This window comes from Vibrio sp. TH_r3 (assembly GCF_033101115.1).
Classification (GTDB): domain Bacteria; phylum Pseudomonadota; class Gammaproteobacteria; order Enterobacterales; family Vibrionaceae; genus Vibrio.
This window is the reverse complement of the sequence record NZ_JAWMPW010000015.1, coordinates 57,672-99,130: the sequence shown is the minus strand read 5'-3', so window position 1 is coordinate 99,130 and position 41,459 is coordinate 57,672. Positions and strand designations below refer to the sequence as shown.

Sequence of the window (41,459 nt, the reverse complement as noted above, 5' to 3'; positions counted from 1 at the left end):
CACGCCGGGGGTCGCGGGTTCGAGTCCCGTCCACTCCGCCACTATCTTTTTGAAGAAGATAGTTAAAAAATTTTAGGGGTGTAGCTCCAATTGGCAGAGCAGCGGATTCCAAATCCGCGTGTTGGGAGTTCGAATCTCTCCACCCCTGCCATTACAATTGCATATTTATGCAAATAAGAAAGGCCACTCTTTGAGTGGCCTTTTTGTATTTAACGCTATAAAACATGGCATTTTTAGAGGCAGTATTATGACAAGTCGAGTTTACGTTCTAGCCCAATTTAAACCCAAAGAAAATAAAGAAGCGGAATTGTTTGAAGTGCTCAAGGCTCTTGAACCAGATGCGAATAGAGAAGAAGGTTGTGTTCAATATCTTTTGACTCGTCAAATATCTCACCCTAGTGCAACAAGAAACGAATACACAATCGTCTTTAACGAGATTTGGAAAGATGCTGAGTCTTGGGCGGCGCATGGACGTAGAAAGCAAATACAAAACTTTTTCGATACTCAGGTAGTCGCTGAGACAGGCCTAGTTGATGATGCGATAGTGACGGCCTATACGGATGAAGCAGAGAACTATGATGCTCCAATATTCGAGTAGCAGAGTTTAGTTTATAAAAAAGGCCACTAATTTAGTGGCTTTTTGTATTTAGTCTTTGCGAAACGATGTCTTCGTAGTTTTCAAAAGATGGATTTTTGTTGTCTGGTCAGTTTTTGAAGTTGACGTTATCGAAGCTATCCACTGCGACATTGCATTGAATTAGAAAGCTTCGATCAGATCATATTGTTACTTAGATTGGTATGAGTTTTAATCTGTAAAAACGATCAGAATTAGAATGGTGAATTTTGTGAACCATTTTTTCAGCAATTTTCTAGGCCAAGCCTTGTATGACAACAAATTTTTCTAGTAGCTCATTCTCAGTTTCAATATGCAGTGGATCAGTAATGATGCATTTAGTTATCGGACAAACTGATTGGCAAGTTGGTGTATCGTAGTGTCCCTTGCACTCAGTACAAAGCGCAGGATCTATTTCATAAATTTCGGCGCCCATAGATATCGCTGAGTTTGGGCATTCGGGTTCGCACATATCGCAGTTGATGCATGTGTCTTTAATAAGCAGAGCCATGAGCGTACCTTGATAATGAAAAAGAGCACATAACATTTCGTATGTACTCTTTAATATAAAATTATTTGAAATTATGCGAAGTGTACCATATCACCAAACGTGTAAACATCATTAGAGTACCGTGATGGCGATATAGGAAGTGAGAATAACGACCAGCCCGTTAGGCTGCTTGTTTATTATCATTCATTGACCAATAATATAAATCATCATCAGTTAAATTGTCACTAATTCGAGCAACTAAGTGCAATGCTTGATCTGTTTCTGTTTCTGTGAACACATGATCAGTGATGACAGCCCATCCCCTAACCACACATTTACTTCCAGACTTTGCAATAAAATCAGCAAGTTGTTTGATACTTGCTTCACAATAAGCTTCTATTTTATAGATATTATTCATAGCAATATTTTATGATTTTAATAGTAAAAGTTACTTTTCATTGAATGTAATAGTCGCTAATCATTTAGCGAGTTTATTAATATGCATAATTTATAGGCAATTGACAATAGAAAAATCTTGTTTTTGTATGACAAATTAGGATTTCAAAACAATTGAAGTCCTAATTTGTGATAACGTATACAAAAAATTATTTCCCTGTCGGATTTCTTGTATCTGTGCCAGGTGCTAGATTTCTCATTAGTAGTGCAAAATCTAGTTCTAGATCAGTTGGTACGGGGATAAAGACAAAGTGACCGTTGCCTTTTGCATCATCAATGGATTCGGAACGCTGGTTCTGCATCACTTCTAATTTAAAGGTAACGTTTCCATTAGGAGTCATTAATTCGAGGTCATCCCCAACGATAAATTTGTTTTTGACTTCTACTTCGGCAAAACCATCGCGTCGTTTACCGGTAAATTCACCGACAAATTGCTGGCTATCAGAAACAGAGTAACCGTATTCATAGTTTTGATACGCATCGTGAGTGTGACGACGTAAAAAACCTTCTGTATAGCCTCGGTGAGCTAAGCTTTCTAGCGTTCCAAGCAAGCTTTCATCAAACGGTTTCCCATCAACGGCATCATCAATGGCTTTACGATAAACCTGAGCTGTTCTTGCGCAGTAGTAGAAAGACTTGGTTCTTCCTTCTATTTTCAAAGAATGCACGCCCATTTTAGTTAAACGCTCAACATGTTGAACGGCACGCAAATCTTTTGAGTTCATTATATAAGTGCCATGCTCATCTTCGAATGCTGCCATTTTTTCTTCTGGTCGGTGACTTTCAGATAATAAAACCACATCATCAATTGGCTTACCTAATCCTAGAGTGTTTTCTGGACGATCTGTTGCTTCTTGGATTTCTACAATTTGTCCAGAATCACTTTCTTCTGCCTTTTCTACCTTGTATTCCCAACGGCAAGCATTAGTGCATGTTCCTTGGTTTGGATCCCGCTTGTTCATGTAACCGGACAGTAAACAGCGTCCAGAATAAGCCATACACAGCGCGCCGTGGACAAATATCTCTAACTGGGTTTCAGGGCAGTTCTCTCGTATTTCTTCAATTTCTTCTAAAGATAGCTCTCGAGATAAGATCACTCGTTCTACACCTTGAGAGGCCCAAAATTTAACGGTGGCCCAGTTTACAGCGTTAGCTTGAACAGATAAGTGAATTGCCATATCAGGAAAGGCTTCACGTACCATCATGATTAAACCAGGATCAGACATGATTAGTGCGTCAGGACCCATTTCTACGATCGGTTTTAGATCTCGAATAAAGGTTTTTAGTTTTGAATTGTGCGGTTGGATATTACAGACTACATACAGTTTTTTGCCTTGTTCATGAGCTTCATCAATGCCTATTTTAAGGTTTTCATGATTGAATTCGTTATTACGAACTCGAAGGCTATATCGAGGTTGTCCTGCATATACCGCATCTGCGCCATAAGCAAAAGCATAACGCATATTTTTGAGGCTGCCTGCAGGCGACAGCAGTTCTGGTTTAAACATGATTTTATCCTCTAGTCTGATTACAAGTCAGAATCGAGCTACTAAATAGCGCAATTATTGGGAGCGCGAATATTACGCGAAAATGGCACAAAATCATAGATAATTGGGTTTTATCTTGATTAAACAATTTTGGTGCTTGTAGAGACATTGACGTTTTATAACGTTTATTTTATTGAGCGATATTGTCAAGACAGAGTATTAAAGGTAGGCACTCAGTGTGAGTGTTTTCAGCTGAATGCTAATCACGTGAGTGCCTATTCAGGAAAAGATTAAGATGGAGTATTGTTACTTAGACCACCTAGTTCTGTGTACAAATTAGGTAAAAAAGTCGCCAATTCGGAACTCATTAAAGAAAAATCCGCATCAAATCGCGCTGCTCTATCTTCTCTAGGAATATCTTCATTTTGGTCTTTCAGTTCTTCATTAAATTTTAGACGCTTAATACTAAAGTCATCGGCTAAAATAAAGTCGATATGTTCTTGCCAGTTGAGTGCAAGCTTAGTGACTACTTTATTTGCTTCAATATGGTTGAGTATTTCCTCAGACGTGAGTTGCTGTTTTTTACAACGAATTATTCCACCGTCTTCTTGTTGTGACTGTAGTTCGGCTTCATCCAACATGGTTAAACCTTGTGGAGTCTGACCTGTTTTTACCCACTCGGTCATTAAACTTTCTAGTGGTTGTTCTGGAATAGCAGGAACAACGGGTAAACTACCGATAGATTTACGCAGTAAGGCAAGAACATCCTCTGCCTTATTAAAGCTACTTGCGTCAACGATGATAAGTTCTTCATCTGGCAAAATCAGAACGTTGGTGAATTGGCTCTTGCTAAATGCTCTTGGTAGCAAATCGATAACAACTTCTTCTTTTAAATTATCTTTTTCTTTTTTCTTTAATGGGCGACCTTCTTGCTGCTCCAAGGTTTCAATTTTCTCTGCCATCGAGTCGTTTATAACAGAAGCCGGTAGCATTTTGTCTTCTTTTTTTGCGCAGATAAGAATACGATTTCCTGATACATGAGTGAGTGCATCACCGAATTTTCCCATGACATTGCTCCAGCCAAATTTGCTTTTATCTTGGCTGTTACAAGGAGTGAAACGAAATTCTTCTAACTGTTTTTCAAGTTGTTCTACATCAAATTGAATTTCGCGATTGAATCGATATACCAGACAGTTTTTAAACCACATAATCATTCTCTTATCTTAGATTTAGGCGACACATAATAGGCGAATAAATGTGTTTTGTTGAGTGCTTTATCTAAAGAACTTGTGTCGTTGTTAAAAACTGTATGAACATCAGAAGACAGTTATGTGAAAAATAGTTTTCAAAGGTCACAAAAGTGTCATACTTAGTGAAGATAATGCATAGCGTTGATAAAAACTTAAAGGTTGTTCAATTATGTCTAGAAGGATACTAGTTGTTGAAGATGAAGCACCAATTCGTGAAATGTTGTGTTTTGTTCTTGAGCAAAAGGGATATCAAGCAGTAGAAGCAGAAGATTATGATGTGGCACTAAGTAAGCTGTGTGAACCATATCCAGACCTAATATTGCTCGATTGGATGTTGCCTGGAGGGTCAGGTATTAATCTAATTAAGCATTTGAAACGCGAAGAGCTAACTCGCAATATCCCAGTTGTTATGTTGACGGCAAGAGGAGAAGAGGAAGATAAAGTTCGTGGTTTGGAAGTCGGTGCCGATGATTATATCACCAAGCCTTTTTCGCCCAAAGAGCTGGTTGCTCGATTAAAAGCAGTTATTCGACGAGTTTCTCCAACGGCGCTTGAAGATGTTATTGATGTTCAAGGGCTAAAGCTTGATCCTGTTTCCCATCGTGTGTCGATTAATGATCAAGCTGTTGATATGGGACCAACCGAGTTTAAAATGTTGCATTTCTTTATGACGCATCAGGAACGAGTATATAGCCGTGAGCAGTTATTAAATAACGTCTGGGGAACCAATGTTTACGTGGAAGATAGGACGGTGGATGTGCATATCCGTCGACTGCGTAAAGCTTTAGAAGTAGAAGGCCATGATCGATTAGTACAAACGGTACGTGGTGCTGGTTATCGATTTTCGACCAAAGCGTAATCGGGTGTTATATGAGATGTGTTCGGATGATTAAATGGTAGAAAGGTTAACCTGGAAGAAGCTAATTTGGTCATTGGCTTTTTTTTATACCCCATGGGTAATGATAGGCTGGTTATTTGGTTATATGCCGTGGTTGCTTTTGGCTGCTACGGCTATTCAGCTTTTATGGCACTTTCATAATCAAATTCGACTTTCTGCTTGGTTATGGGATGAAAAGCGTTTAACACCTCCTTCCGGCACCGGGCACTGGGAAGGCCTCTTCAACGGTATCTACCGTTTAGGTCAAAGACAAAGAAGAAAGCGCAAAGATCTGACTAATCTTATTCGTCGGTTTAGAAACGGTGCTGAATCGTTACCTGATGCAGTGGTTGTATTTCGTAGTGAAGGTAATATTGTTTGGTGTAATAAACTGGCGCAACATTTGTTAGGTTTTCATTGGCCTGACGATTCCGGGCAACCTATTTCGAATTTAGTACGAACACCTGATTTTATTAAATATTTAAGTAAAAATGACTTCTCTGAGCCGCTAGAAATGCGTTCACCTTTGAATGTTGAGCGCATGTTAGAGTTGCGTATTGTACCGTATACTCAAGGCGAGCATTTAATGGTAGTTCGTGATGTCACTCAATTGAATCAATTAGAAGGCATGCGTCGTAACTTTTTTGCCAATGTATCACATGAGCTACGTACACCGATGACCGTGTTACAAGGCTATCTGGAAATGACGGAAGACCCAGATGTGTTTTTAGGGCCAATGTGGCCTAAAGCTCATGGTGTTATGACAGAACAATTGAATCGCATGAATGCCTTAGTGAATCAGCTGTTAACTTTATCTAAAATAGAAGCAGCACCAATGCATGATTTAGATGAAACCGTTAATGTACCAGCGATGCTTGAAGTGTTGGAAAAAGAAGCCATTGCTTTAAGTGGCGATAATGAGCATAAATTGCGTTTTGATATTGATTCATCACTCACAGTACTTGGCGATGAAGACCATTTAAGGAGCGCTATTTCTAATTTGGTTTATAACGCTGTTAAATATACGCCTGCCGGTGCCAATATTCATGTTCGATGGTATGAAACAGCAATGGGCGCTCATCTAGATGTAGAGGACAGCGGTGAAGGAATTGAACCTCAACATATAGTGCGATTGACCGAGCGATTCTATCGAGTGGATAAAGCGCGTTCTCGGGATACTGGAGGAAGCGGTTTAGGCCTTGCTATTGTTAAACATGCATTAAGTCATCATGATTCTATTTTAGATATTCGCAGTGAAGTTGGAGTAGGGAGTCAGTTTTCGTTTGTATTGCCTAAACGACTGATTGTGAGATCGGAGTCAGTTCAGTAAATGAAACTGTTTGCCAATGTAATATTGATTACCGCGAGCCTATTGAGCATCAGTTTTACGCTTTTGGCTAAAGAGCTACCAGATTATAATAAGGTGTCTGGCGTTTCTGGCAATTTGACATCAGTTGGCTCCGATACATTGGCGAGTATGTTGTCTCTTTGGGGACAAGCATTTAAAACTTATTATCCTAACGTTAATGTTCAAGTACAAGCGTCCGGTTCTTCAACTGCCTCTCCGGCTTTGACAGAAGGTACGGCACAGTTCGGGCCGATGAGTCGACCAATGCGGTTAAAAGAGTTGCAATCGTTTGAAAGAGAGCATGGTTATAAACCAACAGAGCTAAAAGTCGCGATTGATGCCATTGGGCTTTTTGTACATAAAGACAACCCGATTCAAGGATTATCTTTTGAGCAAATTGACAGTATTTTTTCTTCCACCATGCGGTGTGGTAGCAATATTTCTATCCAATCTTGGTCTGAATTAGGGATTAAAAACGATTGGGCAAAACGGCGTATTCAATTATTTGGTCGGAATTCAGTTTCAGGGACTTATGGCTACTTCAAGAGAGCTGCTTTGTGTAATGGTGATTTTAAGCGCAATGTAAATGAATTACCCGGATCATCTTCTGTGGTACAGGCGGTTGCTTCAGGGATTAATACTATTGGTTATTCAGGGGTTGGCTACAGTGTTTCCGGAGCAAAATTACTGCCTATTTCCATTGATGGTAAAGAGTATATCCAAGCAACTCGACAAACTATTTTGAGTGGGCAATATCCGCTCTCGCGTTTCCTCTACGTTTATATAAATAAACATCCATCTAAGCCTCTTTCTTTACTTGAAACGGAGTTTATTCGTTTTATTTATTCCAAGCAGGGGCAGTTAGCGGTAGAAAAAGACGGATATTTATCCATTTCTAGTGATTTGGCTAAAAAGGAATTGGATAAAATAGGCCTATGATTGATCTATATTAAAATTCAAGCAACCATCCAGCTTTTTGCCAGTAACCTTGCTCTGTTTCTAAATCGGCAAAGAGTAGTTTGTTGTGCTCTAGCCAGTTTTTATCATGGCATTCTATTTGCCAATGATCGTCATCTTTTATATTGAGATCTAATTCTGGAAGACCATCTTCATTGCGTTGACCATTTAATACGATAGATAAACGTAAAATACGAATGAGTTGAATGATGTGTTTCTTCTTAAATAAGTTGAACTCTTGCATTTCTTGAAGTTTCAGCGCTTTACGTTGAAACCTCGCCAATGTTGCCAATACCAATTGCTGCTCTTGGTTGAATCCAGGCATAGTGGTGTGCTGTAAAATATAGCTTGAATGGCGATGCAGGCCTTGATAACTAATGCTTAAGCCAACTTCATGTAAAAGTGCTCCCCAGCCAAGTAACGAAGCTAGTTCGCCGGTTTTTTTTATACCGGTTACTGATGATGTTTGAGTCAAAAAGTGTTTAGCTTGCTTACGTACTCTTTCTGCGTGTTGTAAATCGACAATATGTTTTCGTGCTAAGTATTCGGTGGTGCGCATACGAATATCGGAACGCTGAAATCGTTCTTCCATTTCATATAGCAATCCTTCACGTAATGCACCATCGGAAAAATGCAGTTCTTTAATGCTAAGACCAGTCATTATGGCATCTAAAATAGCCACTCCACCCGCAAAAACTGGCTTTCGCTCTATGCTTAGCCCCTTAAAATCAATGTCATCAATTGAGTTGAATGCACATAAGCTATCAATTAGTTTTTTGATGCGTTTTTGAGTAATTATGCCGTCTTCAAAGCCTAGCCCTATTAGGACTTCGCGTATGGCTTTGATGGTTCCAGAAGAACCGATGGCAACATCCCAACCTTTTTTACGGTAAGGTTTGGCTAAAGATTCAAACCGTTGTTGGCTTGCAATACTGGCTAGTGCAAAGTTGTGGTGAGACAGCTTGCCATTGGCAAAAAATTTATTGGTAAAGCTGACACAGCCCATTAAGGTGCTGTTGACTAATTCTGGTTCAAACTCTTGACCAATGATCATTTCAGTACTGCCGCCACCAATATCTATCACTAACTTACTTTTAGATTCGGGTTGTGTGTGGGCGACCCCTAAATAAATTAAGCGAGCTTCTTCTACACCAGCAATGATTTCGATAGGGAAAGGCAAGACTTCTCTGGCTCTGCGCATAAAAATACTAGCATTACGAGCTTGTCTTAAAGTATGAGTTGCAGCAATTCTGACATTGTCTGGTTCAAATCCTTGTAGCCGCTCAGCAAACATCTCAAGGCATTCTAATCCTCGTAACATTGATGCTTCATCAAGTAAGCGGTCTTTACGGTTTAACCCTGCTGCCAGTCGTACCCTTTGTTTATGACGACTGACTAGTTGTAGGTCTTCGCCAACGATATGTGCCACCACCATATGGAAACTGTTTGAACCCAAATCAATAGCGGCTACTTTGCGTCTTTGAAGGTCTATCTTGTCATTCATCTTCTGGTACTTTTTCGTTGTCTTTTTGGGTTTGTCTCTCAACTTGCTTGATATAGTCATATATTGCAAGTTGTGATCGAATTTTTTTGCGATTACCACGGCGAACATAATTATTACTCATTTCACCATCAATGACCCGTGCTTTCATTGTGTCAGTAAATTGAATATTAATAATATCTATAATTCTTTGTTTGAGTCTTTCACTACGAATAGGAACAGTAACTTCGATTCTATAATCAATATTCCGTGTCATCCAATCAGCAGATGAGATGTGAACGGTAGGATTACCTCCATTCTCACAAATAATGACACGAGGGTGCTCTAAAAAGCGATCGACAATACTGATGATTTCTATATTGTCGCTAATACCTTCTACACCAGGAACGAGTGAGCACATGCCTCGAATGATCATCTTTATTTTCACTCCAGCCGCACTGGCTCCGTAAAGCTTATTGATCAGCCCTTTATCAACTAAATTATTAATTTTTAGTGTGATAGCCGCTTTTTCTCCAGAGCGAGCATGTGATATTTCATTATCGATGAGTTTGTATAATCGACTTCTCGAATTGCGAGGAGAGACAATTAGATGATTAAACTTCACTGGTCGATAAGGATTTTCGATATAGCCGAATACGTTTCTCACTTCTTCAACAATGTCTTGGTCGGCGGTTAATAGTGCGAAGTCGGTATAGATACGAGCCGTTTTCTCATGGAAGTTACCCGTTCCGACATGAGCATAACGCACAATCTCGCCTTCTTCTCGGCGAGATATTAGCAATAATTTAGAGTGAATCTTAAGGCCCGGAGTACCAAATTGCACATGTACCCCCGCATCCGTTAATACTTTTGACCATTCAATATTGGCTTCTTCATCAAATCGAGCTTGCAGTTCGACTACTACCGTCACATCTTTACCGCCATGAACGGCATCAATGAGAGAGTTCATCAATTTTGAGTTTTTAGCGACTCGGTAAATATTAATTTTAATGCCGCGTACTTTAGGGTCGAACGAGGCTTGCCTTACCAACTCTGCAACATGATCAAACGTGTGATAGGGGTAATGTAGCAAGATATCGTTGGCTTTTATTGCTTCAAAACTGTTGTTATAACCTGAAAAATCGGCACAGGTAAGAGGAGGTAATGGTTTGTTTTCTAAGTAGTCACGCCCAACATTGGGGAAGCCAATAAAGTCTTTGAAATTATGGTAGCGACCGCTTGCAATTAAATTATCGTAATTCGATATTTTTAACGTCTCACATAAGAAATGTAACATCTCTTTTGGCATTTCTCGTTCATATACAAAGCGAACTGGCATGGCCGTCAACCGTTGCGCGACACCTTCAGACATCTGTTCCAATAAACTGTGTTCTACTTCAAAGCCTAGGTCATATTCGGCGTCACGGGTCATTTTCATTGAATAACAATGTAGAGATTCATACTCAAAGAAACCGTTAAAGATATCGTCTAAACAATAGCGGATAATATTATCTAATAATATGATAGTTTTACGACGTTTTCCCTTCTGCTCTGGCACCATTACAAAGCGAGGCAACTGGTCTGTAGGTATTTCTATAAGGGCGTACTGAGACTTTTCTTTTTTCTTTTTCTTTCTCATTTCAATAGTAAGATAGGCGTATTCATCTTTTAAAAAAGACAATACGTCAATATCTTCGGTTACTATTAAAGGAGAAATGTGCGGCAATACTTCTTTTCTAAAATATTTTTTTATCCATTTTTCTTGCGTTTCACTTAGCTGTGTTTCGTTAACTAAAAATATGCGGCGACGTGCCATTTCCAGTAACAACTCGGTATATAATTCATCAAAGTTTTTTTCTAGCTGTGCAGCTTTAGATTGCATTTTTGCCAGTAGGTTTTTACCGTCATCTTGATCACCTCTTTCTTGAGCAATAAGAATACGTCGTTTTACATTAGCAAAACGAACTTTGTAAAATTCATCAAAATTATTCGAGTAAATACCTAAAAAGCGAATACGTTCTATCAGTGGCACCGTTTTATCAGCAGCTTCTTGTAATACACGCTCATTAAAGGACAACCAACTTAACTCTTTATCTATATATAGCTTTTCTGCACTCATGATACCTTCCGACAAATATTAACGGTGTTTCTCGGTTTCTCCGCAAAATAGGGAGAAATAGATAGTGAAAGGTAGGCTGTTTTTGTTACATAATTATTTCAGCGTGGCCTACTTTGGGTATTGATGACAATTTTCAGTTGTTACTCATTTATTGTAATGTAACTGTCACGTAAACGAAATATTATTGATGCCCTGTTTAAAAGGATTAATATCACCATGGCCGATGCCGAGTTTTCATTGAAAGAACGAGATAAAATCAGATATTTAAAAGATCGCCTCGTTGCTTTTATTGTTAGAAGTGGTGGTATCGGTGTTCTGGCTGCGATCTTACTTATCTTCTTTTACCTAATTTCTATGGTGTTGCCAATCTTTTCTCGAGCAGAAGTTAATTTGCAACAAAGCTATCGTTATGAACAACAGAATCCAGCAGTTGGAATGGGTGTTGGAGATTATGGTGAAAATGCTTTTATTTTTGACGATAAAGGTAATTTGATTTATGTCGGCTTTGAGCAAGGAAAAGCCAACGAATTATTAACTACATCTATTATTAAGCAGCCAAGTGTTTTTGCTAAAAGTCCGCAATCACAAAGATGGTACGCATATGCAAATAATAATGGTGAAGTGATTGCGATTCAGCCTGACTTTACGGTTTCATTTTCAGCAGAGGGAAGAGTTCTCACGCCAGATCTTAAAGTCTACAAAGATGATAGCCTGATCTTACTTAACCAACAACATCAGTCAATAAAGCAGTTGGTCTTTGCCATAGAACAAGACACAGGAACTTTTGTTGGCGTGACTGAATCTGGTGAGATCGATGCGGTTCGAGTCTTGAAAAATGCGAATGCAACGAAACAGGCTGATATTTGGTCTGTTAAATCACTTTCTGTACCTGATTTCCCTGCCCCAATTGATCAATTGAAAATATCACCAAATGGTGAACAATTATTTGTATTGTCAGGTAATGGATTGATGATTGCTCAGTTAAAGGGCGATCAATATCAAGTGAGAGAGTTTGTTGATTTATCTTATGGTGATGTCAATAAATCAGTAAAACAGATCGAGGTATTGTCTGGTGCACATTCGATTCTCGTTATGCATCAAGATAACAGTGTTTCTCAGTGGTTTGATGTATTGAAAAGTGGCGAACGTATTTTTACCAAAATACGAGAATTTAAGTTAAAAGAACCTAGTCAGTTTGTACTAACCGATACCTATCGTAAGGGATTTTATAGCTTTTCAGAAAATGGAAACATGGAGAGTTTTTACTCGACTAGTGAAAATGAACTTTTCAGTGGCAAAATATACTCAGAATTGCCAAGCATTGTTTCGTTATCCAATAACGAAAGTTATTTAATTGCTTTAGATACGCACCAAATCACAGTGCACAACTTGATCAATAATCACCCAGAAGTGACATTTTCGTCTATTTGGCGAACAGTATGGTATGAAAGCTACCCTGAGCCACAATATGTATGGCAATCTACATCGGCAAGTGATGATTTTGAAGCTAAGTTTAGTCTTGTTCCTATTGCATTTGGCACATTAAAAGCGACGTTTTATGCCATGTTGTTTTCGGTTCCTTTGGCGATTTTAGGTGCTATCTATACTGCTTACTTTATGCCTTCTTCTATGAGAAAAGTAGTGAAGCCATCAATTGAAATAATGGAAGCGTTACCTACCGTAATTCTTGGGTTTTTAGCTGGGTTATGGCTCGCCCCGATAGTAGAGACTTATTTAACAGGGGTTATGGCATTAATTATCTTGCTGCCTGCCTCTATGTTAATAGTCAGTTTTCTTTGGGCTTTGCTACCGAAAGCAGTGATAAGAACATTACCGAATGGTTGGCATGTGCTTATACTTGTTCCTGTTATTGTCATTGTGAGCTATTTAAGTATTCACTATTCGGTTGATCTTGAACGCTCGCTATTTGATGGTGACGTAAGGCTATTTTTAGCCGAACACGGTATAAGTTATGATCAACGGAATGCTTTAGTGGTTGGTCTTGCTATGGGGTTTGCTGTTATACCAACTATTTTTACTATTGCTGAAGATGCGATATTTTCTGTTCCACAGCATCTTTCTGATGGGTCTTTAGCTTTAGGAGCCACGCGTTGGCAAACGTTGTTATATGTCGTGTTATTAACTGCCAGCCCTGGAATTTTTTCGGCTGTAATGATTGGTTTAGGTAGAGCCGTTGGTGAAACGATGATTGTGCTGATGGCAACAGGTAATACACCTATTATGGATTTTAGTATTTTTGAAGGAATGAGAAGTCTGTCAGCTACTATCGCAGTAGAAATGCCAGAAACGGAAGTAGGGGATACGCATTACAGAGTATTATTTTTAGCTGCATTATTGCTGTTTATTTTTACATTTATTGTCAATTCACTGGCTGAGATTGTAAGACAGCGACTGAAAGACAGATACAGCTCAATGTAGTGATAAAAGATTGAGGTAGGAAGAATATTGGGTCATTGGATTAAGTCAGGAAAACCTTGGATATGGTTAACAGGTGGAGCAGTCAGTATTAGTCTGATTTCTGTTTTTGGCCTGCTATTGCTGATAGGTTGGCAAGGGTTAACCTATTTTTGGCCAATGCCTTTATCCGTTTGGACCAATGAAAATGGCGATAAAATAGTAGGCCAAGTTTATCAACGTACATCCGTTCCTATTTCTCGGCTTCAAAGTGAACAACAACAGCTACCTCAAGAAATACTAGACGATGGCAGCGTTCAACGATTGAGTATTAAGATCGCGAATAGAGAACTTTATCCACTCGATTTTATTGCTGTATTAGAACCTACTTTAACAGCAGCCGAGTTTCCAGTTGATTGGGCGGTGCTTGAACGTTCAATAGATGGTGATTTTTTCGGTAAGCCGATTGCCTATGTAACCAACTATGGACGCTATACTTTTGATGTAAAAAGTCATCTAAAATACGGTGTTGATTCTGCTCGTTCGTTACGATTAGAGCTTGATCGTATTTTAAATGATGAAGTAAGAGATATTGGTTGGAAGTTAAGCCAACTTAGATTAAACAAACAAAAATTGGAATTTGAAGGGAAGCTGACAGCTGAGTATTTGAATCAGTATGACGAAAGTAAAAAAGCACTAGAATTACTGCTTGCCAGTGCAGAAGAAAAATTAACGCAAATTAGAACTAAATTAGATCAAGAATACGTTGTTATTGAAGATATGTCTGGAGCTGTACACAATTTATCTCTCAGTCATATTTTAGATGCATGGTACCCCAATGATATGACTTACGTTGATAAGTTTTTTCATTGGGCAAAACAGGTTAAGCGTTTTGTACTAGAAAATCCGCGTGAAGCCAATTCAGAAGGTGGGGTATTCCCTGCTATTTTCGGTACTGTTTTTCTGGTGTTCATGATGTCTATATTAGTGACGCCATTAGGTGTTATTGCTGCTGTGTATTTGTACGAATATGCCGAAAATAATGCCCTGACACGAATGATTCGAGTGGCGGTGATAAATTTAGCTGGCGTGCCTTCTATTGTCTATGGAGTATTCGGTTTAGGTTTTTTTGTTTATAGCATTGGTGGCTCAATTGATGAGATCTTTTATGCAGACAAACTTCCTACACCCACTTTTGGCACCCCAGGTATATTATGGTCGGCATTGACCTTAGCGTTGTTAACTTTACCTGTTGTTATTGTATCAACAGAAGAGGGCTTAGGTCGTATTCCTACTTCAGTTCGAAATGGATCTTATGCTTTAGGTGCTACGCAGTTCGAAACCTTATGGCGTATTGTTTTACCGATGGCTAGCCCTGCAATTATTACCGGTTTAATACTTGCTATTGCTCGGGCTGCTGGTGAGGTTGCACCTCTTATGTTGGTTGGTGTCGCCAAATTAGCGCCAAGTTTGCCTGTTGATAGCCATTATCCTTATGTGCACCTTGAACGTAAATTCATGCATCTTGGTTATCATATTTATGATGTGGGTTTTCAAACGCCGAATATAGAAGCAGCTCGGCCTTTAGTCTATGCCACCTCGTTTTTACTGGTGGTGGTGGTGGTAGGGCTGAATTTAACCGCAATCAATATTCGTAATAATTTACGAGAAAAATATCGAGCCTTAGGACAAGATTAACTATGTTTTCAGCGAGTTCAACTTTTTCAGTCAGTTCAACGTTGGGTTATGACGTGCCATTAGATGTGCAAAATTTATCTGATGAAGATACCGCGATATCGATCGAAAACCTCAATCTATACTATAAAAATGGACAGGCTTTGAGTGATATCTCAATGCGAATACCGAAAGGCAAGGTTACGGCATTTATTGGTCCGTCTGGTTGTGGTAAATCGACCTTATTACGCTGTATTAATAGAATGAACGATTTGGTTGAAGGTTGTAAAGTTGAAGGCAGCGTCTATCTTCATGGTAAAAATGTTTATGATGAGAATGTTGATGTTGCTACTCTGCGCCGACGAGTAGGAATGGTTTTTCAAAGACCGAATCCCTTTCCTAAATCTATTTATGAAAATGTCATTTATGGTTTACGCCTTAAAGGCATTAAAACAGCAAGAATTTTAGATGATGCTGTTGAGCGTTCTTTAAAAGCGGCGGCGTTATGGGACGAAGTGAAAGATCGATTACATGAAAATGCTTTTGGTCTCTCTGGTGGACAACAGCAACGGTTGGTTATTGCTAGAGCGATAGCGATTGAGCCAGAAGTGTTACTGTTAGATGAACCGACTTCTGCTTTAGATCCGATCTCAACTCTAACAATAGAGGAATTGGTTAACGAACTTAAGACGAAATATACCGTTGTTATTGTTACACATAATATGCAACAAGCTGCTAGAGTTAGTGACCATACTGCGTTTATTCATCTTGGAAAACTGATCGAGTATAGTGATACTGATTCTATTTTTACTTCACCGGTAAAAAAACGCACGGAAGATTATATTACCGGCCGATATGGTTGAAGTCGGTTAATCACACGTATCTTTCCGTTATTGGCTAGATATTACTGAAAATTGATGTAGATATAACTTAAAAAATACAGAACATTTAAAAAAATAATATCCTAATTACTTAAACAAATAGGTAAATAATGCATTTTGGTCGTCACATTTCAGGGCAGTTCAATGTTGAATTAGAATCGATTCGTACTCACGTGCTTACCATGGGTGGGTTAGTTGAGCAGCAATTATCATTTTCGATGCAGGCTCTGAATAAAGAAGATATGGAGCTTGCACATCAAGTCGTACGTGATGACCATAAAGTCAATGCGATGGAAATTGCAATTGATGAAGCGTGTACACTTATTATTGCAAAGCGCCAACCAACAGCCAAAGATCTACGTCTTGTAATGGCGATAGTGAAAACCATCACTGATCTGGAAAGAATTGGCGACGTTGCGACCCGCATTGCTCGTGTTGCCATAGAAACACCATCCACTAAGAATCAACACTTTCATGTGTCGTTAGAGCCTCTATGTCGGCAAGCAATTGTGATGTTGCATCAAGTCCTTGACGCGTTTGCCCGAATGGATGTAGATGCAGCTGCAGAGGTATATAAACTAGATGATAAATTGGATGAAGAGTACAACAAAGTCATTGCCCAATTGACCGCGAGTATGATGGATACTCCTCAACATATTCCTAGTATTTTACAAGTGATGTGGTCTGCAAAGGCAATCGAAAGAGTAGGTGATCGATGCCAGAACATTTGTGAATACATTATTTATTTTGTGAAAGGAAAAGACGTGCGCCACCTTGATGAAGATGATATCGATCAGCATATAAAATAAGCCAAATCTTAATCGTCTTAAGCTGCTTTTGATGCTGAGAAGCATTAAGTACTCAATTCTGAAAGGTTTAGATTTATTACGGTTTTTCTATTACAAAAGGCGAGCAATGTTTTATGTAAATAAAATGGAGAATATAGCGCTAACTAAGGTCTTATTAATCTAGTACTAAGCATAAAAAACGCGAGTAACCCCGAGTATATGCTATAGACATGCTGATTGTCGATACGTAGACTAGAGCGGTTTTCCCGTAAATACATATATTATTTCAATAGTATACGGTTTTTCTTAATTGATATGGTGCCACTATGATTTGTCAATCTCCAAGCTTAATCTCAGCGCTCAGCGAGCACGATGGTTGGGTTGTTAAAGAAAATGAAAGTACAGTAGTTATTACCAATGAAGACAACATTGATGCTTTTCTCGCTATTTCTGGAGAGCAAATTCTTGTTGAGGTAATCCTCTTTAGTAAAAGCCAAGTTAAAAACGCGCAAGAACTAAATGACTACGTGTTAAAAACTCATAAAATGTTCCCGCTAACTACTGTGGGTATCAATGAGATTGATGGTGAAGAGTATTACGTGGCTTTCGGATCGCTTTCCTCTCAATCTAAATTAGAAAGTATTATCATTGAAGTGGCTACTTTGTTCCGTAATGTCGAAGCATTTATCGATCTATATCAAGAATACTTAACGGAGAGTGAACAATGAGTGTTTGGAAAAAATTATTTTCGGCGGTAAAAGGCGGCGCAAATGAAGCGGCAGAGTCGATAGCAGACAATCAAGCATTACGTATCTTGGATCAGGAAATTAGAGAGGCAAAAGTAGAATTACGTCGTTCTGATGAAGCTTTGGTGAGTATTATTGCCAAACGAAAAATGTCACAAAATAAAGTGGATGCCTTTGAGCAAAGTATTGCAGAATACGAGAACCATACTCGTGTTGCGATGCAAAAGGGCCAACAAGAATTAGCCTTAGAATGTGCTCAAAAAGTGGCGAACTTGAAAAATGAACAACAAGCCGAAAATGTGTATTTAGAGCAATTTAAATCTTCAGCGCAGACGATGAGTACTAATATTGCTCAAGCAAAAGATAAATTACGTCAATTAGAGCAGCAGGTTGATGTGGTGAAAGCTAATGAAGCAGTGCAAAAAGCTCAGTCAGCTGTTTCCGCTACAAACGTCGGTGCCAATGCTAAAATGCATACAGCAGTAGAGTCATTGGATAGAATCAAAAAGCGCCAACTTGAAAAATCAGCACAACTTGAAGCTGCAGCAGAATTGGCCGATGAAGCTTCGGGAAGTTCTTTAGATAAAAAATTAGCAGAAGCAGGAATTACCGCCAATAATTCGTCAGCAGAAGATGAATTAGCTCGTATTCTTGGTAAATAATCGCAATAGAAAAATATAAGCATCGAAAGATGCTTTTATTTTTTCTGGATAGTTATTTTTATTAGTATCGTATTGAATTTTATAGCGGCTTTTGGTCACAAACATATTAGTTGACTTTAGATCTAGCAATGGATTCTATCGTAACTTTAGACAACTAAGTTATGGAACTCGAGTCATTATTTTCTCGCTAAAAGTATATTCAAATCAACAACGTTTCTGTCTTCAGTGAAAGGGTGTTGATCAATAATCTCGCTTTTATATTGTAAAAATTAAAACAAGAGGAAACGAAGATGTCGTTATGGTTGGTGCTGCGCCAATGGACGGTTCGTCACTTAGGTCAACTCACAGGAAGAAATCTTTTTTTCTTATTATTTGGCTATATCTTAATAAGCTGGATACTACTGCATTTTGCTGGAGAGTTAGATCTTACTCACTCACTGAGCGTCTTTATTTATTATTTAGTTGTCACCGCATCGACAGTTGGTTACGGCGATTATTCACCTGCCAGTGAACTCGGTAAGTGGGTAACATCATTATTTATTATCCCAGTTGGGTTGGGGTTATTTGCGATAGTAGTTGGTCAAGTTGCTAGTTTACTGGTGGAATCTTGGCGTAAAGGAATTATGGGTAAGCGGAGCCTTAAAATGAACGATCATATCTTAGTGCTTGGGTGGAATGAGAAACGTACCTTAAATATGTTAGACATGTTATTGCATGAAGAAAAAAATAGTCGACCTATTGTATTGTGCGCTTGCGTTGAAATGGAAAACCCACTACCGGGTATTATCGAATTTGTTTCAGTATCAAGTTATGTTGATAGTGTAGAAATGGCGCGTGCTGGAATATCGCAAGCGAGTGTTATTATTATTGATACACCAGAAGATGACGTGACATTAAGTGCGGCACTGTTTGTGAGTGGAAAAAATGCCAATGCGCATATTCTCGCTTACTTTAATAACGAAGAATTAAGTCATTTGCTTAAAGCGCACTGCCCTAATGTTGAATGTATTCCTTCTGTTTCGATCGAAATGCTTGCAAAATCTGCGATTGATCCTGGTTCAAGTGGCCTTCATCAAGAGTTATTAAGCACAACAACAGGGATGACACAATATTCTGTCGTGTATCCTAGTGGATATCCCACCACCACGTTTGAAATTCTGTTCCATTCATTTAAAAAGCAACACGACGCTATACTTATCGCTGTGGATAATGGTGATGGATTGAAAATTAATCCTAATCTAAGCTGCGAAGTAGCAGAAGGGATGACGCTTTTCTATATATCAGATGAACGTGTTGTGAATATTAATTGGCCTAAATAGGAGCCACTATGTTTGATTGGTTTAAGAAGAAGCAACAAGTAGAACCAGTGCGTTCACCAGAAGTTCTAGGTTTAAGATTGGGAGGCGCTGTTGAGCTAGATGATCTTAAATTTCGCTTAATTGAACCTGATCTAACGATAGAAGGCGCCGCTCGAACTCAGCTAATTAAAGCCGTTGGGCAAGTTGAACTTGATCAACAAACTCGATTGTTACGTTTTTATACCGATGATGATGGCTATTTTCAGGTGTTACAAAATGGCACAACTGATGCCGATGTGATGGAAGTAAAATTGGTTTATTTTTATCAAACGAAACCAATTGATACGGAACAGCAATGGGAAAACTGGCTAGCAACAGAGTTGCTTTTAGCTAATCAAATGCTTGATGGGCAAGAATTCTATAAAGCTTGGGATAATGAACGTCCCGTTGCTATGACAGAAAAAACATGGTTTGAAGATGGAAGCGTGAGCGAAACCGACCAATTTGTCATGGTCTATGAGAGAGAAATTAATGCCGAGTTATTTGAAGGATTACAACTTATCGCTGAAGAAAAACTCGAAAATAACCAACTGCAAAGAAGCGTTGTTTTTAGCACCAGCATAGATGTATCTCCAACAGACTTTAACATTGTTGGCTAAGAAACAGATTAAATAATTAATTATATAAAGGAACTAGCATGCAAATACTTATAGATTCCATTGGAAATGTTGGCGCATTTTTACTGTATTTTATTGTTTCATTGGCTTTTTTACTGCTATTCAAAGTGGTTTACGTACGAGTGACGCCATACGACGAATGGGCACTGATTAAAGATGGTAATAATATATCCGCGGCTATAGCTCTGGCTGGATCGATATTGGGCTACAGTTTGGCTATTTCTGGCGCAGCAAGTAATTCGGTTAATATTGTCGATTTTGCTGTTTGGGGTGGTATTGCATTACTGGCGCAAATTGCCGCTTTCTTTATTGTACGGATTGCGTTTATGCCTAAGATATCGGAACGAATTGAACAAGGCGAAATTCCTGCTGGTATTGTTATGGCGGCCACATCAGTTGCAGTTGGTTTATTGAATGCAGCGTGTATGACTTACTGATTAGGAGATTGTGAGGATGAAAAAAACCAAACAAATATCTTTACAACGAATGCGTAAATCATGGCGTCCATTCGCACCAAAACCTCTTTCGGTTGCTGTTGTTTCGGCAGTGTTAGCAGGGTGTGGTGATTCAGAAGAAGCACATATTTACCAAGGTGTTGAGGATTGTGTTAGCGATAATCCAGATTTTGCCGAGCAATGTAAAGCTGCGTATGAGTATGCTCTTGAAGAGTCGGCTCGTACTGGTCCTAAATATGCTACGCAGAACGAATGTACTCAAGAGTTTGGTCAGAATGCTTGTGTTCAGGCACCAAGTTCTAATTGGTTTATGCCAGCAATGACAGGTTATATGTTTGCCCGAATGATGAGCAATAATCGACCATATTATTCTCAACCAATGTACTCATCACGTTATCCTGGAAGTATTTTTTATGACCGATGGGTCACTTCTGACGGATACGATTATGGTTCAAGTCGCTATAAAAATTCGAGCGTGAAGGTTGGACGAGATCAGATGAAGCCAAAACCAACCGTCACTAAAACCATGTCTCGAGGGGGGTTTGGTTCCACTGTATCGGCTAAATCAAGTTGGGGCAGCAGTAAGTCGTCCTCTTCATCGAAAGGTTGGGGTGGCTAAGTTATGCTTAGGGTAAATGCAAAAGAAAGAAAGCACTGGAAAGCGTTAGCAAAAGAATATGGTTTTGGTTTTCATTCAGTTAATGAAGACCCATATTGGGATGAAAGTGCCTATTATCAATTTACCCTTAAGCAGATAGAAAAGGATATTGAAGATCCAACAGAAGAGATCCATCAAATGTGTTTGCACGTGGTGGACAAAGTGGTCTCAGATGATTACTGGTTACGAAAATTTCAGATTCCAGAAACCATGTGGGATAACGTATTAACTTCATGGAAACAAAAAGAGTCGTCGCTATATTCTCGGCTTGATTTTGCCTACGATGGTAAAGGTGCAGCAAAATTGTACGAGAATAATGCCGATACACCTACCTCTTTATACGAGACAGGTTTTTGGCAGTGGCTATGGTTAGAAGATATGGTCGATAACCAACAAATTCGCCGTGATGCTGATCAGTTTAATTTACTACAAGAGCTGTTGATAGAGCGTTTCCAAGAAATTGCGCTTCAACAGCCAGGCCAAACACTGCATTTTAGCTGCTGTAAAGATACAGAAGAAGATCGTGGCACAGTACAATATATTGAAGATTGTGCATTAGAAGCCGGATTATCAACTTCTTTTGTTTTTACTGAAGATATTGGCCTTAATAATAAACAAGAATTTGTTGATCTAAATGACAATGCTATTCGCTGGATGTTTAAACTTTATCCTTGGGAATTCATGTTTAGGGAGCAGTATGCGGCTAACTTGAAAGAAGCGAAAGTTAACTGGCTTGAACCGATGTGGAAGTCAATTTTGAGCAATAAAGCATTATTACCGCTACTGTGGAAAATGTTCCCTAATCATCCCAATTTAATCCCCGCATTTTTCCCTGATGATAAGCAGGCTAACACGCTGAGAGATTATGTTATTAAACCGCTTTTTGCGCGTGAAGGCGCCAATATTTCGATTGTAGAAAAAGGCAAAAAAACCTTACAAACTGATGGTCCTTATGGAGAAGAAGGCGTTATTTATCAAGCCTACCACCCCTTACCTAAATTTGGTGATAATTACACTTTAATAGGCAGTTGGCTAATCAACGACAAGCCGGCCGGAATGTCTATTCGAGAAGATGTTTCTAGAGTTACCCAAGATCTTTCGCGTTATATTCCTCATATAATTTTAGATTAGTTTTTAATGGTATAAACAATTAGCATGCCTATTTCATCGCCTTTATAGCATCGATGATGGCTTGAATTTTTTTCGGATCAGTAATAGGGATTAAGTTGTCATTAATTTGCTCAGAACCCATTTTCACTTGGTTTGAAACGGTATGCATTCTAGATATTCGACTTGATTTGCCCGACAAATGAAGGTTTTTAACTCCAGTCACTTTAATTATGTCAGCAACATTAGCTGCGGAAACTCCCGCTCCTGCCATAATTGCGAGCTGACCATTCGCCTGTTTAACCATAGACGCTATTACTTCTCTACCTTCATAAGCATTGGCAGCTAAACCTGAAGTAAGTATTCGCTTACAGCCGAGTCGAATAATATTCTCAATGGCCAACTGATAATCGGCACATTGATCTATAGCTCTATGAAAAGTTACGTCCAAACCAGTGGCGGCTTTCATTAATTGATCACAACTATCCATATCTATTTCTGCAAACTTATTCAATACGCCAAACACTACGCCTTGAAGTCCTGCTTGTTTCGCAACATAAATATCTTGCAACATTGCCTCAATGTCATCGCTATCGTACAAAAAATCACCTTGTCGAGGTCGAATCATAGCGTAGATAGGGACAGTAGAAAGTTGCGCTGCTTTTTGCATAAACCCAAAACTTGGTGTTAAACCACCTAGTGCCAAAGCTGAGCATAATTCAATGCGAGTTGCTCCACCAGTGATAGCATTATGCATTGATTCTAAATTATCGATACATACTTCAATTTGATAAGACATAAAGGTATTCAGTTAATAGTCATGTTATTCAGTATAGAGCTTTGTTCACATGGATTGGATCTATTTTATTTTCCAGTAGTGGTTAGAGATAAATAAAAAGCCCAAGCAATTTGCTTGGGCTTTGATCTTGGGCTGATTTATTACTTTATAACTGATTGGCGTGCGTTTTACGCTTTTATATTTTTCCAACCATCACCTGTGTTGAGTACAGGCGTATAAGTCATTACTTGTTTAAATCACTTTCGTGCTCAGACAAGAATGCAGCAACACCTGTTGGAGTTGCATCCATACCTGCTTTACCTTCTTCCCATTGTGCTGGACAAACTTCACCATGTTCTAGGTGGAAGTTTAGAGCATCAACCATACGTAGCATTTCATCGATGTTACGACCTAAAGGAAGATCGTTAACTACTTGGTGACGAACAACGCCTTCGTCATCGATTAAGAACGATGCACGGAAAGCAACGCCTGCTTCTGGATGCTCGATACCGTATGCTTGACAGATTTCGTGTTTAACGTCTGCTGCTAGCGGGTATTTAACTTTACCAATACCACCATCTGCGATAGCAGTGTTACGCCATGCATTGTGAGAGAATTGAGAATCGATAGAAACGCCGATTACTTCAACACCCTTGTCTTGGAAATCTTGGAAACGCTTGTCAAAAGCGATTAGCTCAGATGGGCAAACAAAAGTGAAATCTAGTGGGTAAAAGAATACAACAGCTTTTTTACCTTTAGTGAATTCTGCGAAGTTGAAGTTATCAACGATTTCGCCGTTACCTAAAACAGCTGAAGAAGTAAAATCTGGGGCTTGACGACCAACTAGTACCATTTTCTTGCTCCTAATTAAATATGTTCTTCAAACCTTGTGGTTTGAATTTTGTGTTCAACCCAGACACTATAGTACAAAAACATACATCTAAAAAAGCGAATTAAATAGATTGATTTAATCGAAAAAAGCGATAAGGTTATCTGTGCCTAAATAAGCGCGTTAGCCGTATTGCGGTGAGATTGAACAATGAGTAGAACGAATGAGTGTTGGTAAAAAATATGAATAAATGGCCGAGTCTAAAACAGCTGCATTATCTTGTTATGTTGCATGAAACGCGACATTTTAGTGATGCAGCACAAAAATGTTTTGTCAGCCAATCAACTTTAAGCAAAGGCGTTCAAAACCTAGAAGAGATGATAGGTTGTCCGCTCTATGAAAAAAAAGATAAGAAAAGTCCGCTAGTCTTCACTCAAGCAGGTGAATTAGTTGTTGCTCAAGGTCGGGAATTATTAGCTAAAGGACAAGATCTTATCGAGTTAGGCAAACTTTGCCAAAGCGGCACAATGCAAGGGCAACTGCGAGTCGGCTGTATTCCAACTATTGCTCCCTTTTTATTATGCGATTTGGTTCAAGAGGTGAATCAACGTTTTCCAAAATTGAATTTACTACTCAGAGAAGATACCACCTCAAATTTATTAGAAGCATTAAAACATGGTCAGATGGATGTGTTGATTTTAGCTTTACCTGTTGATATCGGTAATATGCACAGCAAAGTAGTGGGGCAAGATCCTTTTAGAATGGTGATTAGCCGCAATCAAGCGGATGAAATTAAAGTACCGATTCGATATGACGAATTGCCCAATGAGTCGGTATTTTTATTAGAGAATGAACATTGCTTAACCGAACATGCTGTTTCGGCATGCAAGTTAACCGATAAAGAAAAAATCAATCCATTTACAGCAACCAGTTTGCATACATTAGTGCAAATGGTTGCCAACGGTTTAGGTACAACATTTATCCCGCAAATGGCTATCGAGCACGGTTTATTAGAAAATCAAAATTTAATTGTGATTGATCCTCCTGGTCAACAAGCTTATAGAGAAATAGGTTTAGTTTGGAGACCAAGCTCATCACGACATGAAACTTTCGAACAGCTGGCAGAAGTGGTTTCAGAATTATTTTAAATGTTGCAGAATGCGTCGGCTTTATCCAGTCGCTGAATTCACACACGTAGCGTGAATGTCTTGATCGAGATAGGCCATGCCAAGTTTATTCAAGAAAGCCATACGATCCGCTTTGATTAAATCTATGTCAGGACAAGCGTAGCCACATCGTTCATAAATAGAGCCTAAATGTGCCATAAATTGTTCGCCGGTTTTTATTAATAATAGGCTTGTTGCCCCAACGTCAGGTTTAATTTGATTACGTTGGTTTTCTGGTAGATTGACTGCCAACACAATTGGTTCTTCATTGGTTCCTAATCGTGAACTACGGCTGCGTGCAGCTTGCTCGGCCCAATAATAAGCCAGTTCTTTACTTTGTGTTAAGAAAACCGGCTCTACGACAGGCGTAAAATTATTGCCAATAGTACTCATAGTATTTTTAGCCGCTTGATTTAAGGCTTTATCCCCTGAGCGTTTTAGTCCTTGTTTCTTAATTGATGGTAGCAGAGTAGAAGAAGTACCGTGATACCAAATATCTCTTATTTCAAAGCCGTCTGGTGTTAATAGTGTTTGCGCATCTTGAAGGCAAGAAGGAATGTTAATCATACTAATAATCCTTATATTGCTAGGCGATCTCGTTATCCACGTTAGCTCTTTTTGTCTTTTGAGCGAGGACAACGAGACGGCTAGTTGTATAATTAATTAACTGTTTTTTATAATTAATTGATATTGATTATTTTTTAATTGTTAATTACTTCAATTCAGTTTTCGTTAGCCAGTAAAGCACAATTAGTTAAACTGATTTGACGTATTGAGTGCGCCACCTGCTTTTAGTGCATTTTCGCCAGCGAAATACTCTTTATGGTCATCTCCTATGTCAGAACCTGACATATTTTGGTGTTTAACGCAGGCAATACCTTGACGAATTTCTTGCCGTTGTACTCCTTTTACATAACCGAGCATCGCTTGGTCACCAAAATACGTTTTGGCCAAATTATCCGTAGACAGAGCAGCGGTGTGATAGGTTGGTAAAGTAATCAAGTGATGGAAGATCCCTGCTTCACGCGAGGCATCGGCTTGAAATGAACGAATTTTATCATCAGCTCGGTTGGATAACTCGGTCTCATCATAATCAACACTCATCAAATTATCACGATCATAGGCAGAAACATCCTCACCGGCTTCAAGCATAGAGTCATACGCTTGCTGACGGAAGTTGAGTGTCCAATTAAACGAAGGCGAATTGTTGTAAACCAACTTGGCATTAGGATGAACAGCACGAACACCATCCATCATTTGTTTAATTTGGCCTATATGTGGCTTTTCTGTTTCAATCCATAGTAAGTCAGCGCCTGCATTAATTGCCTCAATACAATCAAATACACAGCGTTCTTCACCAGTACCTGGGCGGAATTGATACAAACCAGAAGGTAGTCTTTTCGGACGTACCAATTTGCCATCACGATTAAAGCAGACATCGCCTTGTGCCATCTCCGCAACATTGATCTCTTCTACATCGAGATAAGAATTATAAACGTCACCTTGATCTCCGGGTTGTTTTACGACTGCGATCTCTTTGGTTAAACCTGCGCCTTGTGAATCGGTTCTAGCAACAATAATTCCATTATCAATTCCTAACTCTAAGAAAGCATAACGAAGCGCACGTAACTTGGCGTGAAAATCAGCATGTGGGACGGTTACTTTTCCATCTTGATGACCACACTGTTTCTCGTCTGCAACTTGATTTTCTATTTGTAAACAACATGCTCCAGCTTCAATCATCTGTTTCGCCATTAAATAAGTAGCTTCGGCATTACCAAAGCCAGCATCAATATCGGCGATGATAGGGACAACGTGCGTAACGTGATTGTCTATTTGTTGCTGAATATCAGCTTGAGCTGCTTGATCTCCGGTTTCTCTTGCATCATCTAAAGCGCGGAAAAGTCCACCAAGTTCACGAGCATCAGCTTGACGTAAGAAAGTGTAGAGTTCTTCAACTAAATTCGCGACGGTAGTTTTTTCGTGCATTGATTGGTCGGGCAGTGGACCAAAATCAGAGCGCAGTGCTGCAACCATCCAACCAGAAAGATATAAATAGCGCTTATCTGTTTTTCCAGAAAAATGCTTCTTAACTGAAATCATTTTTTGTTGGCCAATAAAGCCATGCCAACAACCTAGCGATTGCGTATAGTTTGCGTGATCTTTGTCATAATCATCCATATCAGCACGCATGATATTAGCCGTGTATTGTGCAATATCTAAACCGGTTCTAAACCTATTTTGCGCACGCATACGAGCGGCCGATTCTGGGCTAATTGCATCCCACGGGGCACCAGCTGCATTTTTTGCAGCTTCAAGTGTGTCGATGTCTCTATTAATTTGTGACATAGGTATTCCTCGTTCCATGAAGTTGAGATGTAGACCAAATATCTGGCCGGTTGCTAGCGGTTAGGCATGGACAAAGTTTAACCAGTCGTGTGATGATTTAGCTAATTTATAGCCATTATATTCGGTATTTTCTATATGAATATCTCCAGAATTGATCTTAACTTATTGGTATATTTAGATGTTCTACTTAGAGAGCGGAATGTTACTCGTTCTGCAAGCCAGCTTGGCATCACACAACCTGCAATGAGTAATGGACTTAAACGACTTCGTGATCTATTTGGCGACCCATTATTGATTAGAACAAGTGAAGGGATGGTGCCGACAGAACGAGCAAAGACGTTGCAACCGATTATCAGAAATGTACTGGCAAAGGTAGAAAAAGCGGTTCAACCGACCAGCGAGTTTTGTGCTGAAGACAGTGATAGGCTATTTCGTATTATGGCGAGTGACTATACTGAGTCCACGTTGATCCGAGCGTTGTTAAAACGATTAAGTACTATTGCACCTAACGTTCGCCTCGATATTATGACGCCAAGTGATGTGAGCTACCAAGATGTGGAGCAAGGTACAGTGGATATCGTGATTAATCGTTTTGATCATATTCCACAATCATTTCATCAAACCAACATATGGCACGATACTTTTTCCTGTTTATTTAGTCGAGATAATCCTGTAGCACGACAGTTTGATCTCGATGCTTATTTAAAAGCGCAACATGTTTGGATAAGTAAGACCGGCATGGGTACTGGAGTGGGTGTTAATCCTAGTGATTCACAAAAATTAGGTTGGGTGGACGCGGAGTTGATTAGATTGGGCAAAACCCGTGATATTACGGTATTTACTCGCCATTATTTGGCCGCGGTTTTACTGGCTGAAGAAACAAACTTAATTGTTACTATTCCGACTAAAGCCGCTTTATTACAGATGAATAATCCTAAATTAATGATTAAAGCGGTGCCATTTCCTGTCGCACCTTTTGAACTCAAAATGGCTTGGAGTCCGTTGTTGCAATGTAATCCTGGCCATCAATGGATGCGAAGATTGATAAAAGACGTGGCGAATGAACTTGAAAGTGGCTATGTGGTTTAATCGATCAAATACTCAAAATCAATATTCACAAAAAAAATACTGAGTATAACAAGTATAAATTATCTAAATTTTACTTAGCTCTCTAGTATGGAAGACAGACTATAATCGGTAAAAACTAGAGAGAATATTATGAGCAATCGCATCCAACAGGGCGGCTTACAGATTGATAGCACCCTCTACGCATTAGTTAACCAACAAATCATTCCCGGTACCGGTATTAATGCGGTCGATTTTTGGTCTTCATTTGAAATCATAGTGGATGAACTTACTCCAACAAACAAAGCGTTATTAAAAAAACGAGAGGATTTACAGCACCAAATAGACCAATGGCATAAGGACAAAACTGGACAAGAGTTTGATCTGACGGAATACAAAACGTTTTTATTTGATATAGGTTATCTAGTCAAACAAGGCGAGGATTTTCAAATTTCTACGCAAAATGTAGAACCAGAAATTGCCACTCAAGCGGGGCCTCAATTAGTTGTGCCTATTATGAATGCGCGTTTTGCTTTGAATGCAGCTAATGCACGTTGGGGGAGTTTATATGATGCGCTTTATGGAACTGATGTTATTGCCGACGATGCTATTGCAGACCAAAGCACTAACTCTGCGCCTAATCATACACAACCGAGTAAGCAGTTTAATCCAGTGCGTGGGGCGAAAGTTGTCCAGTACGTGCGGGGTTTTTTAGATAATATTCTTCCTCTAGAAAGCGGTTCACATCGCCAAGCGACACAATATTCCATCAACGATACGCTCAAGGTAACGTTAGCTAATGGAGAGCAAGTTTGTCTGATAGATAAAACTCAACTGATTGGTTATCAAGGGGAGAGATCTGCTCCTCGTTCAATCCTTTTTAAACATAATAATTTACATGTTGAGATTCAAATTGATCCAAGCACGCCGATAGGTCAATTGGATACGGCAGGGGTAAAGGATGTCGTTATTGAATCGGCTTTAACCACGATCATGGATTGTGAAGATTCGGTTGCAGCGGTTGATGGAAAAGATAAAGCGTTGGCGTATCAGAATTGGCTTGGGTTAATGAAGGGAACCTTACAAGAGTCATTCGCTAAAAACGGCCAAATTATTACGCGAATAATGCAGCAAGATCGACATTATACAGGGTTAAATGGTAGCGAACTGTCGTTAAAAGGTCGTAGTATGCTATTTATTCGCAACGTTGGGCATTTAATGACAACACCGGCAATTTTAGATAGTAATGGGAATGAAATCCCAGAAGGGATCATGGATGGAATGATCACCTCATTGATCGCTATACATGATCTACAAGGTAACGGTTGTTTACGTAACTCTACTGCTAGCAGTATTAATATAGTCAAGCCAAAAATGCACGGTCCAGAAGAAGTCGCATTTACTAACGAGCTATTTGCTCGTATTGAGGCAGCATTAGATTTAGCCCCAAATACTATAAAAGTCGGCATTATGGATGAAGAACGGCGTACTTCTGTCAATTTAAAGGAGTGCATAAGAGCCGCTAAAGATCGAGTTGTGTTTATTAATACTGGTTTTTTAGATAGAACTGGCGATGAAATTCATACTAGTATGGAAGCAGGGCCATTTGCACCTAAAGCGCAACTGAAAAGTATGAAGTGGATTTCTGCGTATGAAGATCAAAATGTGGATGTTGGATTGGCATGTGGTCTAAAAGGTAAAGCACAGATAGGTAAAGGTATGTGGCCCGAGCCGGATAATATGGCCAAAATGATGGAGGCAAAAATTGTTCATCCTCAAGCGGGTGCCAATACTGCATGGGTACCTTCACCTACAGCGGCTACGCTACATGCATTGCATTATCATCAAGTCAATGTGCCCAATAGACAAGAACAGCTACGTGAGCGTTTATCAGGCAATATCGACGACATTCTTACCATTCCATTATTGGGTGAACAAACTCTTACCGCTGAAGAAATACAACAAGAGTTAGACAATAATGCCCAAGGAATTTTGGGCTATGTAGTTCGCTGGATAGATCAAGGCGTCGGCTGTTCAAAGGTACCAGACATTAATGATACTGGCTTAATGGAAGATCGTGCCACACTGCGTATCTCCAGTCAGCATATCGCCAATTGGCTACACCATGATATATGCAGCCGAGAACAAGTGATGGATACCATGAAACGGATGGCTAAAAAAGTAGACCAACAAAATATCGACGATAAAAATTATTTTCAGATGTCGCCTAATTTTACAACTAATATTGCTTTTCAAGCTGCCTGTAAGTTGGTTTTTGAAGGAACCACTCTTCCAAGTGGTTATACTGAGCCTGTATTGCATGCTATGCGTTTGAAGTTAAAAGCAAAATAAAGGCTCAGCTGATTTAGAGATAATTTTCTGCTGTTGTACGTAACGGCCATTACCTAACGGGCAAACGTGCGTAACTAGAAAGTTATCTCAAATTTCATCTTGGTAATTTGCATTTTCTAATTGATTGAATTCATCGTCATCATTAGGTTCAACTTCTTCCTCCAATTCAAGTAGGTGGATTGCTATGGTGACAAAATCACTGTCGGTAATAATGCCGACTAATTTTTGTTGTTCAACAACCGGCAAGCAACCTACTTTGTGTTTTTGCATATACAACGCACTTTCCTTTAATCCCGCATGTGGATCCACGGTCATTACATTTTTACGCATAGCGATGTCTAGTGGAGTCGTTAAAGTATGCGATTGTTGTTCAGGGATCTTTTGTAGGCTCGATTCTTGTGCGGCTAAAACATCTCTTTCCGTTACGATACCCAACAACCTATTTTCTGTGTCAACTACAGGAACGTGCCGAATATCATGTTCTTGCATTAGGTGCTTGGCATCGGTTAAGGAGTGTGAACGCAATAGTTTATGAGGATTGCGAGTCATCATGTCTTCAATTTTGATCATCTCGACCTCCAGTCGGTATAATAAGTAATTATTGGGTATCCAGAGCTCAGGTTACTTATACTTAACTATAGAAGTCTTAGACAGATTTAACTGAGAGCCAAAGCAGTTTTTAGAGTTTGTTACAAACTTTTACAAAGCAATATTCACGCAAATTCTGGCAAAAGATAAGGTTACTCAATATATGGTGTCATTTGCATGTTAAATTACCAGCAAGCCTTGCTATTGTTAGTGTGCAGCCTATACTAGCGTCCGGTAAATTTAATCGTTAAATAGAGTTTAAAATAATACTATGCAAGTTTCTGATTTCAGCTTTGAGCTGCCCAACGAATTGATTGCTCGTTACCCTATGGTAGAGCGTACTTCTAGCCGACTTCTACAACTTGATGGGACGTCTGGTAAAGTGGTAGATCGAACATTTACTGATGTATTGGAGCTGGTTGAAGAAGGAGATTTGTTGGTCTTTAACAATACTCGAGTAATTCCAGCACGAATGTTTGGCCGTAAAGCTTCTGGGGGGAAAGTAGAAGTTTTAGTTGAGCGAATGATTGATGAACACTCGGTTTTGGCTCATGTTCGTTCATCTAAAGCCCCTAAACCTGGTACACAATTGCTTTTGGGTGAAAATGACCAGTTTGAAGCTGAAATGGTTGCTCGCCATGATGCGTTATTTGAAATCCGTTTTAAGTCTGATAAAGCGGTTTTAGAGATACTTAATGAGGTGGGGCATATGCCATTACCACCTTATATTGACCGTCCAGATGAAGATGCCGACAAAGAACGTTATCAAACGGTTTATAATCAAGTGCCAGGAGCGGTTGCAGCGCCTACGGCTGGACTTCACTTTGACAATGACCTTCTGGCTAAAATTGAAGCTAAAGGAGTCTCTTTCGCTTATGTAACCTTGCATGTTGGTGCCGGAACATTCCAACCAGTTAGAGTCGATAATATTTTAGAGCATCATATGCATGCAGAGTATGTTGAGGTTTCTCAACAGGTTGTTGATGCGATTAAGCAAACGAAAGCTCGAGGCGGTAGAGTGATTGCAGTTGGTACAACTTCGGTACGTTCTTTAGAAAGTGCGGCTCAGAGTGCAATAAAAAATGGTACAGAATTAGTCCCATTTTTTGATGATACCGAGATCTTTATTTATCCAGGTTATCAATACCAACTTATAGATTGTCTGATTACTAACTTTCATTTGCCTGAATCAACATTAATTATGTTAGTGAGTGCATTTGCAGGGTACGACAATGTAATGGCTGCATACGAGCATGCTGTAAAAGAAAAGTATCGCTTCTTTAGTTACGGTGATGCGATGTTTATTAATAAACAAGATTAATATTTTTAGTTTTAGCGATAACTTCATCGTTAAAATTTGACATACAAGTCAGACTGTTTCTCTGGCGTATTGGAGGTTTCGTGAAATACGAACTAATTAAAAAGCAGGGTAATGCCCGTCGTGGTCAACTTCAATTTGAACGTGGTACGGTTGAAACACCCGCATTTATGCCCGTTGGTACTTATGGTACCGTTAAGGGGATGACCCCAGAAGAAGTGAAAGGCACTGGTGCTGAAATTCTACTGGGTAACACTTTCCATCTTTGGTTGCGTCCGGGACAGGAAGTAATGAAAATGCATGGTGACTTGCATGATTTTATGAATTGGAAAGGGCCTATTCTTACTGACTCAGGTGGTTTTCAAGTGTTTAGTCTTGGTGATATTCGTAAAATCACAGAGCAAGGTGTGCACTTTCGTAACCCTGTAAATGGCGACAAAATTTTCATGGATGCAGAGAAATCTATGGAAATTCAGAAAGATTTGGGTTCTGATATTGTTATGATTTTCGACGAATGTACTCCATATCCTGCGACCCATGATGAAGCAAAAAAATCAATGGAAATGTCGTTACGTTGGGCTCAGCGTAGTCGCGATCACTTTGATAAATTACAGAATCCGAATGCATTATTTGGTATTGTGCAAGGTGGCGTATTTGAAGACTTGCGGGATGTTTCTGTAAAAGGACTTACTGATATTGGTTTTGACGGTTATGCTGTTGGCGGCTTAGCCGTTGGTGAACCTAAAGAAGATATGCATCGAGTCCTAGAGCATACTTGTCCACAACTTCCAGAAGATAAGCCTCGTTACTTGATGGGCGTTGGCAAACCTGAAGATTTAGTTGAGGGTGTTCGTCGCGGTATCGACATGTTTGACTGTGTTATGCCAACTCGAAATGCTCGTAATGGCCACCTGTTTGTAACCGGTGGTGTGGTCAAGATTCGTAATGCAAAACATAAAACGGATACTGGACCACTTGATCCTGAATGTGATTGTTACACTTGTCAGAATTATTCTAAGTCATACTTGCATCATCTTGATCGTTGTAACGAAATTTTAGGTGCAAGGCTGAATACTATCCACAATTTGCGTTATTATCAGCGTTTGATGGAAAGTATACGTAAAGCGATTGATGAAGATCGTTTCGAACAGTTTGTGGAAGATTTTTATGGGCGTCGCGACAGAGACGTACCGCCTTTGAATAAATAAGGGCTATTTAGAGTGTTCGATTTTAGATTGCAATGGCTACTTTTATGTCCTGAGCAGTTAAAATCGAGCTTCAAAAAGCCAATATTTTGTAGCAGACCTTGAAATAAGGAAACTGCTCCCCAATTTCTTATAGCAATTAAAACTTTAAAATAGAGGACGTTATTGAATGAGTTTATTCATTTCTCAAGCTCACGCAGCAGCTGAAGGTGCGGCACCAGGTGGTGGTTTCGAGATGATTATCATGCTTGGTATGTTTGCAGCGATTTTTTACTTTATGATTTATCGCCCGCAAGCTAAGCGTGCAAAAGAGCATAAAAACCTAATGGCCTCAATGGGTAAGGGTGATGAAGTGCTAACCAATGGTGGTATTGTTGGTAAGATCAGCAAAATTGCTGAAGACAACGATTATCTTGTGATTGCCCTAAATGACAACAATGAAGTAACAATCAAGAAAGATTATGTTACTGCAGTGCTGCCAAAGGGTACGCTCAAGTCTTTATAATTCAGCTAAAAGGTCCTTGCTGTGCTGAACCGTTATCCTTTGTGGAAGTATCTGATGGTAGTGTTTGCACTTCTCATCAGTGCGCTATACGCCCTTCCAAATATTTACGGTGAAGATCCGGCTATTCAAATTACAGGGGCGCGTGGCGCCTCTGTTAATATGTCAACGCTAGATACTGTCACCAAAGCGCTCGATGAAAAGAGCCTCCCAATTAAATCCATTGCATTAGAAGATGGATCCATTCTTGTTCGTTTTAACGATACCGATACTCAGATAAGCTCACGTGATATTGTAAGTGACGCTCTAGGTAGTGATATTGTTGTGGCGTTAAACTTAGCTCCTGCTACTCCAAATTGGTTAGACTCTATTGGTGCTGCACCAATGAAATTAGGTCTAGATCTCCGTGGTGGTGTTCACTTTTTAATGGAAGTGGACATGGACGCGGCGATGGTTAAGCTTATTGAGCAACAAGAAGAATCTTTTCGTAGTGAATTACGTGAAGAGAAGATTCGCTATCGTTCTATTCGTAAACAAGGCACTGAATCAGTCGAAGTAGTATTACGGAACACTGAGCAACTTGCTCAAGCAAAGCAGTTACTTACTTCAAACCATGCTGATATGAGTTTTGTAGATTCACAAGCCAACGGCAAATTCAGTCTTACCGCAACATTTTTAGAAACACGTTTAACTGAAGTTCGTAATTATGCTGTAGAGCAAAATATTACAATTTTAAGAAATCGTGTTAATGAACTTGGTGTTGCCGAGCCATTGGTTCAACGTCAAGGCGCTAGTCGTATTGTGGTTGAGTTGCCTGGTGTTCAAGATACTGCACGTGCCAAGGAAATTCTCGGTGCGACAGCAACACTAGAGTTTCGTGAAGTCGACAGTACTGCAGATCTGGCGGCGGCTGCGAGTGGTCGAGCTCCTGCTGGAAGTGAAATCAAAACCGACCGTGATGGGCGCCCTGTCGTTCTGAAAAAGCGGGTTATTCTCGGTGGTGAAAGTATTACTGATGCTAGTTCAAGTAATGATGAGTATGGCCGTCCTCAAGTGAATATTTCACTAGACAGTGAAGGTGGTAGCAAAATGTCTACATTCTCTAAAAAGAATGTGGGCAAATTAATGGCAACCGTGTTCGCTGAATATAAAGACAGTGGCCGCAAAAATGCCGAAGGCAAAGTTATTTTGTCCAAGCACGAAGAAGTGATTAACCAAGCAACAATTCAAACTGCACTTGGTCGCAACTTCCGTATCACAGGTATTGATTCCGTTTCTGAAGCGCACAATTTAGCCTTATTACTACGTGCAGGTGCGTTGATAGCACCTATTTCGATAGTAGAAGAACGAACTATTGGTCCTTCAATGGGGCAACAAAATATCGACATGGGTATCCAAGCTTGTATTTGGGGTATGGTTGCCGTGATGTTATTTACTTTGGTTTATTACCGTAAGTTTGGCTTAATCGCCAATATGGCACTAATGGCTAACCTTGTTCTTATTATTGGCGTGATGTCGATGATCCCAGGAGCAACGATGACCTTACCGGGTATCGCAGGTATTGTATTAACTGTTGGTATGGCGGTGGATGCAAACGTACTGATATTTGAGCGTATACGTGAAGAGTTACGAGATGGCCGGAGCCCTCAGCAAGCAATTCATCAAGGTTACGCTAATGCCTTTAGTACTATTGCTGATGCAAACATTACGACCTTAATTACTGCAATTATTTTGTTTGCGGTAGGTACAGGTGCCATTAAAGGTTTTGCCGTTACGTTATCTATCGGTATTTTGACCTCTATGTTTACCGCTATTATAGGAACACGCGCTGTCGTGAACTTAATGTATGGTGGCAAACGCATTGATAAATTGTCGATCTAAGGAAAAGTTATGTTTCAGATAATGAAATCAGACAGAACGATCGACTTTATGCGTTGGTCAAAAATAGCGATTGTTCTCTCTGTATTAATGATTGCTACGGCTATTGGATCTCTTTCTACCAAATGGTTGAACTGGGGTCTCGATTTCACCGGCGGTACATTAATTGAAGTGGGTTTTGTTGAACCAGCGAATCTTGAGCAAATCCGTACTGCACTTAGTGAGGAAGGGTTTGGCGATGCTACTGTACAGAACTTTGGTTCTGCTCGTGAAGTGATGGTTCGTCTTCGCCCTCGTGAGAATGCATCTGGTGAGCAGTTGGGTAACCAGATTATTTCGGCGATAAAACAAGGCACGGGTGAACAAGTAGAGATGCGCCGGATTGAATTTGTTGGTCCAAACGTTGGAGATGAGTTAACCGAAGCGGGTGGTCTAGCAATTATTGTTTCGTTAATTTGTATCTTGATTTATGTGTCAATGCGATTCGAATGGCGTCTCGCCGCAGGTGCGGTACTGGCCTTGACTCACGACGTCATTATAACGTTAGGGGTATTTTCTCTACTTGAGGTTGAGGTTGATTTAACCATCGTAGCGGCGTTATTGACCGTAGTAGGTTACTCACTCAATGATACCATTGTTGTATTTGACCGAATTCGTGAAAACTTCCGTAAAATGCGTAACGGTCAACCTACTCAAGTTATGAATGACTCAATAACACAAACGTTAAGTAGAACGCTAATTACCTCTGCAACCACGTTATTTGTTGTTATTGCCTTGTTCACTCAAGGTGGCGCATTGATCCATGGTTTTGCACTAGCCCTACTTCTTGGTATTACTGTTGGTACATACTCTTCAATATATGTCGCATCAGCATTAGCCTTAAAATTAGGTATTCAACGAGAGCACTTAATGCCAACGCAAGTTGACAAAGAAGGTGAAGAATTTGATGAGATGCCATAGCGGAAACGTTAAGTAGCTTATTAATTTTAATAAAAAATGCCGTTAACATTATGTTAGCGGCATTTTTTAGCAATATACAAAATGGACAATAATATGCATGTTCTCTTGCAATAGATAAGCTATTTAATAGTAGCTGAGCTCTATTACATAGGTATTTGCTATCTTTTGCCTAGTTTTGGAATAGACATTTTTAATGTCTATTTCAATATTGTGCTGATGGGCTAATTTGTTCAAATTGTCTAATATCGTTCTATTGGAAGATTGATGCTTTGCAATAGTACTGATATCAGAAAGAGGGATGTTCAAACTGGTTTGGTTGGCGTTGATTGAATTTTTACAGCCAGCTATTTCGAGCCTTGCATTGGTTAGTGAATTAGCTACGCTGCAGGTCGGTTCGACGACTTTACCATAAAACGTAATCGATCCATGATTAGCATAACTCATTGATGAAATCAAAGAAAATGCTAATGTCAAAATTATACCTATTTTATTGTTCATCGTTTCCTACCTTTATTTAATGGCATTTATAAATTCGATCTTTTGTGACGATTGATCAAACATAAGTTCTGTTGCTCACTTAATATGTAAACAATGGTAGACCAAGTTTTTCATGTAATTAGCATTTTACGTTAAAAAATGAGATCAAGATGCCAATATAAATAATTTTATCAGTAATATTTCTTATAGGTAGGATGTTGTTTTATATTGAGATTAATGAATTCGCCTACTTGTATTCAAGAGATTTATGTATTTTCAGTCAATTGATTTCTGAGGCCACTGATTATCCTTTTAGCTTTTTCATTTCTATTTTATTTTATCTTATCTTATCAGTACGGTTTTTTATCGAATTGTTGTGATAGTTATGAATGAATTTCAAATGATAAAAAAGCCCTGCTCGTAAGAGCAGGGCTAGATCATATTTACGATAAACTTAGCGCACTGTTATCTAACAATGAATAACTAAAATTAAGTGTTATTTTAGAATGGCACTATTGCCGTTTTCACGGATGTGTTTAAGGATATTTTTTGTGCCTCGAGCACTTGATGCCACAATATTACCCGAATTCATGTAATTTGTACCACCTGAAAAGTCGGTCAGAATCGCGCCAGCTTCACGAGCAATCAACTCACCAGCAGCCATGTCCCATGGTTTAAGGCCAAGCTCAAAGAACCCATCAACACGGCCAGCAGCAACGTAGCATAAATCCAATGCAGCTGAACCGGTACGGCGGAAGTCAGCACATTCGGTAAACAATGAAGACATTATTTTAAAGTAAGCTTCAGAATGTTGCTTCTGCTTAGATGGGAAACCAGTACTAAGGACAGTACCTTCAATATCTTTGAGCTGTTTTACACGGATACGCGCATTATTGAGTTGAGCACCTGAGCCACGTTGAGCCGTGAAAAGTTCGTTTAACATCGGATCGTAAACACAAGCAACTTCCGTTCTACCATTCATACGAACAGCAATGGAAATTGAAAATTTAGGAAAACCTTTCACAAAGTTAGTGGTGCCATCTATTGGGTCAATGATCCATTGTACTGCTTTATCTTTACCTTCAGTTTCACCAGACTCTTCAGCCACAATACAGTGATCAGGGTAAGCAGCTTTAATAATATCAATGATGATAAATTCAGCTTCTTTGTCTACGTTTGTGACGTAGTCATTACTACCTTTTAATGTAGCTTCGATTTTTTCAGCGTTTTCTAATGATTTGGCAATATGATTGCCTGCTTTTCGCGCAGCGCGAATAGCAATATTTAGCATAGGATGCATAAAATTTATACCCAACAGATGTTAAAGAACAGAAAGCGGCGCGAGTATAACAGAGCTATAAAAAAATGGAAGTGGTTATTTTTTGTTCTACATCAAAAATATAAGCATAGAACGAGAGCATGATTTTGTTATATTCCCCGATAACTCTAGCTGTGCTAACATCCTACCGTTTTCAAAATAGAGCACCTTTGAGCATGTTAGATAACGTAAAAGTAATTTTGGTCGGGACATCTCATCCCGGTAATATTGGCTCGGCTGCACGAGCCATGAAAGTGATGGGTTTGAACCAAATGGTTTTGGTTGATCCACAATGTGAGATAGATGCACAAACTCGTGCTTTAGCGGCTGGAGCTGCTGATATTACTGAGAATGCGGTCATTGTTGATAGCCTACAAGAAGCCATTGCTGACTGCGGTTTAGTGGTGGGTTCCAGTGCTCGTTCTCGTACACTAGAATGGCCGATGTTAGAGCCAAGAGAGTGTGGTGAAAAATTTGCTATTGAAGGTCAGCAATACCCTGTAGCGCTCATCTTTGGTCGAGAAAGAACCGGTTTAACTAATGATGAATTACAAATGTGTCATTATCATGTCTGTATTCCTGCTAATCCAGAATATAGCTCATTAAATTTAGCAATGGCTGTGCAAACTCTCTCTTATGAAGTGAGAATGGCTCATCTTAGTTGTGTAGAAAACGTTAATACACCGACTCAAGAAACATATCCTCGTCACAAAGAGCTCGAGATGTTTTATACACACCTTGAAAAAGTGATCACTGGCACCCAGTTTATAGCTGAAGATAAACCCAATATGATTATGAATAAGTTGAGACGCTTGTTTAGTCGTGCTCGACCAGAGACGCAAGAAATCAATATATTAAGAGGTATTCTAACCTCTGTAGAAAAGCACTTGCCTCCTAAAGAGTGATGTTAATTTAACCACATTTAAATAAAGGTTAAATACTTGACTGTTTTAGTCAAATAAATACTTGACCAATTTAGTCGGGTATGAAAAACTCTTGCTATGTTTTACATATAAAGAGTGTGATATGAGACTTACATCTAAAGGACGATATGCAGTAACTGCGATGCTAGATGTTGCGTTACATTCCCAAGACGGGCCTGTACCGCTAGCTGATATATCAGAGAGACAAGGTATATCTCTTTCCTATTTAGAGCAGCTGTTTTCAAAACTACGCAAAGCAAGTTTGGTTGCTAGTGTACGTGGTCCTGGCGGTGGTTATCGTTTAGGTAAAGAAGCGTTTGATATCTCTATAGGAACTATAATTTCCGCTGTTGATGAATCGGTAGATGCAACAAAATGTGCCGGAAAAGCGAGTTGCCAAGGTGGTACTCGCTGCTTAACTCATACTCTTTGGCGTGATTTAAGCGACAGAATTAGTGATTTTTTAGACAATATCACTCTCGGTCAGCTTATGAATGACAATGAAGTACTTGAAATTGCTGATCGCCAGGAAATTGACTTGGTGGTTAAAAATGGGTATTCACAAAAAACAAAAAATACTGCTGAGCCCGTTAGTGCAAATGCTCGCTTATAGCGCAATTTTTTCACTGGAGTAAAAAATGAAACTGCCTATTTATTTCGATTATTCAGCGACCTGTCCCGTTGACCCAAGAGTCGCTGAGAAAATGATTCAGTGTATGACAATGGATGGTAACTTTGGTAACCCTGCTTCACGCTCGCACCGCTATGGTTGGCAAGCAGAGGAAGCGGTCGATACTGCTCGAGAGCAAATCGCTGATTTAATCAATGCTGATCCAAGAGAAATAGTCTTCACATCTGGTGCCACTGAATCAGATAACCTTGCTATTAAAGGTGCGGCACATTTTTACGGTAAAAAAGGCAAGCATATTATTACCTGTAAAACAGAACATAAAGCGGTACTTGACCCATGTCGTCAATTAGAACGTGAAGGGTATGAAGTAACGTATTTAGAGCCTGAAGCAAATGGATTGATCGATCTTAATAAATTTCAAGATGCATTACGTGAAGATACGGTTTTAGTTTCGATTATGCATGTAAACAATGAAATTGGTGTTATTCAAGACATTAATTCAATTGGTGAAATGTGTAGAGAAAGAAAAATCATATTCCACGTGGATGCGGCACAATCAGCTGGTAAATTGCCAATTGATGTTAAAGAAATGAAAGTGGATCTTATCTCTTTTTCTGCACATAAAATTTATGGGCCGAAAGGTATTGGCGCTTTGTATGTTCGACGTAAGCCGAGAATTCGT

At 39.4% G+C, this 41,459-nt stretch carries 39 protein-coding genes and 1 tRNA gene (1 of these 40 only partly in view); 27 read left to right on the top strand and 13 right to left on the bottom strand.

What is annotated here, in order from left to right; genetic code table 11:
- The first annotated feature begins 74 nt into the window (after nucleotides 1-74).
- Nucleotides 75-151, top strand: a tRNA-Trp gene (locus tag R3X26_RS13120).
- A gap of 96 nt (nucleotides 152-247) precedes the next feature.
- Entirely contained in the window at nucleotides 248-598 is a 351-nt protein-coding gene (locus R3X26_RS13115) for a putative quinol monooxygenase (protein ID WP_195702293.1), read from the top strand.
- Between the two features lie 271 nt (nucleotides 599-869).
- Here R3X26_RS13115 and R3X26_RS13110 read toward each other — a convergent pair whose 3' ends face one another.
- The 4 genes from R3X26_RS13110 to rdgC all read right to left on the bottom strand — a co-directional run bounded on the left by R3X26_RS13110 (nucleotide 870) and on the right by rdgC (nucleotide 4,254).
- A complete protein-coding gene (locus tag R3X26_RS13110; protein ID WP_317717780.1) occupies nucleotides 870-1,124 on the bottom strand; it encodes a YfhL family 4Fe-4S dicluster ferredoxin in 255 nt (84 codons plus the stop codon).
- Between the two features lie 160 nt (nucleotides 1,125-1,284).
- Nucleotides 1,285-1,521 carry a hypothetical protein gene (locus R3X26_RS13105; RefSeq protein ID WP_317717779.1) on the bottom strand — a complete coding sequence of 79 codons (237 nt, stop codon included), beginning with the start codon at nucleotides 1,519-1,521 and terminating at the stop codon, nucleotides 1,285-1,287.
- 187 nt (nucleotides 1,522-1,708) lie between these two features.
- Nucleotides 1,709-3,067, bottom strand: coding sequence for a tRNA 5-hydroxyuridine modification protein YegQ (yegQ, locus tag R3X26_RS13100; RefSeq protein ID WP_317717778.1), 1,359 nt, complete (start codon nucleotides 3,065-3,067; stop codon nucleotides 1,709-1,711).
- Between the two features lie 269 nt (nucleotides 3,068-3,336).
- On the bottom strand, nucleotides 3,337-4,254 hold the full coding sequence (gene rdgC / locus R3X26_RS13095; protein WP_317717777.1) for a recombination-associated protein RdgC: 918 nt from the start codon (nucleotides 4,252-4,254) through the stop codon (nucleotides 3,337-3,339).
- Between the two features lie 211 nt (nucleotides 4,255-4,465).
- Here rdgC and phoB point away from each other — a divergent pair, with 211 nt between their 5' ends.
- Genes phoB through R3X26_RS13080 form a run of 3 tightly spaced genes read left to right on the top strand, consistent with a single transcriptional unit; the run spans nucleotide 4,466 to nucleotide 7,460 of the window.
- Nucleotides 4,466-5,155, top strand: coding sequence for a phosphate regulon transcriptional regulator PhoB (gene phoB, locus R3X26_RS13090; RefSeq protein WP_317717776.1), 690 nt, complete (start codon nucleotides 4,466-4,468; stop codon nucleotides 5,153-5,155).
- 34 nt (nucleotides 5,156-5,189) lie between these two features.
- Nucleotides 5,190-6,503, top strand: coding sequence for a phosphate regulon sensor histidine kinase PhoR (gene phoR / locus R3X26_RS13085; RefSeq protein ID WP_317717775.1), 1,314 nt, complete (start codon nucleotides 5,190-5,192; stop codon nucleotides 6,501-6,503).
- On the top strand, nucleotides 6,504-7,460 hold the full coding sequence (locus R3X26_RS13080; RefSeq protein WP_317717774.1) for a phosphate ABC transporter substrate-binding protein: 957 nt from the start codon (nucleotides 6,504-6,506) through the stop codon (nucleotides 7,458-7,460).
- A 10-nt stretch (nucleotides 7,461-7,470) separates the two neighbouring features.
- Here R3X26_RS13080 and ppx read toward each other — a convergent pair whose 3' ends face one another.
- Both ppx and ppk1 read right to left on the bottom strand, forming a co-directional pair.
- On the bottom strand, nucleotides 7,471-8,982 hold the full coding sequence (gene ppx / locus R3X26_RS13075) for an exopolyphosphatase (protein WP_317717773.1): 1,512 nt from the start codon (nucleotides 8,980-8,982) through the stop codon (nucleotides 7,471-7,473).
- Nucleotides 8,975-11,077: a polyphosphate kinase 1 gene (ppk1, locus tag R3X26_RS13070; RefSeq protein WP_317717772.1), complete on the bottom strand. Its 2,103-nt coding sequence runs from the start codon at nucleotides 11,075-11,077 to the stop codon at nucleotides 8,975-8,977. Before ppk1 ends, ppx begins: the two co-directional genes overlap by 8 nt.
- A gap of 216 nt (nucleotides 11,078-11,293) precedes the next feature.
- Here ppk1 and R3X26_RS13065 point away from each other — a divergent pair, with 216 nt between their 5' ends.
- From R3X26_RS13065 to R3X26_RS13015, 11 genes are all read left to right on the top strand, one after another.
- The gene (locus tag R3X26_RS13065; protein ID WP_317717771.1) at nucleotides 11,294-13,516 is read left to right on the top strand and encodes an ABC transporter permease subunit; all 2,223 of its coding nucleotides are present in this window, start codon (nucleotides 11,294-11,296) and stop codon (nucleotides 13,514-13,516) included.
- A gap of 27 nt (nucleotides 13,517-13,543) precedes the next feature.
- Nucleotides 13,544-15,190 carry a phosphate ABC transporter permease PstA gene (gene pstA / locus R3X26_RS13060; RefSeq protein WP_317717770.1) on the top strand — a complete coding sequence of 549 codons (1,647 nt, stop codon included), beginning with the start codon at nucleotides 13,544-13,546 and terminating at the stop codon, nucleotides 15,188-15,190.
- 2 nt (nucleotides 15,191-15,192) lie between these two features.
- Nucleotides 15,193-16,029: a phosphate ABC transporter ATP-binding protein PstB gene (gene pstB / locus R3X26_RS13055; RefSeq protein ID WP_317717769.1), complete on the top strand. Its 837-nt coding sequence runs from the start codon at nucleotides 15,193-15,195 to the stop codon at nucleotides 16,027-16,029.
- A gap of 128 nt (nucleotides 16,030-16,157) precedes the next feature.
- A complete protein-coding gene (gene phoU, locus R3X26_RS13050) occupies nucleotides 16,158-16,856 on the top strand; it encodes a phosphate signaling complex protein PhoU (RefSeq protein ID WP_317717768.1) in 699 nt (232 codons plus the stop codon).
- A 305-nt stretch (nucleotides 16,857-17,161) separates the two neighbouring features.
- The gene (locus R3X26_RS13045) at nucleotides 17,162-17,563 is read left to right on the top strand and encodes a DUF2170 family protein (protein WP_317717767.1); all 402 of its coding nucleotides are present in this window, start codon (nucleotides 17,162-17,164) and stop codon (nucleotides 17,561-17,563) included.
- The gene (locus tag R3X26_RS13040) at nucleotides 17,560-18,243 is read left to right on the top strand and encodes a PspA/IM30 family protein (RefSeq protein ID WP_317717766.1); all 684 of its coding nucleotides are present in this window, start codon (nucleotides 17,560-17,562) and stop codon (nucleotides 18,241-18,243) included. The genes R3X26_RS13045 and R3X26_RS13040 overlap by 4 nt, the downstream gene beginning before the upstream one ends.
- Nucleotides 18,244-18,533: 290 nt before the next feature.
- Nucleotides 18,534-19,562 carry a potassium channel family protein gene (locus R3X26_RS13035; protein WP_317717765.1) on the top strand — a complete coding sequence of 343 codons (1,029 nt, stop codon included), beginning with the start codon at nucleotides 18,534-18,536 and terminating at the stop codon, nucleotides 19,560-19,562.
- A gap of 8 nt (nucleotides 19,563-19,570) precedes the next feature.
- Nucleotides 19,571-20,200, top strand: coding sequence for a YjfK family protein (locus R3X26_RS13030; protein WP_317717764.1), 630 nt, complete (start codon nucleotides 19,571-19,573; stop codon nucleotides 20,198-20,200).
- A 38-nt stretch (nucleotides 20,201-20,238) separates the two neighbouring features.
- Nucleotides 20,239-20,655, top strand: coding sequence for a DUF350 domain-containing protein (locus R3X26_RS13025; protein ID WP_317717763.1), 417 nt, complete (start codon nucleotides 20,239-20,241; stop codon nucleotides 20,653-20,655).
- 16 nt (nucleotides 20,656-20,671) lie between these two features.
- Entirely contained in the window at nucleotides 20,672-21,292 is a 621-nt protein-coding gene (locus tag R3X26_RS13020; protein WP_317717762.1) for a DUF1190 family protein, read from the top strand.
- Between the two features lie 3 nt (nucleotides 21,293-21,295).
- Nucleotides 21,296-22,462 (top strand): glutathionylspermidine synthase family protein, encoded by a 1,167-nt coding sequence (locus R3X26_RS13015; RefSeq protein WP_317717760.1) that lies wholly within the window; start codon nucleotides 21,296-21,298, stop codon nucleotides 22,460-22,462.
- A gap of 28 nt (nucleotides 22,463-22,490) precedes the next feature.
- Here R3X26_RS13015 and R3X26_RS13010 read toward each other — a convergent pair whose 3' ends face one another.
- Nucleotides 22,491-23,237, bottom strand: coding sequence for a copper homeostasis protein CutC (locus R3X26_RS13010; RefSeq protein ID WP_317717759.1), 747 nt, complete (start codon nucleotides 23,235-23,237; stop codon nucleotides 22,491-22,493).
- A gap of 223 nt (nucleotides 23,238-23,460) precedes the next feature.
- The gene (locus R3X26_RS13005; protein WP_317717758.1) at nucleotides 23,461-24,069 is read right to left on the bottom strand and encodes a peroxiredoxin C; all 609 of its coding nucleotides are present in this window, start codon (nucleotides 24,067-24,069) and stop codon (nucleotides 23,461-23,463) included.
- A 218-nt stretch (nucleotides 24,070-24,287) separates the two neighbouring features.
- Between R3X26_RS13005 and R3X26_RS13000 the strand changes: the two genes are divergently transcribed.
- Nucleotides 24,288-25,193 carry a hydrogen peroxide-inducible genes activator gene (locus R3X26_RS13000; RefSeq protein WP_317717757.1) on the top strand — a complete coding sequence of 302 codons (906 nt, stop codon included), beginning with the start codon at nucleotides 24,288-24,290 and terminating at the stop codon, nucleotides 25,191-25,193.
- 21 nt (nucleotides 25,194-25,214) lie between these two features.
- Here the strand turns inward: R3X26_RS13000 and R3X26_RS12995 are convergent, their stop codons facing one another.
- Entirely contained in the window at nucleotides 25,215-25,778 is a 564-nt protein-coding gene (locus tag R3X26_RS12995) for a hypothetical protein (RefSeq protein ID WP_317717756.1), read from the bottom strand.
- Between the two features lie 183 nt (nucleotides 25,779-25,961).
- Complete coding sequence (locus R3X26_RS12990; protein ID WP_317717755.1) at nucleotides 25,962-27,560, bottom strand: isocitrate lyase; 1,599 nt, start codon at nucleotides 27,558-27,560, stop codon at nucleotides 25,962-25,964.
- Between the two features lie 135 nt (nucleotides 27,561-27,695).
- Between R3X26_RS12990 and R3X26_RS12985 the strand changes: the two genes are divergently transcribed.
- Nucleotides 27,696-28,649 (top strand): LysR family transcriptional regulator, encoded by a 954-nt coding sequence (locus tag R3X26_RS12985; RefSeq protein WP_317717754.1) that lies wholly within the window; start codon nucleotides 27,696-27,698, stop codon nucleotides 28,647-28,649.
- A gap of 129 nt (nucleotides 28,650-28,778) precedes the next feature.
- Entirely contained in the window at nucleotides 28,779-30,977 is a 2,199-nt protein-coding gene (locus R3X26_RS12980) for a malate synthase G (protein WP_317717753.1), read from the top strand.
- Between the two features lie 87 nt (nucleotides 30,978-31,064).
- On the opposite strand, the gene R3X26_RS12975 is transcribed toward R3X26_RS12980, so the two are convergent.
- Complete coding sequence (locus R3X26_RS12975) at nucleotides 31,065-31,547, bottom strand: CBS domain-containing protein (RefSeq protein ID WP_317717752.1); 483 nt, start codon at nucleotides 31,545-31,547, stop codon at nucleotides 31,065-31,067.
- A gap of 289 nt (nucleotides 31,548-31,836) precedes the next feature.
- Between R3X26_RS12975 and queA the strand changes: the two genes are divergently transcribed.
- The 5 genes from queA to secF all read left to right on the top strand — a co-directional run bounded on the left by queA (nucleotide 31,837) and on the right by secF (nucleotide 37,428).
- Nucleotides 31,837-32,886 carry a tRNA preQ1(34) S-adenosylmethionine ribosyltransferase-isomerase QueA gene (gene queA, locus R3X26_RS12970; protein WP_317717751.1) on the top strand — a complete coding sequence of 350 codons (1,050 nt, stop codon included), beginning with the start codon at nucleotides 31,837-31,839 and terminating at the stop codon, nucleotides 32,884-32,886.
- Between the two features lie 80 nt (nucleotides 32,887-32,966).
- The gene (gene tgt, locus R3X26_RS12965; protein WP_317717750.1) at nucleotides 32,967-34,091 is read left to right on the top strand and encodes a tRNA guanosine(34) transglycosylase Tgt; all 1,125 of its coding nucleotides are present in this window, start codon (nucleotides 32,967-32,969) and stop codon (nucleotides 34,089-34,091) included.
- 166 nt (nucleotides 34,092-34,257) lie between these two features.
- Nucleotides 34,258-34,593, top strand: a complete 336-nt coding sequence (gene yajC, locus R3X26_RS12960) for a preprotein translocase subunit YajC (protein WP_317717749.1) — start codon at nucleotides 34,258-34,260, stop codon at nucleotides 34,591-34,593.
- Nucleotides 34,594-34,614: 21 nt separating this feature from the next.
- Nucleotides 34,615-36,471, top strand: a complete 1,857-nt coding sequence (gene secD, locus R3X26_RS12955; RefSeq protein ID WP_317717748.1) for a protein translocase subunit SecD — start codon at nucleotides 34,615-34,617, stop codon at nucleotides 36,469-36,471.
- A 9-nt stretch (nucleotides 36,472-36,480) separates the two neighbouring features.
- Nucleotides 36,481-37,428, top strand: coding sequence for a protein translocase subunit SecF (gene secF, locus R3X26_RS12950; protein ID WP_317717747.1), 948 nt, complete (start codon nucleotides 36,481-36,483; stop codon nucleotides 37,426-37,428).
- Nucleotides 37,429-37,551: 123 nt separating this feature from the next.
- Here secF and R3X26_RS12945 read toward each other — a convergent pair whose 3' ends face one another.
- Complete coding sequence (locus tag R3X26_RS12945; RefSeq protein ID WP_317717746.1) at nucleotides 37,552-37,926, bottom strand: hypothetical protein; 375 nt, start codon at nucleotides 37,924-37,926, stop codon at nucleotides 37,552-37,554.
- Between the two features lie 475 nt (nucleotides 37,927-38,401).
- Nucleotides 38,402-39,205, bottom strand: coding sequence for an inositol-1-monophosphatase (suhB, locus tag R3X26_RS12940; protein ID WP_317717745.1), 804 nt, complete (start codon nucleotides 39,203-39,205; stop codon nucleotides 38,402-38,404).
- 194 nt (nucleotides 39,206-39,399) lie between these two features.
- Here suhB and trmJ point away from each other — a divergent pair, with 194 nt between their 5' ends.
- From trmJ to R3X26_RS12925, 3 genes are all read left to right on the top strand, one after another.
- On the top strand, nucleotides 39,400-40,128 hold the full coding sequence (gene trmJ / locus R3X26_RS12935; protein WP_317717744.1) for a tRNA (cytosine(32)/uridine(32)-2'-O)-methyltransferase TrmJ: 729 nt from the start codon (nucleotides 39,400-39,402) through the stop codon (nucleotides 40,126-40,128).
- 121 nt (nucleotides 40,129-40,249) lie between these two features.
- The gene (iscR, locus tag R3X26_RS12930) at nucleotides 40,250-40,759 is read left to right on the top strand and encodes a Fe-S cluster assembly transcriptional regulator IscR (RefSeq protein WP_317717743.1); all 510 of its coding nucleotides are present in this window, start codon (nucleotides 40,250-40,252) and stop codon (nucleotides 40,757-40,759) included.
- A gap of 25 nt (nucleotides 40,760-40,784) precedes the next feature.
- On the top strand, nucleotides 40,785-41,459 hold the 5' portion of the coding sequence (locus R3X26_RS12925) for an IscS subfamily cysteine desulfurase (protein WP_317717742.1). 540 nt of this gene lie beyond the right edge of the window; only the first 675 of its 1,215 coding nucleotides appear in the window; it begins with the start codon at nucleotides 40,785-40,787; its stop codon lies beyond the right edge, outside the window.

Bases quoted from the DNA above. Each gene is read 5' to 3' on its own strand.
- yajC (WP_317717749.1), top strand. From the start codon at position 34,258: ATGAGTTTATTCATTTCTCAAGCTCACGCAGCAGCTGAAGGTGCGGCA.
- R3X26_RS12995 (WP_317717756.1), bottom strand. From the start codon at position 25,778: ATGATTAACATTCCTTCTTGCCTTCAAGATGCGCAAACACTATTAACA.
- rdgC (WP_317717777.1), bottom strand. From the start codon at position 4,254: ATGTGGTTTAAAAACTGTCTGGTATATCGATTCAATCGCGAAATTCAA.
- R3X26_RS13020 (WP_317717762.1), top strand. From the start codon at position 20,672: ATGAAAAAAACCAAACAAATATCTTTACAACGAATGCGTAAATCATGG.
- R3X26_RS13110 (WP_317717780.1), bottom strand. From the start codon at position 1,124: ATGGCTCTGCTTATTAAAGACACATGCATCAACTGCGATATGTGCGAA.
- secF (WP_317717747.1), top strand. From the start codon at position 36,481: ATGTTTCAGATAATGAAATCAGACAGAACGATCGACTTTATGCGTTGG.
- R3X26_RS12980 (WP_317717753.1), top strand. From the start codon at position 28,779: ATGAGCAATCGCATCCAACAGGGCGGCTTACAGATTGATAGCACCCTC.
- R3X26_RS13105 (WP_317717779.1), bottom strand. From the start codon at position 1,521: ATGAATAATATCTATAAAATAGAAGCTTATTGTGAAGCAAGTATCAAA.
- queA (WP_317717751.1), top strand. From the start codon at position 31,837: ATGCAAGTTTCTGATTTCAGCTTTGAGCTGCCCAACGAATTGATTGCT.
- R3X26_RS13030 (WP_317717764.1), top strand. From the start codon at position 19,571: ATGTTTGATTGGTTTAAGAAGAAGCAACAAGTAGAACCAGTGCGTTCA.
- yegQ (WP_317717778.1), bottom strand. From the start codon at position 3,067: ATGTTTAAACCAGAACTGCTGTCGCCTGCAGGCAGCCTCAAAAATATG.
- R3X26_RS13065 (WP_317717771.1), top strand. From the start codon at position 11,294: ATGGCCGATGCCGAGTTTTCATTGAAAGAACGAGATAAAATCAGATAT.
- R3X26_RS13010 (WP_317717759.1), bottom strand. From the start codon at position 23,237: ATGTCTTATCAAATTGAAGTATGTATCGATAATTTAGAATCAATGCAT.
- ppk1 (WP_317717772.1), bottom strand. From the start codon at position 11,077: ATGAGTGCAGAAAAGCTATATATAGATAAAGAGTTAAGTTGGTTGTCC.
- suhB (WP_317717745.1), bottom strand. From the start codon at position 39,205: ATGCATCCTATGCTAAATATTGCTATTCGCGCTGCGCGAAAAGCAGGC.
- R3X26_RS13115 (WP_195702293.1), top strand. From the start codon at position 248: ATGACAAGTCGAGTTTACGTTCTAGCCCAATTTAAACCCAAAGAAAAT.
- R3X26_RS13045 (WP_317717767.1), top strand. From the start codon at position 17,162: ATGATTTGTCAATCTCCAAGCTTAATCTCAGCGCTCAGCGAGCACGAT.
- R3X26_RS12945 (WP_317717746.1), bottom strand. From the start codon at position 37,926: ATGAACAATAAAATAGGTATAATTTTGACATTAGCATTTTCTTTGATT.
- phoR (WP_317717775.1), top strand. From the start codon at position 5,190: ATGGTAGAAAGGTTAACCTGGAAGAAGCTAATTTGGTCATTGGCTTTT.
- phoU (WP_317717768.1), top strand. From the start codon at position 16,158: ATGCATTTTGGTCGTCACATTTCAGGGCAGTTCAATGTTGAATTAGAA.
- pstB (WP_317717769.1), top strand. From the start codon at position 15,193: ATGTTTTCAGCGAGTTCAACTTTTTCAGTCAGTTCAACGTTGGGTTAT.
- R3X26_RS13000 (WP_317717757.1), top strand. From the start codon at position 24,288: ATGAATAAATGGCCGAGTCTAAAACAGCTGCATTATCTTGTTATGTTG.
- R3X26_RS12975 (WP_317717752.1), bottom strand. From the start codon at position 31,547: ATGATCAAAATTGAAGACATGATGACTCGCAATCCTCATAAACTATTG.
- R3X26_RS13025 (WP_317717763.1), top strand. From the start codon at position 20,239: ATGCAAATACTTATAGATTCCATTGGAAATGTTGGCGCATTTTTACTG.
- trmJ (WP_317717744.1), top strand. From the start codon at position 39,400: ATGTTAGATAACGTAAAAGTAATTTTGGTCGGGACATCTCATCCCGGT.
- R3X26_RS13005 (WP_317717758.1), bottom strand. From the start codon at position 24,069: ATGGTACTAGTTGGTCGTCAAGCCCCAGATTTTACTTCTTCAGCTGTT.
- ppx (WP_317717773.1), bottom strand. From the start codon at position 8,982: ATGAATGACAAGATAGACCTTCAAAGACGCAAAGTAGCCGCTATTGAT.
- R3X26_RS12990 (WP_317717755.1), bottom strand. From the start codon at position 27,560: ATGTCACAAATTAATAGAGACATCGACACACTTGAAGCTGCAAAAAAT.
- iscR (WP_317717743.1), top strand. From the start codon at position 40,250: ATGAGACTTACATCTAAAGGACGATATGCAGTAACTGCGATGCTAGAT.
- R3X26_RS12985 (WP_317717754.1), top strand. From the start codon at position 27,696: ATGAATATCTCCAGAATTGATCTTAACTTATTGGTATATTTAGATGTT.
- R3X26_RS13080 (WP_317717774.1), top strand. From the start codon at position 6,504: ATGAAACTGTTTGCCAATGTAATATTGATTACCGCGAGCCTATTGAGC.
- R3X26_RS13035 (WP_317717765.1), top strand. From the start codon at position 18,534: ATGTCGTTATGGTTGGTGCTGCGCCAATGGACGGTTCGTCACTTAGGT.
- phoB (WP_317717776.1), top strand. From the start codon at position 4,466: ATGTCTAGAAGGATACTAGTTGTTGAAGATGAAGCACCAATTCGTGAA.
- R3X26_RS13040 (WP_317717766.1), top strand. From the start codon at position 17,560: ATGAGTGTTTGGAAAAAATTATTTTCGGCGGTAAAAGGCGGCGCAAAT.
- R3X26_RS13015 (WP_317717760.1), top strand. From the start codon at position 21,296: ATGCTTAGGGTAAATGCAAAAGAAAGAAAGCACTGGAAAGCGTTAGCA.